Below are 54,139 nucleotides of genomic sequence, written 5' to 3'. Positions count from 1 at the left end.
CATTGTCCGACGTCATCGGCGCCATTGCCGACACCGCGGACAATAGCGGCACGGCCGCCCTGCTCCGCAATATCGGCGGCAAGCTGCCGGGCAAGAGCGTCCGCCTCAGCGATGTCATCGATCTGGGGCCGATGAAGGGGACCGGCAGTTCGACCGGCCAGCCCAGCCTGCTGCTCGACTCCTTCTCGATGCTGCGCATGGTGTTGAGCCCGCCATCCTCGACCGCCGTGCCACTGGACCTGACCCTGAACGTTCCGGGACTGACCAGCACGCGGCTGAAGCTCATCACCGGCACCGGCCAGGCCAGCACGCCCCTGATCAGCATCACCAACGACAAGAATTTCATCCTGCGCACGGCGCAGACCCGCATCTTCCTGGAAAGCCGGGTCGCCACCCTGCTGACCGGGATCGCGACGATCCGCATCCCGCTCTATGTCGAACTGGCATCGGCCGAAGCGCAATTGTCGAATATCGTCTGCGATCAGGGTGCCATCAACAATGGCGTGACGCTGGCGGTCAAGCCGTCGATCGGGACGGCGGTGATCGGTGACGTCGATGAAGCCGCGCTCACCAATTTCTCGACGCCCGCCAATCCGCGTACCGCGACTCTGGCGTCGGTCCTCGGATCGCTGACCCAGGTCCATGCCTATGCCAATATCGCACTGGGCGGCGTGACTCAGCAAAATGTCCTGTTCACGCCCAGCGATATTTCCGGGAAGCAGAGCAAGACCGTCAGCACCCAGGATCTGACCCAGGGGGTCGCCTCCAGCCTGGCCAACCAGACCAAGGTCACGGTGACGCTCGCCGGGCTGCAACTGCCGCTCAGCCCCCTGATTTCACCTGTTGCCGGCTTGCTGGGTACGACTGCCCCCATCCTGGACGACCTGCTGAGCAACCTCACCGCCATCCTTGGCGTGAAGCTGGGCACCGCGACGGTCAAGGTCCACCAGATGCGCTGCGGGATGCCGACCCTGGTCGCCTGATGCGCTAAGAACCTGTCTGAAAAATGCGCGGGAAAGCGCATTTTCGATGCGGCACCGGCCCGCACCCCCACCCGGCCACCCATCAGGATACCATGCCTGGGCGGCCGGGTGGGGGTGCGGGCCGGTGCGGATGCGCCAGAGGCGCATTTCCAAACAGACTCTAAACCCTTGCCATCATTGCGTCCGGCTTGCAGGAACAGGCCATGGGCGCAATCATGCTGCAGGGAACCGGATCGGACGTCGGCAAATCGGTGCTGGTGGCGGGGCTATGCCGCGCCCTGCTCCGCCGGGGTTACCGCGTCCGGCCATTCAAGCCACAGAATATGTCGAACAATGCCGCCGTCACCGTGGACGGCGGCGAGATTGGCCGCGCACAAGCGCTGCAGGCGATCGCCTGCGGGGTCGAGGCGCATACGGACATGAACCCGGTGCTGATGAAGCCCCAGGCCGACCGGACATCCCAGTTGATCGTCCATGGCCAGGTGCGCGGCACATTGGGCAGCGGCAATTTCCGCAGTGCGCGCGGACAGTTATTGGGTGCCGTGCTGGAAAGCTATGAGCGGCTGAAGGATCAATGCGACATCGTCGTGGTCGAAGGCGCCGGATCACCGGCCGAGATCAACCTGCGCGCCGGCGACATCGCGAACATGGGCTTTGCCCGCGCCGCCGATGTACCGGTGCTGCTGGTCGGCGATATCGACCGGGGCGGCGTGATCGCGGCGATCGTCGGCACCAGGGCCGTGATCGACCCGGACGATGCCGCGATGATCCGCGGCTTCCTGATCAATAAGTTCCGGGGAGACCCCGCGCTGTTCGAAGATGGCTATCGCCAGATCGAAGCGCTGTCGGGCTGGCGCGGCTTTGGTGTTATACCCTGGCTGGAGGCAACCGCCCGCCTGCCCAGCGAGGATGCGGTGGTGCTGGAGCGGACAGCACAGCCCGGAACCGCGCGCACCGTCATCGCCTGCCCCATCCTGCCGCGTATTTCCAATTTCGACGATCTCGACCCGTTCAAGCTCGATCCCGGCGTGGAGTTGCGCATGGTGCCACCCGGCCAGCCAATACCGGCCGAGACCGCGCTGATCGTCCTGCCCGGCTCCAAGGCGACGATCGCCGACATGGCGGCCATGCGCGCGCAGGGCTGGGACATCGACATCTTGGCGCATCATCGCCGAGGCGGCGCGATCCTGGGCATTTGCGGCGGATATCAGATGCTGGGGCGCCATATCGCCGATCCCGACGGCATTGAGGGACCGGCCGGCACGGTCGAGGGCCTTGGCCTGCTCGACGTCGAGACGCGACTGTCGACGGGCAAACGGCTGGAACGGGTCGAAGGCGTGGCGCTGGGCGCCATCTTTGGCGGCTATGAAATGCATATCGGCGAAACGACCGGCCCCGACAGCGACCGCCCCTTCGCACGCCTGGGCAGCAATGCAGACGGCGCGATCAGCGCCGACGGCCGGGTGATGGGCACATATGTCCATGGCCTGCTCGCCAGCAGCCCGCTGCGCGCGGCCCTGCTTGCCCGGCTGGGCGCCGATGGTGGCGTGGCGGATTATGACCAGTCGGTCGACAGGGCACTGGATGCCATCGCCGCGCAATTGGAGGATCATCTCGACATCGAGGCAATCGTCGCCTTGGCACTCGGCTGAGCGCCTAGCTCCAGAAAGCCAAATGGGCCGGAAACCTTGCGGTTTCCGGCCCATTATATTCCTGTGAAGGAATGGTGCACCCGGAACGATTCGAACGTCCGACCCTCAGATTCGTAGTCTGATGCTCTATCCAGCTGAGCTACGGGTGCGTTGTGGAGGCGCAGATATAAGGGCCCGGCTGATCTGGCAACCCCCAAAAATCATCAATGTGAAATTTATGCGAAAATCGCCGACAAAAGCCCGTATTTCCGGGACTTGCCCCTCGCCGCCTATTGCTTGCGCCGCGGCCAGGGATGGAGAATCGGGATGTAGATGGCGGCAATGATGCCCAGCGCCAGGAAAGTGAGGCCGATCGCCAGCGCAATCACCCAGTAGCGCGGGTCTTCCTGCGACACGAACCAGCCAGCAACGAGTGACGGAATGAACAGAAGGAGGCGTGCGATCCAGACCATGGATATTCCCCGCATGTCGAACGATGCACCGATCCTAGCATGCTGACTTCGGCAGGGAAAATGGTCTGGCAACCGCTTCGGTCTCCGATCGGTCATTCCCGATAGGGTGGCCGCAGCCGCATGCCCTTGGTCCGGCTGGTCAGATGATATTGGCGACACAGCGCACAGCGATAAGGCCGCAGGACGATGGATGCGCGACGGACGACGGCCCAGGCCTCCTCCTCCGTGGCATAGCGTGCCTTGCGGGTGCAGATGCCCAATGTCGTGCGCATGATGGAATGCTTCGCCAGATCGCGCCCGGCGTCAATGCCGATTGACGCAGCAAAATCTAAAGCAACTACAGTGAATTGCGTTCGATCTTTCAGCGATGAAGGAAAATGGTGCACCCGGAACGATTCGAACGTCCGACCCTCAGATTCGTAGTCTGATGCTCTATCCAGCTGAGCTACGGGTGCGTTGGAGTGGCGCTGTTAGAAGCGTCCGGCGGTGCTGGCAAGCACTTTCTTTCACTTTTTTCGACAATGCCCGAACCATGGGCGTTTTCGGCAACTTCCCGGCGGGCTGATCGTTTCGACGCTGGAAAGGATGCCGACATGAGCTTCACACCCAATGAGATTGCGCTGCTGCTGGTGGCGCTGCTGGCCGGCCTGGTGCTTGGCCTGATGATGAGCGGCCGAGGCAAATATAAGCGCCTGTGGCGCGAGGAGCAAAGCGCCCACCACCATGCCGTCCGGGATCGCGATGCGCGGCTGAATGCCGCCAATGAACGGATTGCCGAACTGGAGCGACAGTCCGCGCCGATCGGCCCCGGCACCGCCGCCGCCGTGGCCGGCGGCGTGCATGGCCGCGATGACCTCAGCCGGATCAACGGCATCAGCCAGACGCAGGAGGTCGCGCTCAACGAGGCGGGCTACCATCGCTATGGCCAGATCGCGGCGCTGAATGGCGAGCAGGAGGCGACGCTGGAAGCCCGCCTGGTCCTCAAGCCCGGCACGATCGCGCATGAGGACTGGCGCGGCCAGGCCCATGATCTGGAACGAGGCGAGAAGCCGGGCCTGCTAAGCCGCCTCACCGGCCAGGCCTGACCCCCTGAAACGAAGAAGGGCGGGAGTTGCCTCCCGCCCTTTCCTCTTACTTCTTCGCCAGAGCGGCCTGCGCCGCAGCGAGGCGGGCGATCGGCACGCGATAGGGCGATGCCGAGACATAATCGAGGCCGGTCGCCTCGCAGAAGGCGATCGAGGCCGGATCACCGCCATGCTCGCCGCAGATGCCGAGCTTGATGCCGGGGCGGGTCGCCCGGCCGCGTTCGGCCGCCAGTTCGATGAGCTGGCCCACGCCCTCCACATCGATGCTGACGAACGGATCGCGGGCGAAGATGCCCTTGTCGACATATTGCGTCAGGAAACGGCCGGCGTCGTCACGGCTGATGCCGATCGTGGTCTGGGTCAGGTCGTTGGTGCCGAAGGAGAAGAATTCGCCGACTTCGGCGATTTCACCGGCCTTGAGCGCCGCGCGCGGCAGTTCGATCATCGTGCCGACCAGATAGTCGACCGACGCGCTCTGCTCGGCGAACACGTCCTTGGCGACCTGATCGACGATCGCCTTCATCAGCTCCAGTTCCTTCTTCGTCGCGACGAGCGGGATCATGACTTCCGGGATCGGCGCTTCACCGCTCCGTTCCTTCACGATCAGCGCGGCTTCGAAGATGGCCCGGGCCTGCATCTCGTAGATTTCGGGATAGGTCACGCCCAGGCGGCAACCGCGATGGCCCAGCATCGGGTTGAATTCGTGCAGTTCGGCCGCACGACGCTTGAGCGCATCGACGCCGACGCCCGCAGCCTTGGCCACTTCCTCGAACTCCGCTTCGCCATGCGGCAGGAATTCATGGAGCGGCGGATCGAGCAGGCGGATGGTCACGGGCAGGCCGGCCATCACCATGAAGATCTGCGCGAAATCGTCCCGCTGTTCGGGCAGCAGCTTGTCGAGCGCGACGCGGCGGCCCTTCTCGCTGTCGGCCAGGATCATCTCGCGCACGGCGGTGATGCGGGCCGCGTCGAAGAACATATGCTCGGTACGGCACAGGCCCACGCCTTCGGCCCCGAAGTCGCGTGCGGTCTGGCAGTCGAGCGGGGTTTCCGCATTGGCGCGGACCTTGAGGCGACGAACCTTGTCGGCCCAGGCCATCAGGATGCCGAAGTCGCCGGCCAGTTCGGGCTGCACGGTCGGCACTTCGCCCGCCATGACTTCGCCGGTGGCGCCGTCGATGGTCAGGATATCGCCTTCCTTCAGCTCGCGGCTGCCGATGCGCAGGATCTTGTTGGCATTGTCGATCGACAGGCTGCCCGCACCCGAGACGCAGGGACGGCCCATGCCGCGCGCCACCACGGCGGCGTGGCTGGTCATGCCGCCGCGCGCAGTCAGGATGCCCTTGGCCGCGTGCATGCCGTGAATATCTTCCGGGCTGGTTTCGACGCGGACCAGGATGACGGCATCGCCCAGTTCGTTGCGACGCTCGGCGGTGTCGGCATCGAACACGATCGCGCCACTGGCTGCGCCCGGCGAGGCGGGCAGGCCCTTGGTCAGCACGTCGCGCGGCGCCTTGGGATCGAGGGTCGGGTGGAGCAGCTGGTCGAGCGCGGCGGGATCGACGCGGGCGACGGCTTCTTCCTCGGTGATCAGGCCTTCACTGGCCATTTCGACCGCGATCTTGAGCGCGGCCTTGGCGGTGCGCTTGCCCGAACGGGTCTGGAGCATCCAGAGCTTGCCCTGCTGCACCGTGAACTCGATGTCCTGCATGTCGCGATAATGGGTTTCGAGGATGTCGAACACCCGTGCCAGTTCGGCATAGGTTTCCGGCATCGCCTCTTCCATCGACAGCGGCTTGGCCCCTGCTCGCTCGCGCGCCTGCTTGGTCAGGTACTGCGGGGTGCGGATGCCGGCAACGACGTCCTCGCCCTGGGCGTTGATCAGATATTCGCCATAATAGGCGTTCTCGCCGGTCGCCGGGTCGCGGGTGAAGGCGACGCCGGTGGCCGAGGTGTCGCCCATATTGCCGAACACCATCGCCTGCACATTGACGGCAGTGCCCCAGTCGCCGGGGATCGAATTCAGGCGGCGATAGACCTTGGCGCGGTCCGCCTGCCAGCTGCCGAACACGGCCGAGATCGCGCCCCAGAGCTGGTCGGCGACATCCTGCGGGAAAGGCTTGTTCCAGAGCTTGGCGACCAGCGCCTTATATTCCGAAACCAGCGCCTTCCAGTCGTCGGCGGTCATTTCGGTGTCGAGCGTGTAGCCCTGATCTTCCTTGGCGATTTCAAGGGCTTCCTCGAAAGCGCCATGATCGAGTTCGAGCACCACGTCCGAATACATCTGGATGAAACGGCGATAGCTGTCCCAGGCAAAACGCTCGTCGCCCGATGCGGCGGCCAGGCCCAGCACGGTCTCGTCATTGAGGCCGAGGTTGAGGACCGTGTCCATCATGCCCGGCATCGAGATGCGCGCGCCCGAGCGGACCGAGACCAGCAGCGGATCGGCGGCGTCGCCGAACTTCTTGCCGGTGACCGCCTCGATATGGGCGATGCCATTGGCGACTTCCGCCTTCAGGCTTTCGGGATAGACGCCGCCATCGGTATAATAGCGGGTACACATTTCGGTGGTGATGGTGAAGCCCGGCGGCACCGGCAGGCCGATCGCGGCCATGCCGTCAAGGTTCGCACCCTTGCCGCCTAGCAGATTCTTGTCGCCCTTGCCCCCGTCGTTCACGCCACCGCCGAAACGATAAACATAGCGCGTCGAAGTGGTGCTCATCTGGGCCTCTTCCGTCATAACCATATACCGGCTCTCCCTGCACTGATTGCCGAGTTGTGCGTTGCAATAATAATGCCGCAATTAGCGGCTCAAGCCATTAGGGGATAGGACTTATCCCGCTTAACTTCGCATATTTCCCGCAGATTTTGGAATTTCGTTTCCTTATCCTGTAATCTTCGAAAAGTCGGCGACATTGTGCACTGCATCACGGACCCGCGCCAGCAGCGCGAGGCGAGTCGTGCGCTTCGCCGGATCAGCATCATTCACCGTCACGGTCTCAAAGAAAGCGTCGATCGGCGCACGGAGCGTCGCGAGCGCTGCCATGGCGCCCTCGAACTCCTCGGCCGCGACAGCCTGTGCCGCCTGCGGTTCCGCCACGTCGAGCGCAGCGATCAGATCAGCTTCCGCCTTTTCGGGTTCATAGGAAAGCGAAATCGCCTCCGCCTGCTCGCCGCCTTCCTTCTTGAGGATATTGGCGGCGCGCTTGTAACCCGCGAGCAGATTGGCACCATCATCGGTCGCGACGAAGGACTGAAGCGCCTTCACGCGGGCGAGCAGGCGGACAAGATCATCCTCGCCACCCAGCGCGAACACCGCGTCGATCAGGTCATGACGAACGCCCGCTTCCTTCTGCTGCACCTTGAGACGGTCAGCGAAGAAGTCGAGGACATCAACAGCCGTCATTTCCGACGCTTGCACGTACCTCTGCGCATCCTCGTTAGTCACATTTGTTGCGCCAACTATCAGACGATCAAAAATCTCCGACCATCTGAGGTCCGTCTTCAGCGCGCCAATCGCATCTAGAACCGGCATCACTTTAGCAATCGGGGGCGTTTGGCGCTGGAATGCCACATTGGCGGCAGCCAGTTTGACAATCGGAAGCAACGGCACCGAAAGATTGGCCTGCGTCACCTGGCTTAACACAGCGATTGCGGCCCGGCGCAAAGCGAAGGGATCTTTCGAACCTGTCGGCTTTTCTCCAATGAAGAAGAAGCCCGCAATGGTATCCAGCTTGTCCGCCAGGCTGACCGCCACCGTGACCGGCGCGGTGGGGACGTCATCGCCTTGGCCGACCGGCTTATAATGGTCGCGGATCGCGTCGGCGACGGCGTCGGGCAGGCCTTCGGCGCGGGCATAGTAGCCGCCCATCACACCCTGTAATTCAGGGAATTCGCCGACCATTTCGGTGACGAGATCCGCCTTGCACAGTTCCGCCGCCTGACGCGCCAGCGCCGGGTCGCAGTTCGGCACGATGCCTTCGCTCGCCAGCCATTCGGCCAGCTTGGCGACGCGCTCGACCTTGTCGGCCACGGTTCCCAGCTTTTCATGGAAGGTAATGCGGCCGAGCTTCTTCGCCTGCTCGGCGAGCGGGGTCTTGCGGTCCTGTTGCCAGAAGAAGCGGGCGTCGCTGAGGCGCGCGGCCAGCACCTTGCGGTTGCCGGCGACGATCGCCACGCCGCCATCCTTCGCCTCGATATTGGCGGTGCAGATGAAGGCGGGGGCCAGTTTGCCTGCCGCATCGCGCAGAACGAAATATTTCTGGTTGATACGCAGGGTTAGCTGAATGACTTCAGGCGGAACCTCAAGAAATTCCGGATCGAAATCGCCCAGCAAGGGCACCGGCCATTCGGTGAGGCCGGCATTTTCCGCGACCAGGCCCTTGTCCTCGATCACGCTATAGCCCTTGGCCGCAGCGGCCTCGCCGGCCTTCGCCTCGATGATCGCCTGACGCTCCTGATGCGAGACGATGACATAGGCGGCGCGCAGCTGGTCGGCATAATCGTCGGCGCCGTCGATGCTGATGGTGCCGGTCGAATGGAAGCGATGCCCCACCGTCTCGCGACCAGCCTCGATCCCTTCGATCGACAGCGGGACGATCTCGCCGCCAAGCAGTGCGATGATACCCTGCAGCGGACGGACCCAGCGCAGGCTTTCGGTGGTGGCACTGGCCGCGCCCCAGCGCATCGACTTGGGCCAGGGGAAGGCGCGGATGACGGCCGGTACGGCCTCGGCCAGCACGTCGGTGGTGGCGCGGCCGGGCTTGTTCACCACGGCGAACCAGACGCCGTCGCGATCCTCCAGCTGATCCTGGGTCAGGCCGGTCTTGCGCAGGAAGCCTTCGAGCGCCTGCGCCGGGGCGCTGGTGCGGGGGCCCTTGAACTCCTCGCTGACCGCCGCGGTTTCCAGCGGCAGATCGCGGGCGATCAGCGCCAGACGGCGCGGCGTGACGAAGCTGTCGATCGACGCGGGCTTGAGCCCGGCCTTGGCCAGCTCCTCGGTGAAGAGGCGGGCCAGATCGTCGGACGCCTTCAATTGCATGCGCGCGGGAATTTCCTCGCAGCGCAGTTCGAGGAGGAAATCGGTCATGCGATTTCCTCCGAAGCCCCAGCGCAGGCTGGGGCCGCAAGCGAATGCAGTGCCACATGGCCCGAGATCCCAGCCTTCGCTGGGATGACGATATTATTCATGGTCATCAGGCGGTCCATCCGTTGGTCTTCATCCACGCTTCGCAGCTACCCTTCGCCATGTCGCGGACCTGGCCCATATAGCTGGCGCGCTCCTGCACGGAGATCACGCCGCGCGCCTGCAGCAGATTGAAGGTGTGGCTGGCCTTGATCGCCTGTTCGAAGGCCGCGAGCGGCACATCATTGGCGATGCACTGGTCGTACTCGGCCTTGCAGTCCTTGAACCAGCGGAACAGTTTTTCGGTGTCGGCGACCTCGAAATTCCATTTCGACATCTGCCGCTCATTTTCCAGGAACACATCGCCATAGGTGACGCCCTGGTCGTTGAACTTCAGGTCATAGACGCTGTCGACGCCCTGAATATACATGGCGAGGCGTTCCAGGCCGTAGGTCAGCTCGCCCGCGACCGGCTTGCAGTCATAGCCGCCCATCTGCTGGAAATAGGTGAACTGGGTGACTTCCATGCCATCGCACCAGACTTCCCAGCCCAGGCCCCAGGCGCCCAGCGTCGGGCTTTCCCAGTCATCCTCGACAAAGCGGATGTCGTGGACCAGCGGATCGATGCCGATTTCCCTGAGGCTGCCCAGATATAGCTCCTGCAGGTTGGCAGGGCTGGGCTTCATGATCACCTGATATTGGTAATAATGCTGCAGCCGGTTCGGGTTCTCGCCATAGCGGCCGTCGGTCGGACGGCGGCTGGGCTGGACATAGGCCGCGTTCCAGGGCTTGGGGCCCAGGCTGCGCAACGTGGTCGCCGGGTGGAATGTACCCGCCCCCACTTCCATGTCGTAGGGCTGAAGAATGACACAACCCTGCTTGCCCCAATAGGCGTGCAGGGTGAGAATGAGGTCCTGGAAGGAAAGCGCTTTGCCCTCGGCCACCGGTGGTCCTTGCAATAATGACAGATTATGGTCGGCCGCGCCTTGGCGCAGCGCGGGCCAAGGGTCAAGGAAAAGCCGCGTCGAACAGGGTTAAGACGCTTGCCCTGCGCGCCCGGCGCCCGCATGGAAGGGATATGAGACTGACCGCTTTCCCGTCCCGCTGGCTTTCCGCGGGACTTTTGCTGCTCGGCGCCTGGGGCCAGGCCCAGCCCGTCACCGCCCGCGAACCCGCCAACATCGCTGCCAACGTCGCCCCTGCCCTGTGGCAGGTGAAGGATGACGACACGACCATCTATCTGTTCGGCACCGTCCATGTGCTGAAACCGGGGATCGACTGGTTCAAGGGCGGGGTGAAGCAGGCGTTCGACGCATCGGATGAACTGGTGCTGGAAATCATCGAGCCGGAAAATCCCGGCGAGATGGCGCAGATGATGGCGGGCAAGGCGATGGCGACCGACCGGGTCGCCCTGTCCACCCGGCTCGCACCCGACGCCGCGCAGAAATATCGCGCGGCGATGGTGGCGGCCGGGGTGCCCTGGCAGTCGTTCGAGGCGTTCAATCCGTGGATGGCGGGCATGATCCTGTCGGTCGCGCCGCTGCAGAAGCTGGGCTATCAGTCCGACATCGGCGCGGAAAAGATCTTGCGCGCCGCGGCCGAGAAGGCCGGCAAGAAGGTCGGCGCGCTGGAAACGGTGGAGCAGCAGCTCAATTTCTTCGCCGACCTGCCGATGGCGCAGCAGGTTCAGTTCCTCAACGCCACGGTCGAGGGCATGGACGGGATGGAAGGCGAGTTCGCCGCCCTGCTCAACCATTGGCAGACCGGCCAGCCGGAAAAGCTGGCGGACGAAATGAATGATTCGCTCAAGGCCACGCCGGAACTGGCGCAGGTGCTGCTGATCAACCGCAACGCCAATTGGGCCAAGTGGATCAAGGCGCGACTGGACCAGCCCGGCACCGTCTTCGTCGCCGTTGGCGCGGGCCATCTGGCCGGCAAGGGCAGCGTGCAGGATCAGTTGAAGGCGCTGGGCATCGCCAGCGCGCGTGTGAAGCAGGGGGAATAAGGCCATGAAAAGCTGGATGATCCGTTTTCTGGCCCTCTGCGGCCTTGCCCTCATCGCCGCCTGCGGCAGCGAGCAGAAGGCCCCTGCCCCCAAGGTCGAGGCCGGCCAAGGGCCAGCGCTGTGGCGGGTGGAACGCGCGGGCCTCGACGGCTGGATCTTCGGCACCATCCATGTCCTGCCCGAAGGGGTCGAGTGGCAGACGCCGACGATCAAGCAGGCCTGGAAGGATGCCGACCAGCTGGTGCTGGAGGCCGCCGACCTGCAGGACCAGCAGAAGACGCTGGGCCTGTTCGAAAGCATGGGCCGCAGCCCCAACCTGCCCGCGCTCGACGCGCGCGTGCCGGCGGGCGAGCGCCCCGAACTCGACCGGATCGTGAAGGAAGGCGGCACCAGCGCGCAGGCGCTGTCGGGCTATGAAAGCTGGGCGGCCGCCATGCTGCTGTCCGCCGCGTCGCAGGAAAGCCTGAACGTCAGCCAGGAAAATGGCGTCGAACCGGTACTGATCGCCGCCTTCAAGGGCCGGCCGATCGGTGGCCTCGAAACCGTCGAGCGCCAGTTCGGCGCCTTTGACGGCCTGCCCGAAGCGGCGCAGCGCAAGCTGCTGATCCAGACCATCCATGAAGCCAAGGACATGAAGGCCCTCTACAATCGCATCCTGACCGCATGGGCCAAGGGCGACATGGAGGCGATCGCGAAAGAGGACCAGAATGGCGAGCAGCCCGACCCGGTGGTCGAGGACGCGATCCTGACCGCGCGCAACCGCGATTGGGTCGGCGCGGTCGACAAGTTGAAGGGCCGCCCCTTCATCGCGGTGGGCGCCGGCCACCTGACCGGCAAGGACAATCTCGTCGATCTCCTCAAGGCCAAGGGCTACAAGGTCACGCGCGTGCAATAAGCCAACGCTAAACTTGCTTTGTCGCCGCTTTCTGCTACAGGGCCGCCTTCCCGCGATGGTCATCCCTGGAGGCGTGGCGGGAAAATTGTATCAAATTTGCTTTTGGAGACACGCAATGAGCGAGCAGCTTACGCTGTCGGCCGAGGCACGCGATCGGGCAGGCAAGGGAGCCTCCCGCGCCCTCCGCCGTGAGGGCCGCGTACCCGCCGTCATCTATGGTATGAACGAAGAACCCCTGTCGATCCACGTCGAGGAAAAGCTCCTCAACAAGCAGCTCGGCACCGGTCACTTCTTCAATTCGGTCATCATGGTCGAAGTCGGCGGCAAGACCGTCCGCACCCTCGCCAAGGATGTGGCCTTCCACCCCGTGACCGATCGTCCGCTGCACGCCGACTTCCTGCGCGTTTCGGAACATGCCACCGTGACCGTCGCTGTCCCGGTGCGCTTCGAGAATGAAGACGCCTCGCCCGGCCTCAAGAAGGGTGGCGTGCTGAACGTCGTCCGTCACGACGTCGAACTGGTCGTCGATGCCGCCGAGATCCCCGATGACGTCGTCGTCGACCTCAAGGGCTTCGAAGTCGGCGATTCGATCCACATCAGCGCCGTGACCCTGCCCAAGGGCGCGAAGGCTGCGATCGAAGACCGCGACTTCACCATCGCCACCATCGTCGCTCCCTCGGCTCTCAAGAGCGCCGAAGGCGAAGCCGCCGAGGGCGAAGGCGAGTAATCGTCTTACAGCTTGCTTGCAGGCTGGAAATTCCGATCCCGTCCGCCTACTCGGCGGGCGGGATTTTCTTTTACGCGGGATAGACGATGCAGATCTGGGCCGGCCTCGGCAATCCGGGGCAGCAATATGCGATGCACCGGCACAATGTCGGCTTCATGGCCGCGGACCTGATCGCCGACATGTATCGCTTCTCGCCGCCCAAAAAGCAGTTCCAGGGCTGGGTGCAGGAAGGGCGGATCGGCCCGGAGAAGATCATCCTGCTCAAACCCGCCACCTTCATGAACGAAAGCGGCCGCGCGATCGGCGAGGCGATGCGCTTCTACAAGCTGACGACGCAGGACGTGACCGTCTTTCATGATGAGCTCGATCTCGCGCCGATGAAGGTCAAGGTGAAGCGCGGCGGCGGCAATGCCGGCCATAATGGCCTGCGTTCGACCGACGCCCATATCGGCAATGATTTCCGCCGCGTGCGGCTGGGCATCGGCCATCCCGGCCACAAGGACAAGGTCCATGGCTATGTGCTGGGCAATTACCACAAGAGCGAGATGGACGCGCTCGCCAACATGCTGGGCGCGATCGGTGCCGAGGCGGAATGGCTGGCGAAGAATGACGACGCCCGCTTCATGAACGAAGTAGCGCTGCGACTGGCCGACTGAGGCCGATCAGAAGCGCGCCGAGAGGCCCAGTAGCGGCCCTTCCTGCGAGACGTTCCAGCGAAATTGCTGGCCGGTAAAGTCGCGCATCCGATATTGCTGGTGAACGAAGCGATAGCCAGCGCGCACGGTCAGCGGCAGGCCGGCGAGGCGCAGCCGGTAGCCAATCGTTCCCTCGCCATCCATGCTGGATTTGCGGTCGGTGAAGCCGCCGGCATTCAGGCGCGCATCGATCACCCAGTGACGGTCTATATCGCCGGCCGTGCGGACGCCGGCCAACACCTCCGTCCAGTCGGCCTTGCGATTGGCCGTCAGGCCCAGCGCCGCGACATCGGCCGACAATTTCGACCAGCGCAGACCGACGACCGGCGCGAAGGTGAAGCCGCGCCGATCCCCATGGACGGTTCGCTCCGCCATGCGATGGTCGATGATATTGTAGAAGAGGCCGCCCGACACATGGGTCTTCCTGATGCCCAGCCCCACCTGCTGATGATAGACGGATGCGTCCTGACTGGTCTTCACATATTGGCCGTCGACATAGGCGCCGACCTTGCCATTGCTCAGGACGACTTCGCCCATGGTGACGAAGTCGAGATGGTCGAATATCTCCGAGAAAGGCATGTCGACCCTGGTGCGGAACCCCGCCAGTTCCGCATTACCGTGCAGCGACGCCGCCCAGACATAGGGCGAGACGGTGAGATGCCAGCCCTGATCGGGCGTGTCATCGGACAGGTGCGCCAGCGCCTCCTGCGCCAAGGCCGGTCCGGCATAGACAAGGGCATTGGTGAGCAGGCAGCATAGAGGAAGATATCGCATGGCGGCGCCCCCAGCCGATCAGGACAGTCCCAGGAATTTGAAGGCCGGCGCATCCTTGAACTGGCCGCTGACCTCGCCCGAAAAGGTTTTCGTCTGGTTCGGACCAAGATCGAGCTTCTTCACCTTGGCCGACGGCGCAAAGTCGATCGTCTTGAGGTCGACCCAGAAGCTGTTCGGCGTCAACGCGGACTCGAAGAAATAGAGCTTGCGCTTATGGTCCGCGACCGTGCGCCAGCGGGTCGAGGAGATATTGGGCTGGTCCGGGGTCGAGATGCCGAATGGCACCGAGACATTGCGGATCACGCTGAACACGCTGGCCAGCGCCGTCACCGGGTCTTCGCTCTTGGGAATGGCCTTCACATAGAAGGAGGCGCGGGCGAAGCGATCGGCCGAGCGGTTGGTGCCCGGCAGCATGGTGGTGCCGCCAATATCCTTCCAATAGGCGTTGAGCGCCAGTTGCTCGTCGAAGATCGGCGAATTGGTCATCACCGGATATTGCGGGCCGTGATGGATCACCAGCTTGCCCTTGATATATTCGAAGATGGCGCTGTCGCCCGACGCATCGGAAATCGCGAGGTGGAGCGTGCCGAGCCGTTCCTCGCCGGGAATATTGTCGGTGACGACGACAAAGCTTTCCTTGGACAGCGCGTCGACTGCCTCCTTCACCGTGGCAAAATTGTCGAGCACATATTGGGTCCAGATGGCGATGCTCATGCCCGGCTGCTTGCCGTCGAAATGCGGATATTCGGATTCGACCAGCCACAGGAGATTGGCGGTCAGCCCCGCCTCGTTCATGCCGTCGGTGGTGGAAATGTCGTAACCGGTGGCGATCACGCTGCCATAGCGGGACGTCCATTTGACCGAATTGGGGCCGGCCTCCCCACTGCGCGCGATGCCGCGCGGAAAGATCCAGAGGTTGGTGCCGACATCGACCTTCCAGTCCATCGACCGGGCGGTGATCACATCATCATTGGCGCCATGATAGACCAGGCGCGTGCAGGCATCGGCCGATACCGAAGCCAGTTGCGCCGAGAGCAGCGCAAGACCGGACAGGAAAGCAGGCAGACGAGACATGGAACCTCCTACAAAGGTCACGATACTGTCACTGAAAATGCCGATTTTCTGAATAGTTGCCATGGGTGATAACCCGCATGACGGCTTTGGCCAACCCGGCTCTTGCGCAGTAATCGCATCCGATCACGGCCGCCCGCACCTTCGGCGCGACAAAGCGCATTGCGCAGTGCAGCATGAACAAGCCATAGAGGCGTAACGACTTATTAGGCAAAGCAGGGGACAGAGGTGATCCAGACCGTCGCGACCACGCCTTTCGACGACCAGAAGCCCGGCACATCGGGCCTGCGCAAGAAGGTTCGGGTCTTCCAGCAGCCCCATTATGCGGAAAATTTCATCCAGTCGGTGTTCGACAGCCTGGACGGCTATGCCGGCCAGACCTTGGTGATCGGCGGCGATGGCCGCTATCTCAATCGCGAAGTCATCCAGATCGCACTCAGGATGGCGGCGGCCAATGGCTTTGGCCGGGTACTGGTTGGTCAGGGCGGTATCTTGTCCACCCCGGCCGCGTCGCACCTGATCCGCTCGTCCAGCGCCTTTGGCGGGCTGGTGCTGTCGGCCAGCCATAATCCGGGTGGCCCGGACGAGGATTTCGGCATCAAATATAATGTGTCGAACGGCGGGCCAGCCCCCGAAAAGGTGACCGACGCGATCCACGCGCGGACCCTGACGATCGACAGCTATCGCATCCTCGATGCCGCCGACGTCGATATCGACACGCTGGGGACCAGCCAGTTGGGCGCCATGACCGTCGAAGTGGTCAATCCGGTCGCCGGCTATGCCGCGCTGATGGAAAGCCTGTTCGATTTCCCCGCGATCAGGGCGATGATCGCCGGTGGCTTTACCCTCGCCTTCGACTCGATGAGCGCGGTGACCGGCCCCTATGCGACCGAGATTTTCGAGAAGCGCCTGGGCGCGCCGGCCGGAACGGTGATGAACGGCACCCCCCTGCCCGATTTCGGCCATCACCATCCCGACCCCAATCTGGTTCATGCCAAGGCCCTCTATGACCGGATGATGGCCGCGAATGCGCCCGATTTCGGCGCTGCATCGGATGGTGACGGCGACCGCAACCTGATCATCGGCCGCCATTGCTATGTGACGCCCTCGGACTCGCTCGCGGTGCTGGCCGCCAATGCCCATCTGGCGCCCGGCTATGCCGGTGGCCTCAAAGGCATCGCCCGCTCCATGCCGACCAGCGGCGCGGCCGACCGAGTGGCGCAGAAGCTGGGCATTCCGCTCTATGAAACGCCGACCGGCTGGAAATTCTTCGGCAATCTGCTCGACGCCGGCATGGCGACGATCTGCGGCGAGGAAAGCGCCGGTACCGGGTCCGACCATGTGCGCGAGAAGGACGGCATCTGGGCGGTGCTGCTATGGCTCAACATCCTGGCCGCGCGCCAGCAGAGCGTGGCCGACATCATGGCCGATCATTGGGCGACCTATGGCCGCAACTATTATGCCCGCCACGACTATGAAGCGATCGCCAAGGACAAGGCCGATGCGCTGATGGCCGCCCTGCGCGACACGCTCGCCAGCCTGCCCGGCACCGGCAACAGCGGCGGCACGGTGAAGGCGGCGGACGATTTCGCCTATACCGACCCGACCGACCAGTCGGTGAGCCGGAACCAGGGCGTGCGCATATTGTTCGAGGATGGATCGCGCGTCGTCTTCCGCCTGTCGGGCACCGGCACCGAGGGAGCCACCCTGCGCGTCTATATCGAACGCTATGTCGGGCCGGACGGCGATCTGGCGCTGGCCACCGGCGATGCGCTGGCGCCGCTGGTGGCGGCGGCGCAGGAACTGGCCGATATCGCCGGCTACACCGGCATGGACCAGCCCAGCGTCATCACCTGAACCGGTTCACCATCGCTTACCCCGCAGCAACGGGACAGCAATGACAGCAACCTAAAGGCGGTGGGAATGTCGCTTTCCATCGCCAGAGGTTTCATGCGTTTCCCGTCGCTTGCTGTCGCCCTGTCCCTTGCCACCCTCGCCGTGCCCGCCCAGGCCGCGTCGAGCGAGGACGAGCAGCTTTGGGTCAATCTGACGGCGATGGGGTCGATCAAGAACGAGCTGGTCTATTTTGCGGAAATCCAGCCGCGCGTCGGCGACGGCGTGTCGCGCATCGACCAGGCGCTGTTCCGTGGCGCGCTGGGCGTCAAATTGTCGCGCGACGTCACCCTTTATCAGGGCTATGCCCATGTCGTCGTGCCGATCGAGGGCGGCAAGGACGTCAATGAGGAACGCAGCTTCCAGCAACTGAGCTGGACGCTGGCGCGGCCCAAGGATGCCGAGATTTCCTCGCGCACCCGGCTGGAGCAGCGCTGGCGCTCGAACGGCAGCGACATGGGCTGGCGCCTGCGCGAGATGCTACGGGTGGAACATGCGCTGAAACCCGGCAGCGACGCGGTCAATGCGCTAGCCTATGGCGAGGTCTTCTTTGCCCTCAACGATACCGACTGGGGCGCCCGCAAAGGCTTTGACCAGTTGCGCAGCTTCGCCGGCGTCGAGATCGGCCTGCCGGGCGCATCCACCATGGAAGTCGGCTATCTCAACCAGCTGATCGACCAAGGCGGCAGCCGCCAGCGCGTCAACCATGTCGCATCAGTCACGCTGTTCTTCCGCCATTGACGCAAGGCTGGCCAATCCGCGCCGAAACCGCTATCGGCGCGGCATCATCTGAGACATGAAGGCAGTCAAATGGGTTTTCGTTGCGGTATCGTCGGGCTTCCCAATGTGGGCAAGTCCACCCTGTTCAATGCGCTGACCGAGACGCAGGCGGCGCAGGCGGCGAATTATCCCTTCTGCACGATCGAGCCCAATGAGGGCCGCGTCGCCGTGCCTGACGATCGGTTGCAAACCATCGCCAAGATCGGCGGCAGCGCCAAGATCATCGAGACGCAGCTCGCCTTCGTCGATATTGCCGGCCTGGTGCGCGGCGCGTCGAAGGGCGAAGGGCTGGGCAACCAGTTCCTGGCGAACATCCGCGAGACCGACGCCATCGTCCACGTCCTGCGCTGTTTCGAGGATGACGACATCACCCATGTCGAGGGCAAGGTCGATCCGATCGCCGACGCCGAGACGGTGGAAACCGAACTGATGCTCGCCGACCTCGAAAGCCTGGAGAAGCGCGTTCCCAACCTGCTCAAGAAGGGCGCGCAGGGCGACAAGGAAGCCAAGGCCGCCGCATCGGTGCTGGGCCAGACGCTGGAACTGTTGCGCGACGGCAAGCCCGCCCGCCTGACCCAGCCGCGCGACGAGGAAGAAGCCCGCCTGTTCGCCCAGGCGCAGCTGCTGACCGCCAAGCCGGTCCTCTATGTCTGCAATGTCGAGGAAGGCGCTGCGGCCGAGGGCAATGCATTTTCCGCCCGCGTGTTCGAGAAGGCAGCCGCCGAGAATGCCAGCGCGGTCATCGTGTCGGCCGCGATCGAGGCTGAACTCATCACCATGCCGGTCGAGGAACGCGGCGAATATCTCGAAGCGCTGGGCCTGACCGAAGCCGGCCTCGCCCGCATCATCCGCGCCGGCTACGAACTGCTGGGCCTCATCACCTTCTTCACCGTCGGCCCCAAGGAAGCCCGCGCCTGGACCGTGGCCAAGGGCAGCAAGGCCCCGCAGGCCGCCGGCGCGATCCATTCGGACTTCGAAAAGGGCTTCATCCGCGCCGAAACCATGGCCTATGCCGACTATGTCCAGTTCAATGGCGAAGCCGGCGCCAAGGAAGCGGGCAAGTGGCGTTCGGAAGGCAAGGATTATGTGACGCAGGACGGCGACATCATGCTGTTCCGCTTCAACGTCTGACAGCAAAAGATACGCTGACATGGAAAGGGCCGGAGGAGCGATCCCCCGGCCCTTGTTCGTTCAGCGCGGCGCGCTTTCCTCTTCCGGGGCGTCAGCGGCTACTGGCTCCGGCTCTAGCGGAGCAACCTCCTCCTCCTCGCCCTTGCCCAGGCGGCGCTTGATCCAGCGCCAGCCGCCACCAAAGATCAGGATGATCGGGATCAGCAGTTTCTTGCCGAAGGCCAGGATCAGCGCGATCAGGCCCAGCTTCTTGGCCGCCAGCAGGCCCGCACCCGCCGCAATCATCCCGCCAATGCCATATTCGGCGACCTTGTCGACATTGGGCACATAATCGGCATAGCGCGCGCCTGCGTCATAGCTGACCGAAGCACCGAACCTGGCTGCCGCCGCCTTCACCGATGGCAGTTGCGACATGGTCGACACCATGTTGAGGCTGAGCACGCCATAACGGCCGAGCAGGCGGACGTCATAGTTCAGCGTATCCTCCTGCGCATTGCCAAAACGCATGTCGCGGGCCCAGATGACGCTGTGATGCGCCTTGTCATAGGCGGGGCGCTCGGCCCAGCCGACCAGTTGGATCGCGGGATATCCGGCGTCGGCACGCTCCTTGTTGCGCTCCTCCTCGCCCGACTTCATGTCGGCCATCAGCGCGTCATAATCGGTCGAGGCGGCGTCATCGTCCTTCACATAGCCGCTCTGCTCATAGGTGATGACCGCGCCCCAGGCATCGTCATCGACGAAGGTCTTGCCGGCCGGAAAGACCAGGCCCAGCACACCATCGGCCTGGGCCGACGGATTGCCCCACATGTCGACGATCACCTCGCGCGCCTGCGCCGCGTCGAGATAATAATAATCCTGGCCCAGATGCAGCACGGCCTTGGCTTCGGGCAGGGCAATGTCGCCATTTTGCGGGCGCTGCTTCGCCAGCACCGCCTTCACCTTGGCCTCATAGGCGCGCTGTTCCGCGCTCGCCGCCGGACCGGCAGGCTGGTCCGACTGGGCAAAAACCGCTACCGGCATGGCGCCGAGCAGCAACATGGCGCCAATGGCGCTCCACATCTTCTTCATCAGCCCCCCCTTGTGACGCGCAATCTTTTAGAAACAAAAGCTTGGAAGGCAATGACCCAACCGCCCCGCATCATGCCCGTCCGCCGCAAGATCGCCTTTCCGCCCAGCGTGGATGCGGGAACGCGGCTGCTGATCCTGGGCAGCCTGCCCGGCGACGCGTCGATCAAGCAGGGCGAATATTATGCCCATCGCGGCAATGCCTTCTGGGCATTGATGAGTGACGTTCTGAACGAGGAAGTCCGCAGCGCGCCCTATGCGATGAAGCTCAAGCGACTGCGCGCACGGGGCGTCGGCCTGTGGGACGTGATCGAGAGCGCCGATCGCGACGGCAGCCTGGACAGCAGCATCCGGGGTGCGGAACTGCGCGACCTCAGCGCCTTCCTGTCCCGCCTGCCCAATCTCCGCGCGATCGCCTTCAACGGCAAGACCGCCGCCCTACATGGCCGCCGACAATTGGGGGAAAGGTCCGATCTGGTGATGATCGATCTGCCCTCCTCCAGCGGCGCCTATGCCAGCCTGTCGCGTGATTCCAAGCGCCAAGCCTGGAGCATATTGGCGCCCTATGTCGATCCGACATGAACCATTCGTCACTTTACCGACTTGGTTGGGCTGCTAAGCAGCGGCCAAATCTCCCTTTTGCCATGAGGCCATGATGTCCGCCCGTCGCCTGTCGCTCGCATTTGCCCTGTCTGTTTCCACCCTGCTCGGCGCCTGCGCCCCGGTGCAGCAGCATCCCGCCAGCGTCGTCGCCGCCCCGGCCGAACAGCGCGCGCCGGTGACGATCCTGGTGTCGATCGACGGCTTCCGCCCCGATTATCTGACCCGCGGCGTATCGCCCAATCTCAATGGGCTGGCGGCCGGCGGGACCGAGGCGTCGATGCGCCCCTCCTTCCCCACCAAGACCTTTCCCAATCATTGGGCGATCGTGACCGGCGACCGGCCGGATCGCAGCGGCATCGTCGCCAATAATATGGAAGATGACAGCCGGCCCAAGGACAAGTTCACCATGGCCAGCGACGATCCATACTGGTGGAACGAGGCCGAGCCGATCTGGATCACCGCCGAAAAGCAGGGCGTGCGTACCGCGACCATGTTCTGGCCCGGCTCCAACGTCGCCTGGGGCGGCAACAAGGCGACCGAATGGCCCTACAGGATCAGCGGCGGGTCGCGCCCGAGCGACTGGGCCCAGTTCAACGAGGCGATCAGCCCGACCCAGCGCGTCAACGGCGTGCTGGACGTGCTGCGCCGCCCGGCCGACATCCGCCCCCGCTTCGTCACCCTCTATTTCGATGAAGTCGACACCGCTGGCCATGTGAACGGTCCGGCCGCGCCGGAAACCACCCAGGCAGTCGCAGACGTCGACGCCCATATCGGCGACCTGATCGCCGGCCTGAAGGCGCTGGGCCAGCCAGCCAATATCGTCATCGTGTCCGACCATGGCATGGCGGCCAAGGCGAATGATCGCGTGCTGCCGATCGACAAGATCGCCGACCCGGCCGACTATCGCGTGGTGGAGGCCGGCCCCTATGCCAGCCTGGTCGCCAATCCCGGCCACGAAAAGGCGCTGGAGGCCGCATTGTTCAAGCCGCGCGACCATATGCAGTGCTGGCGCAAGAGCGACATCCCGGCGCGCTTCCACTATGGCACCCATCGCCGCATCCCGCCCTATTTCTGCCTGGCCGAAACCGGCTGGGTGTTCCAGAATACGACCCCGACCAAGCCGGTCACCGGCGGCGACCATGGCTGGGACGACCGCGCCCCCGAAATGCAGGCTTTGTTCATCGCCAACGGCCCGGCCTTCGTCAGCGGCTTCCGTCCCTCGGCCGATTTCACCAATGTCGATGTCTATCCGCTGCTCGCCCGCCTGCTGGGCGTGACGCCGGTGGCGAGCGATGGCAATCCGGCGGTGCTGCAGGGGCTGGTCAAGCCCTGATCGGGCGACATGTATTTGTCATAAAGCGGTTCTAGGCGGCGCGTCATGTTCACGCGCCGCTCGCTCCTCTCCGCCGCCGCCATCGCCCCGATCGCCGGCGCCCCCGCCATTCTCCACGCCCAGAGCTGGTTCGCCGGCTATCCCTTCGCGCTGGGCGTGACATCGGGCGATCCGGCGCCCGACGGCTTCGTCATCTGGACCAAGCTGGCGCCGCGCCCGTTCGAGCCGCATGGCGGCATGCCGATGACGCCGATCCCGGTGAAATGGGAGGTCGCGGCCGATGATCGCTTCAGGACCATCGTGGCCGGCGGCGAAGCGATCGCCCGGCCCGAACTGGGTCATAGCGTCCATGTCGAAGTGACCGGCCTTCAGCCCGACCGGCCCTATTGGTATCGCTTTGCGCTCGGCAACGACCAGTCGACGCGTGGCCGCGCCCGCACCCTGCCGCTGGCGTCGGCCAGTCCCAAACTGCTGAAATTCGGCGTCGCCGGCTGTCAGAATTATCAGGACGGCCTGTTCACCGCCTTCCGCCATCTGGCGCGCGAGGACGATCTCGCCTTCGTCTATCATTATGGCGACTTCATCTATGAATATAGCCAGCGCGGCCCGGACTATGACAAGGACGGCCTGCCCGGACCGCAGGTGCGCGACCATATCGGCCAGGATTGTTATGACCTTGCCGACTATCGGCTGCGCTACGCCCAATATCTGAGCGATTATGACCTGCAGGCGGCGCGCTGCCGCCACACATGGTTCCCGACCTTCGACGATCATGAGGTCGCCAACAACTGGGTCGGCGACATCGATGCCAAGGGGGCGCCGGCCGATGCCTTCCGCATGCGTCGCGCCGCCGGCATGCAGGCCTGGTATGAATATATGCCGGTCCGCGCGGCGATGGCGCCGCGCGGCGAGATGATCGGCACCATGTATCGCCAGGCGCGCTTCGGCGACCTGCTGTCGATCGACTTTCTCGACACCCGCACGTTCCGCACCGACCAGCCTTGTGGCGACAATTTCAAGCCGGCCTGCGCCGAAATGGCTGCCACCCAGGCACAGGTCATTTCGGCCGAGGAGGAAGGCTGGCTGACCCGCAACCTTGCCCGCCGCGACGCCAAGTGGAACTGCCTGGCCCAGCAGGTGATGATGATGGCGCTCGACCGCCGCAACAGCGAAGATGCGACCGATCCCATCTACAATATGGACACCTGGGCCGGCTACAAGGTGCAGCGCCAGCGGCTGCTCGGCCGGATGAAGGGGTTGAACAATGTCGTGGTCCTGACCGGCGACGAGCATCAGAATTTCGCCGGCCTGCTGGATGACGGCACAAAGCCGGTGGCGGTGGAGTTCGTGTCGACCTCCATTTCCTCCGGCGGCGACGGATCGGACCTGCGGCCCGGCAGCGACATCATCCTGAAGAACAACCCGCAGCTCAAATTCATCAACGACCAGCGCGGCTATCTGACCTGCGAAGTGACGGCCGACGCGTGGACGACGCGGGCGATGGTGATGGATCAGGTATCGGCGCCGGGGGGCCAGATCCGCACCCGCGCGACCATGACCGTGCCGCGCGGCACGCCGGGGCTGAGCATCAGCTGACAGTTGACGTAAACGGAAAGTCGCCATACACCATGTCCGTTGCAATGGGAGACGGATAGATGGACGACATTCTCTATTTCGAGGATATCGTGGTGGGCGACAGCGTGGCGGTCGGGCCGCTGACCCTGTCGCGCGAGGAAACGATCGCCTTTGCCGCGGAGTTCGACCCCCAGCCCTTCCATCTGTCCGACGAGGCCGCCGCCACCACCCATTTTCGCACCATCTCGGCCAGCGGCTGGCACACCACCGCCCTGTTCATGAAGATGTTCGTCGCCGAAATGCAGAAACAGCCGGGCCGTCAGGCCGCCAGCCTGGGCGCGATGGGCGTCGATGAACTGCGCTGGCTGCGCCCGGTCCGCCCCGGCGACACGCTGCGCGGCACCAACGAGGTGATCGACAAGAAGATTTCCCAAAGCCGCCCGGAAATGGGCATCGTCCGCAACAAGGTGACGCTCTACAACCAGAAGGACGAACCCGTCCTGACCATGTGCCCGATCGCCATGTGGCGCACCCGCCCGGCATAAGGCCACCCCATCCGGGGTGGCCAATTGCAGTCTCCCGGACCTGTCGGCGCGGATCATTCCCCCCTAGGCGAGGCCAAACGCTCATCCGGGGAGCCCAGCCATGCCCAGCGCCGCGCATCTTGTCGCCTTCGCCCTCATCTCGCTCGGCATGGTGCTGACGCCGGGTCCGAACATGATCTATCTGATCTCGCGCTCGATCAGCCAGGGGCGCGCCGCCGGCATGGTCTCGCTACTCGGCGTCGCCTGCGGCTTCCTCTTCTACATGGTCGCTGCCGCCTTCGGCATCACCGCGCTGCTGATGGCGGTGCCCTTCGCCTATGACGTGCTGCGCCTGGGCGGCGCGCTCTATCTGCTGTGGCTCGCCTGGAATGCGGTGCGGCCCGGCGGCCGTTCGCCTTTCCAGGTGAAGCAATTGCCGCTCGATGGCCCGCGCAAGCTGTTCGCCATGGGGCTGCTGACCAATCTGCTCAATCCCAAGGTAGCGATGATCTATCTCTCGCTGCTGCCCCAGTTCGTCGATCCAGCGCGCGGCCATGTGCTTGGCCAATCGCTCATCCTGGGCGCGACCCAGATCGTCATCAGCCTGTCGGTCAACGCGATCATCGCCTGCCTCGCCGGATCGATCGCCGGCTTCCTCGGCACCCGGCCGCGCTGGCTGACGATCCAGCGCTGGTTCATGGGCACGATGCTGGGCGGCCTCGCCGTGCGGATGGCGGTGGAGCGCTAGGCGACCTCAGCCGTCACGCCGCCAGCTTGCGCGCCCGTTCGCGCCAGGCTTCGGCCAGTTGCGGCATCTCCGCCAGCGCGCGCACCGCATCAGGATCGGCCTTGTGCCCGCCGCCGATCAGCAGGCGAAAGACCCGCTCGATGCTCCAGTCGGGCAAGGGCCGCTCCAGCAACCCCATCCGCGTGCCCGCTTCCGCCTCGCCTTCGCGGATCACTCGGAAATAGATGCCGCAGCGCGCGGTCTTGACGATCGTCGCCATCACGTCGCGGGCACCGAAACGATGGTCGAGCTTCCAGCAGGGCTGGCGGCCATGGCTCACCTCCACCACCGCACTGCCCAGGCAGAACCGGTCGCCCAGGCAGATGTCGCTTTCGGTCATGCCGCGGCTGGCGATATTCTCGCCAAAGGCGCCGGGCGCATCGAGCAGAGGATGATCCGGCTTGCGATCCCGCCACCAGCCATAATGGTCCTGCGGATAGAGATGGATCGCCTTGTCCCAGCCGCCATGATGAACTATATCGGCCACCCCGTCGCCCGCGAACCCCAGCCAGTTGATGCGGATCGGGCCGGCAACCGGCTGCTTGCCAATGGCGCTATGCTCGTCATCACGAAAGGGCCGGGGCATGCCGATCAGCAGCGCATCGATGGTCATGAAAGGCTGGGTCATGCCGCTCCATGCCATGGTTGCAGCGCGATGACGATGGCCAGTTGCGGCCAGCTTGCCCCGTCCGCCGCAAGATCACGCGGCGCTCAGTTCCGATCCCAGCTTGAGCACCAGGTCGCCCTTGTCGGTCTGGACCAGATAGGCGGGATCGCGGGTAGACCCGTTGCGACGGATGAGCGAGCCAGCGATCATCCGCTCCACATGCCGCTCGAACCGTTCGGCTATGCGTCCCCGGCCGACACCCTGCCCCCAATTCCACCTGACCCGTGTTCCCTTGCGGAATCTCTCGGCCATCAGCAGACATCCTCTCCTTCGGGGGCAATCATGCCGGCCGGCTTTCCCGGTCAGCCTCAGCAAAATTCCCGAGACCCGCTCTGGTTCCTTGGGTTTTTCGCCGGTCTGGTCTAAGGGGCCGCGATGGATGTTACCGGACTTCGTGTCGCGCTGTTCAGCGGCAATTATAACTATGTGCGCGATGGCGCGAACCAGGCGCTCAATCGCTTCGTCGGCTATCTGCTGCGTCAGGGTGCGCAGGTGCGCGTCTATGCCCCGACCACCGATACGCCCGCCTTTCCGCCGACCGGCGACCTGGTCAGCGCGCCGTCCATTCCCGTGCCCGGCCGCCCGGAATATCGCATCCCTACTCGCCTGTCGCGCGCGCTGCGCCGTGACCTGAAGGCGTTCGCGCCGAACATGATCCATCTGTCGAGCCCCGATCCGCTCGGCCATCGGGCGCTGACCTGGGCGCGCGATCATGACCTGCCCGCCGTCGCTTCGGTCCACACCCGGTTCGAAACCTATCCGCGCTATTATGGCCTCGCCTTCCTGGAACCCGCGATCGAGGGCATTTTGCGCCGATTCTACCGCCGCTGCGACGCCATCGTCGCCCCGTCGGAATCGATGGCCCAGTTGCTGCGCGAGCAGCGAATGAGCTATGATGTTGGCATCTGGACCCGTGGCATCGACCGCGAGATCTTCACCCCTCAGCGCCGCGATCTCGACTGGCGCCGCTCGCTCGGCTTTGCCGACGATGTGCCGGTGATCGGCTTCATTGGCCGTCAGGTGATGGAAAAGGGGCTGGACGTCTTTTCCGACACGATCGACCAGCTGACCGCACGCAAGGTGCCGCACAAGGTGCTGGTGGTTGGCGAAGGGCCGGCCCGCGAATGGTTCCAGAACCGCTTGCCCGATGCCGTCTTCACCGGCTTCCAGGGCGGGGCCGACCTGGGCCGCGCCGTCGCCAGCATGGACATGCTGTTCAACCCGTCGGTCACCGAGACGTTCGGCAATGTCACGCTGGAGGCGATGGCGTGCCGCCTGCCGACCGTCGCCGCCCGCGCCACCGGCAGCGAAAATCTGGTGCAGGAAGGCGTTACCGGCCGGCTGATCCGCCCCGGCGCGATCGGCAAGTTCGCCGACGCATTGCAAATCTACTGCACCGACGCCGCCGCCCGCGCCAGCGCAGGCGCCGCCGCCGAGGCGCAGGCTGAACATTTCGGTTGGGATCAGGTGAACCAGGCGCTGGTCGATACCTATCTGCGGATCATCCGCCAGCGCGCCCAGGGTGCCAAGATCCGTTCCAGCCCTGTTCCCTGATCGGCCCGGCCGACCTATATCGGGGACGATGGCTGATCTTTTCTCTTCCGACGATGTCCTTCCCGCCGGCATCGACCACGCCCCGCTGGCCGATCGGTTGCGTCCGGCCGTGCTGGCCGATGTGGTCGGCCAGGAGCATCTGACCGGCCCGGACGGCGCGATCGGCCGGATGGTGGCGGCTGGCCGCCTGTCCTCGATCCTCTTCTGGGGGCCGCCCGGCACCGGCAAGACCACCATATCGCGGCTGCTCGCCGATGCCGTCGGCATGCGGTTCGAGCCTATCTCGGCCGTCTTTTCCGGTGTCGCCGACCTCAAGAAGGTGTTCGCCACCGCAAAGGACCATGGCCGTCGTGGTGAAAAAACCTTGCTCTTCGTGGACGAGATCCATCGTTTCAACCGCGCCCAGCAGGACAGCTTCCTGCCCTTCGTCGAGGATGGCACGGTCACGCTGGTTGGCGCGACAACGGAAAATCCCAGCTTCGAACTGAACGCCGCGCTCCTGTCCCGCGCGCAGGTGCTGATCCTGCGCCGGCTCGATGCCGCCGCGCTCGAACAATTGCTGGACCGGGCCGAAGCGCTGATCGGCCGCCCGTTGCCGCTGGACATGGCCGCGCGCGAAGCGCTGCTGGCCAGCGCGGATGGCGACGGCCGCTTCCTGCTTAATCAGGTCGAAACCCTCTATTCGATCGACATTCCTGTGCCGCTCGATCCGGCGGGCCTCTCCGCCCTGCTCCACCGCCGCGTCGCGGTCTATGACAAGGATCGCGAAGGCCATTACAACCTCATTTCCGCCCTCCATAAATCGCTGCGCGGCTCCGATCCGCAGGCGGCGCTCTATTATCTCGCCCGCATGCTGACCGCGGGCGAGGAACCGCTCTATGTGCTGCGCCGGCTCGTCCGCTTCGCCACCGAAGATATCGGCCTGGCCGACCCGCAAGCAGTGGTGCAGTGCCTCGCCGCCAAGGACGCCTATGAATTTCTCGGTTCGCCCGAAGGCGAACTGGCGATCGTTCAGGCCTGCATCTATTGCGCCACCGCGCCCAAATCGAACGCCGGCTATATGGCGATGAAGACGGCCTTCCGCACCGCGCGCGAAACCGGGTCCCTGATGCCGCCGATGAACATCGTCAATGCACCCACCAAGCTGATGAAGCAGGTCGGCTATGGCAAGAATTACCAATATGACCATGATGCCGAGGGCGGCTTTTCCGGCGCCAATTACTGGCCGGCGGAGATGAGCCCGCAAACCTTCTATACGCCGACCGAACGCGGGTTCGAGGCGCGGATTGCCGAGCGCATTGCCTATTGGAACAAACTGCGCGCCGAACGCGGCGCGGCGTGACGCCCCGGTTCGCGCGCTTCGCCGCGATCGACTGGTCGGGCGCCAAGGGCACGCGGCACAAGGGAATAGCGGTCGCCATCTGCGGCATCGGTCAGGATGCGCCGGAACTGGTCGAGGCGCCGGGCGGCATCTGGTCGCGCCAGGCGGTCGCCGACTGGCTGATCGCAACGGCGTGCGAGGCACCGACCCTGTTCGGCTTCGACTTCAGCTTCGCCCCACCATTCGTCGCACGCGGCGCCTATCTGCCTGGCGATCCGACGCCAACCGACGCACCGGCTTTCTGGGCCTATGTCGATGCGGTCTGCGCCGATCCCGATCTGGGTGCCGCCAGCCTGCTGGAAACCACCCATCGTCGTCATTTCTATTTCGGCAAGGCCGACGGGATGAAGGCCGAGTTTCTGCACAACCGCGCCTGCGAAGACCATTATAATGCCGGGGGCGGCGGCAAGCCGTCGACCATCTATGACGCGATCGGCGCGGCGCAGGTGGCCAAGGCCAGCTTTGCCGGCATGCGCCTGCTCCACCAGATCCGCCCGCATGTGCCGGTCTGGCCCTTCGATCCGCTGCCTGCCACCGGATCGCTGGTCGTCGAAATCTATACCAGCATCGCAGCGCGCGCCGCCGGGCGGCCCAAGGGCCGGACCAAGATGCGCGATCTCGCCGCCCTCAATGACGCGCTGACCATGTTCGCAACCGCCCCCTACTTCGGTCCGCTCGCCGCCGACCATCAGGCCGATGCCTTGCTGACCGCTGCCTGGATGCGCGAAAGGGCTGAAAATCCGGCACTTTGGGCACCCGCAGCGATGTCCGACGAAATTGCGCGCACAGAGGGCTGGACGTTCGGCGTGATCTGATAGTAAGGGCGTCCGACCCGTCGGGTGCGCCGGCTTAGCACAGCGGTAGTGCAGCGGTTTTGTAAACCGAAGGTCGGGGGTTCGATCCCCTCAGCCGGCACCGACGGACTCTTGAAAATCGCGTTTATGCGCAATGGATGCCACGGGGTATCCCGGAAACAAAATGAGGGCCGACATTGCTGCCGGCCCCCACTAACGTCGGTCCTTTCGGCCACATGTCCTTGCGGGCTGCGCCTTCCGGTCCGGCGATGTGATGCGTTTCCGCATCTTCGCGCGGGAGAACGAGCCCGAAGGTCTGTTCACCCATGCTGACCTTTCATCCGAAGCCCGACGTTCACTTTCGCGCGTACCCGGCATCATCCTGAAAGGCTTGGATCCGATCGTCCCTGCCATCCTCGCGCATGGCAGCTCCCAACGGACCATCAGGGCAAAAAATCCTTGATTTCTCTTGGATTTTCCGGCTTTGGATCGCTCCTTGCCGACTGTCCCGATAAGAGGATGCTGTCACGATCCGCGAGTCGGGCAAAGCGGATTCCGACAGTTTGAAGACAGGCCGCACCACAAATCTGTGGATAACTTTGGATAAGTCTGAAAATCGGCGGAAATCCGCGCGCTTCAGGCGGGCGCCCAATCGGGCGGTGCCAGCGTGAAGCCGGCAAAGTCGAAGCCTGGCGTGACCGTGCAGCTGACGAGCGCCCATCCGCCAACCGGCCGTGCCGCCTGCCAATGATGCGCCGGGACCAGGCGCTGCGGCATCTGTCCCGCGGCGATATCCGGGCCGAGGTGATGATCGACGCCAAGCCCCTGCGGCGGAGCGATGCCCAGGACGATCGGCGCCCCCGCATGCCAGAACCACATCTCGTCAGCATCGACCCTATGCCAGTGTGATCGCTGATGCGCCTCCAACAGGAACAGGATCGCCGTGCCGGCCGCCCTCTGGCCCACAGCCGCCTGTGCGCGCCAGGTTTCGCGATACCAGCCGCCTTCGGGATGCGGGGCCAGGTCGAGCGCCCGGATCAGTCCGGCAGCATCCTGCCCGTCGCCTGCGTTCATCGCTTCACCTAAAATTTAATTTCTGCTGAAACAAAAACTTATGCCGTTGTCAGAGGTTCATGCAACCTAGGTCAATAGGCAGGGGTTCAATCGGCTGACAACGCAATTCGGAGGAGATATTATGCGTAACGCCCTGATGGCCATGGCCGCCCTGTCGCTGGCCATTCCCGTGTCGATGGCCGTTCCCACGGACGGCGCACAGGCGCGCAAACATTATCGCTATAAGGAATGGCGCGGTCGCGACGGGCGCACCTATTGCCGCAAGTCCGACGGCACGACCGGCCTGATCATCGGCGGCGTCGGCGGCGCGCTGGTCGGTCGCGCGATCGACACCCGCGGCGACCGTGCGACCGGCACCATCCTGGGCGCTGCTGGCGGCGCACTGCTCGGCAAGGAAATCGACAGCAAGCGCCGCTGCCGCTGATCCCGTCGTCAAGGACAACGAAAAAGGGCGGCTTCCCAATGGGAAGCCGCCCTTTTTGATGGCCGAGGCCAAAAGGCTTAGTTGGTCGCGCCCGAAGCCGCGCCGCGCGCGTCATCGACCTTGAACGACACGGTCTGGCCGCCCGAGACGCCCGAAACCTTGTCACCCTTGACCTGCAGGTTGAAGGCGACGGCGTCGGGGTAACGACGGCCCGAGATCACCTTGCCGGTCTTGGTATCCTTGACGTCATAGACGTAGGTGTAGCCTTCGTGGGTGAAGCGCTGCTTGGCGGCGTCCTGCGCATTGGCGGGGGCAGCGACGGCAACGATGGCGCTCAGGGCGCCGGCGACAACAAACTTGGACAGCATTCGCATGGGTGTGCTCCTTGTGAATGCCCTCAAACACCTCTTGGACATTCTGTTCTGTTGCCACCCATATGTTGCAGCGCAAAAACTCATACAATCGCAAAAAACGGCGTTCCAGTTGCGCGGAACGCAATCGAGATCATCTCGTTTTTCTAAGCCTTTGACAAGGCGACGATATGCTCGAACTGCTGCGGCGTCAGCGGCGCGACGGAGAGGCGCGATTGCCGCAACATCACCATGTCGGCCAATGCCGGGTCCGCCTTCATCGTCTTCAGCGTCACCGGGCGATCCAGTTTCTTGTGCGGCGCAACATGGACCGCGATCCACTTGCCGGTCTCGTCGGTGCTGTCGGGCGCCGCTTCCTCGACAATCTCCATGATGCCGACCGCCTCGACGCCGATATTGCTGTGATAGAAGAAAGCCAGGTCGCCCTTGCGCATCGCCTTCATGTGCAACTGGGCAGCATGGTTGCGCACCCCGTCCCATTCCGCCTTCCCCTTCTTGACCAGGTCGGCATAGGAAAAGACGTCGGGTTCCGATTTCATCAGCCAGTAGTTCATGACGCATCCTTGCATCAGGCGCCAAGGACGATCAAGGATGGGAACCATGGCGGCTGATCGCTATATCATCCGCAAGCCAATCGATCTGGAGAATATACGTGTCGCAATCCGTGCTGGACCAGGTGCCCGTCCTGTCCATGGCAGAGATGAGCAAGGGCGATTTCGCCGCCGCCTTCGGCGGTTCCTTCCAACGCTTCGGCTTCGCCATGGTCAAGGACCATGGCATGGACCAGGCGCTGGTCGACAAGGGATGGGCGCTGGCCCGCGAATTCTTCGCCCAGCCGGTCGAAATGAAGCGCACCTATGATGCCAAGTTCAATGGCGGCCAGCGTGGCTACACCGCTTTCGGCGTGGAGATCGCCAAGGGCGCGAGCGAGAATGACCTCAAGGAATTCTGGCATGTCGGCCGCGACCTTGCGCCCGGCGATCCGCTTGCCGAAACCATGCCGCCCAATGTCTGGCCGACCGAGATGCCGGCGTTCCGCGACGTGTTCGCGCCGCTCTATGCCGAGTTCGACCGGGTCGGCGCGGAACTGCTGTCGGCGATCGCCCTCTATCTGGGCCTGCCCGAACGCTGGTTCGACGGTCCGATCAAGGATGGCAACTCGATCCTGCGCCTGCTCCATTATCCGCCGGTGTCACCCGAGGCGCCGGGCATCCGCGCCGGCGCGCATGAGGATATCAACCTCATCACCCTGCTGCTGGGCGCCGAAGAAGGCGGGCTGGAACTGAAGGATCGCGACGGCAACTGGCTGCCGGTGGTGCCCCCGCCGGGCGCACTCGCGATCAATGTCGGCGACATGCTGCAGCGGCTGACCAACCATGTGCTGCCCTCGACCAGCCACCGCGTCGTCAATCCACCGCCGGAACGGCGCGGCCATTCGCGCTATTCCATGCCCTTCTTCCTGCATCTGCGCCCGGACTTCATGATCGACGCGCTGCCGCAATGCGTGACGCCGGACAATCCGCGCCGCGAGGAACCGATCAGCGCGCATGACTATCTGACCGAACGGCTGATCGAGATCGGCCTGATCAAGAAGGCATAAGAAAAGGCCCGCCGCTGCATCCGGCAGCGGCGGGCCTTTATATTTTCGTCGTCAGCGGCACTTATTTCCGGCCGCGGCCGAGAGTGATGCCGATTTCCTCGCCCCGCTCGCTCAGCGCCAGCTTGACGATCTTCACCTCGACATGGCGGACCTTGTCGTCCTGCAGGAAGATGGTCTCGATGATATGGTCGGCCACGCCCTCGATCAGGGTGAAATGCAGCCCCTCGGGCAGCGCGGTCGACGCGGCATGCTTGAGGTCCATGTAATTTTTCGATTCGCTGAGCGGCGTATCGGGATCATAATGGTCCGCAATCCGCAGCTTGGCCCGGATCGAGATGCGCAGCGGCTGAGGCAGATGCGTCTCTTCCGAATAGATACCGGTCAATACGTCGACGTGCAGGTTGTTGACCTCCAGCGTCAGATAATCGTCAAAAATGCTGTCCATAGCTCGCCATGTCCGGTCGCGCGAAGGGCGCGGGTCCAGTTTGATCTTTCCTTTTGCGGCATGGACGCTATAGGCCCGCCGCTTCCGGCGCGGTCCATGCGCCATTGATGGCGGATCGGCAAGACATGTCAGCAATTCTTCCCCTCGACAGCCAGCCCGCCGACGCGATCGAGGGCCTGCTGGACGCCGCCTTCGGTCCCGACCGGCACGGCCGCACCGCCTATCTGATCCGCGATGGCATGCCCTGGCTGCCTGCCCTCTCCTTCGCGGTGCTGGACGAAAAGGGCGAGTTGATCGGATCGCTGCAAAGCTGGCCGGTGGCGCTAACTCACGAGGATGGCAGCCAATTGCCGCTGATCATGGTCGGCCCGGTCGCGGTTGCGCCAGCGCATCAGAAGGGCGGCCACGGCCGCGCGATGATGGACGCAGTGGTCGCCGGTGCCCGCGCCCAGGCCTGCGAACCGCTGATGATGATCGGCGATCCGGAATATTATGGCCGCTTCTGGGGCTTCACCGCCGACGGCACCGCCGGCTGGGGTTGCCCCGGCCCGTTCGAGCCCCGGCGCCTGCTCGCCTTGTCGGTCGATGGCCGCCCGGTCGGCGGAGCCGGCATGCTGTCGCCGCGAATCACCGTTACCGCCTGACCCCACCGAAAGACCTTTGCCAAGCGGGCCGGCCGCTCCTATCTGCTTTCCATGCCGATGGAGCCCCTGCCCGACCTCGCCGACCTGTCGCTCGCCGACATTGCCCGCCTTGCCGCCGAAAAGCGGCTGCCGCCGGTCGAGAAATGGAATCCCGACCATTGCGGCGACAGCGAGATGCGGATCGCGCGCGACGGCACCTGGTTCCATCAGGGATCGCCGATCGGGCGCGAAGCGATGGTGCGGCTCTTTTCCACCATATTGCGGCGTGAGGGCGACGGCGCCTATGTGCTCGTCACCCCGGTCGAGAAGCTGAGCATCGCGGTCGAGGATGCTCCCTTCGTTGCGGTCGAACTCAAGAGCGAGGGCGAAAGCGCCAGCCGGAACCTCGCCTTCCGGCTCAACACCGGCGAACTGGTGCCGGCCGGTCCCGACCATGCGCTGACCCTGCGCGAGAAGGATGATGGCCCCCATCCCTATCTCCATGTCCGTGCCGGGCTCGACGCGCTGATCGTGCGCAGCGTCTATTATGAACTGATGAACCTGGCCCTGGATGAAGAAGGCGAGCGGGTCGGCCTGTGGAGCGAAGGCCGCTTCTTTCCGCTGGACGGCGCGGCATGACGCTGGCCGAGCGGCTGCGCGCCGCCCTGATTGACGGGCATAGCCGCGACATCCAGTTGCTTCCGTCCGAAACCCGCGATCCGCGCATCGTCGGCGACATGGCACTGGCGCCGGCCGCCGTGCTGGTCGCGATCACCGATCGGGCCAATCCCGGCCTGATCCTGACCCAGCGCTCCGAAAAGCTGCGCAAGCATGCGGGGCAAGTCGCCTTTCCCGGCGGCCGGGTCGACCCCGACGATGCCGACGAGATTGCCGGCGCGCTGCGCGAGGCCCGCGAGGAAATCGCCCTCCCCTCCGACCGGGTCGACATCATCGGCACGTCGGACCGCTATCATACCTTCACCGGCTTCGACATCGTGCCGGTCCTGGGTGTCATCCCGCCCGACCTGCCGCTGCGCCCCCAACCGGGCGAAGTGGCCGACTGGTTCGAACTGCCGCTTGACTATGCGCTCGATCCGGCCAATCGGGTGCGCCGCAGCCTGATGTTCGAAGGCATCGAGCGGCAATATTATGAAATCGACTGGCAGGGCCGCCGCATCTGGGGCGTGACCGCTGCCATCCTCGCCAATCTTTCCCGCAGGCTCGGCCATGACCCGCATTCTTCCTGACGCCCCGTGGCGCCACCGCTCCGGCCTTTCCGGCCTTCTCGCCGCACTCGACGCCGACCAGGGCCGCGCCCGCTATGTCGGTGGCGCGGTGCGCGACGGGCTGCTTGGCCTGCCGGTCAATGATCTCGACATCGCCACCAGCCTGATGCCGCAGGATGTGGTCGATCGGCTGAAGGCGGCCGGGATCAAGGCGGTGCCGACAGGGATCGAGCATGGCACGATCACCGCCGTGCTGCCCGACGGACCGGTCGAGATCACCACGCTGCGCCGCGACGTCAGCACCGACGGCCGCCGCGCCACCATCGCCTATACCGATGACTGGCAGCAGGATGCCGCCCGGCGCGACTTCACCTTCAACGCCCTCTATGCCGATCCCCTGACCGGCGCGATCAGCGACTATTTCGGCGGCGTGGCCGATCTCGATGCACGGCACCTGCGCTTCATCGGCGATGCCAGCGCGCGGATCGCCGAGGATCATCTGCGCATCCTGCGCTATTTCCGCTTCCTGGCCCGTTATGGCGACAACGAAGTTGACGCATCGGCCTATGATGCCTGCGTCGCCGCAGCCAACAGCCTGATGGCACTGTCGCGCGAGCGGATCGCCGACGAACTGCTCAAATTGCTGGTGGTGCGCGATCCCGTGCCGGCGCTGCGGTTGATGGTGGACGGCGGCATCTGGCTGCCGGTGCTGCCCGAAATCACGCACGAAGGCATCGACCGACTGGCGAAACTGATCGCGCGGGAGAATGAGGCGAGCATGGCGCCATCGGCGCTGCGCCGGCTGGCCGCGCTGGTGCCGGCCGACGCGGCGCTGGCGGACCAGATCGGCGCACGGCTCAAACTCTCCAACAAGGCGCGCAAGCGGCTGATCACCGCGCTCGAAACAGGCTCCGCACCCGAAGGGCCGCGCGCGCTCGCGCACCGGGTCGGCGTGGAGGGCGCGATCGACCGCATCCTGCTCGATCCCGCCGCCCCCTTGTCGGCATTGGCCCCGCTCGAAGGCTGGACCCCGCCCAGCCTGCCGATCGGCGGCGGCGCGCTGATCGCGCGCGGCCTTCAGCCCGGCCCGGACGTCGCCCGCGCCTTGCAGGAAGTGCAGAAATCATGGGCGGCGGAGGATTTCCCCGACGCCGACAGGGTCGGCGAAATCGCCGATCAGATCGTCTCGAAATTCCAGCGCACGCGCCAATAGTCAAAGGCATCGGCTTCGCTCATCGGGCGGGCAAAATAATAGCCCTGCCCCTGCCAGCAACCCATCTTCTGCAGCATGTCGGCCAGTTCCTGGGTTTCGATACCCTCGGCCGTGACCCGCAGGTTGAGCGATTCGGCTAGCGACAATATAGTGCGGACGATCACAGCTTTATCGTGATCTTCCAGCATGTTAGAAACGAAACTTCGATCGATTTTGAGGATGTCGATCGGCAGGCTGTGCAGGCTCGCCAGGTTGGAGAAGCCGGTGCCGAAATCGTCCATCGCGATCGGCATCTGCAGATCCTTGAGCGCGAACAGCAATTTGCGCGCCTTGTCCGGATCGGCAATGATCGCGCTTTCGGTCAGTTCGGCAGTCAGGCGATGCCCGCCAATGCCCGAATAGCGCAGCGCTTCCTCGAACATCGATGCGACATCGTCGCGCGCCATCTGGATCGGCGACAGGTTGACGTTGACGCCGACCGGCAGGGCCTGGCCGAATTTCGCGTCCCAGCGGCTCAGCGCCTGTGCCGCTTCATAGGCGGCCCAGCGGCCGAGCGGGGTGATGAGACCGCTCTCTTCCGCGACCGGCACGAACTCGACCGGCGAGACATGGCCCAGTTCCGGGTCATCCCAACGCGCCAGCGCCTCGAAACCCGTAATTTCGCCGGTCTGGAGATGGATCAGCGGCTGATAGGCCAGGGTCAGCCCGCCATGGGCCAACGCATCACGCAACCGGCTCTCGATCGAGAAGCGGCGCTGCGCTTCCTTGAGCACGCCATTGCGATAAATCTCGACCTTGCCGGTGCGCTTGGCGATCTTGACCGCCGCCTGCGCCTTGCGGACGACATCATCCGGATCATCCTCCAGATGCGTCGACAGGGCGCAGCCGATGGCGCAATCGACGCGGATCTGCAGGTCGGACAGCCGGATCGGCGAACTCAGCGCCTCCCTGATCCTCTGAACGATCTGAAGAGAGTCAGATAAGCCATTGTTCAAGCGAGCAAAAATGGCAAAGTCATTGCCGCCGATGCGGGCCAGCACATCGCCCTGACGCAAGCAGGATTTGAGCCGCTTAGCGACCGTGATCAGCAGTTCGTCACCGGCCATCGGACCCAGCGATTCATTCACCCGGCTGAACCGGCTGAGATCGATCGCGATGATGCCGAACTGGGCATTGTCCGGCCAGCTGCCATTGGCCAGCCGATCGTCAATCTCCTCGCCGAAGCCGGTGCGGTTGGGCAGTGCGGTCAGGCCGTCGGAAAGCAGCTCGCGCCGCAAATTCTTCTCCATCGTCCGCTCGCTCGTGCGATCGATCGCGGTGAAGAGAAATTGTTCGGTGCGCGCCTCGGTCGCCCGCAGCCGTCCGAGCGTGCAGAGAAAATATTCCGGGCCAAGCTTGCCGTCGCGGCGGATTTCGAAACTTTCCGAATCGCGATCCGACTGGGCGAAACCGGTGACGCGCGCGCGCCATTCGGCCGATGCCTGGGCCGTTGCGGCCGTCCGTTCGCGATGTTCCCGGAACGCCTTGAGGAACGGCTCATTCGCCTCGACAATGTTTATAGCATTGTTTTCACACGATAAAATCGCTGCAGCCTGCGACAGGGCGGTGAGCCATTCGCTCGCTCCGATCATGTGCGGCAGATGCGTGTCATCACCCCCGGGCAAGGGGAGGCCACTGGTCTGTTCAGGGGGCCAGCTACGCACCGACATGGCTTTCATGCCTCTGCCTTATCCGCCAAGGGTAAATATTCGGGAAACGAACATCTGCCGATGGTGCTGAATTTGCGTCAAAACTTGTTGTCGCGCGGGAAGCCTGTCGGTGGCATGCGACCGGCGGCACCGCGGGCTACCCGCCATGGCGTCATGTCCGCCTCGGTCCTGGTCCGGCCCGTCTCGCCGCCCATCGCCCAGCTGATCCCGTCGCTCAAGCGGAAGGCGATCGCGTCGGACAGGCCGCCGTCGCGATAGCGCTGCATCTGCACACCCTGCCCGCGCGCCATCTTGGGCATTTCGATGATCGAATAGACCAGCAGCTTCCGGTTCTCGCCGATGACGGCAATGCTGTCCGCCTCCGGATCGACCGCATGCACCACGGCAAGCTTGGCGCCCGTGCGGACATTGACCACCTGCTTGCCCTTGCGCGTTTCGGCCAGGATATCGGCCACATCCGCCAGGAAGCCGCGTCCGTCGGACGAAGCCAGCAGCAACTGCCCGCCGGCCTTTGCCGGCATCAGGGCCACGATCGCACCCTGATCGTCCATGTCGACCATCATCCGCACCGGATCGCCAAAGCCGCGCCCGCCCGGCAGCTTGTCGGCGCCCAGCGTGTAAATGCGCCCGCTCGACGTCGCCATCAGCAGCTTGTCGGTGGTATAGGCGTGGAAGGCGAATTGCGGGCCATCCCCTTCCTTGAACTTCAGCGTATCGGCCGCGGCCAGGTCGCGATGCCCGCTCATTGCGCGGATCCAGCCGCGTTCGGACAGGATCACCGTCACCGGCTCGCGCTCGATCATCGCCTCAAGCGGGATCTCACGCGCCGGCCCGGCTTCCTCGACCAGCGTGCGGCGCCGACCGATCACCGTATCGGGGCCATAGCGCTTGCGCAGGTCGGCAATGTCGCGCTTCAGGCGGGTACGCTGCTTGGCCGGGCTTTCGACCAGCTTTTCCAGCTCCGCCTGTTCCTTGACCAGCTCGGCATGTTCGCGCCGCAGCTCCATTTCCTCCAGCTTGCGCAAGCTGCGCAGCCGCATGTTGAGGATCGCCTCGGCCTGACGGTCGGTCAGGCTGAATTCGGCCATCATCACATCCTTGGGCTCATCCTCGGTGCGGATGATCTCGATCACCCGGTCGAGGTTGAGATAGGCGATGATATAGCCGTCGAGCAGTTCCAGCCGCGCGGCAATCTTCTCCAGCCGGTGCTGCGCCCGGCGGACCAGCACCTCGATCTGGTGCTTGAGCCATTCGACCAGCACCGCGCGCAGCCCCAGCACCCGAGGCGTGTGGCTGGCGTCGAGCACGTTGAGGTTGAGCGGAAAACGATTTTCAAGGTCGGTCAGCCGGAACAGGCTATCCTTGAGCACATCGACCGGGACGTTGCGGCTTTTGGGGACGATGACGATGCGGATCGCCTCGTCGCTCTCGTCGCGCACATCCTCCAGGATCGGCAGCTTCTTGTCGTTGATCAGCGCCGCAATCTGCTCGATCAGCTTGGACTTCTGCACCTGATAGGGGATTTCGGAAATCACCAGCTGCCAGGTACCACCGGCCAGCTTCTCGATCCCCTCCGCTTCCCAGCTGCCATCCTCGTTGCGGCCGGTGGAGAAGCGGGCACGGGTGCGGAAGGAACCGCGCCCGGTGCGATAGGCTTCGGAGATGATCGCCTGATTATCGACCAACACGCCGCCGGTCGGGAAGTCCGGCCCCTTGACGATCTCCATCAGCGCGGCGTCGTCCGCCTCCGGGCTGTCGATCAGCAGGGTGGCGGCATCCAGCAGTTCGCCGACATTGTGCGGCGGGATGCTGGTCGCCATGCCGACGGCGATGCCGCTGGCGCCGTTGGCCAGCAAATTGGGGAAGAGGCCGGGAAAAACCTCCGGCTCCTCATCCTCGCCATTATAGGTCGGACGAAAATCGACCGTGCCTTCGTCAAGGCCCGCCATCAGGTCGGCAGCCGCCTGGGTCAGCCGCGCCTCGGTATAGCGCATGGCCGCCGCATTATCGCCGTCGATATTGCCGAAATTGCCCTGGCCATCGACCAGCGGGGTGCGCAGCGAGAAATCCTGCGCCAGGCGCACCATCGCGTCATAGACCGATGCGTCGCCATGTGGGTGATATTTACCGATGACATCGCCGACGACGCGGGCGCATTTCTTGTAGCTGGTGGTGTTGCGCGCCGGATTGGCGACCAGAATGTCCGGGTTCGCGCCGCCCGGCTCCATCCGCAGCAGCCGCATGGCCCAGAGCAGGCGCCGATGCACCGGCTTCAGCCCGTCGCGCAGGTCCGGCAGCGAACGCGCGGTGATGGTGGAGAGCGCATAGACCAGATAGCGCTGCGAGAGCGCCGCGTCGAAAGGATGGTCCTTGATAGCGTCGAACGGGTCGCGAAAATCGGTCATCGGGAGTGACTTAGCAGGACGGAACGTGAACGGAAACGAGAATTATTCAGCCCAGAGGCTGGGCGCCGCGATCAAAAATTTCGATATTTATCGAGCGGGAGGCCATGCTTCTCGACATACGCATTCCAACTTTCCATCGCGTCCCTATTGGCTTCCATCCAGCGCTGGCGAACTTCCTCCACGAAACCGGGCTCGGACCGTAGACTGAGATCCATCCCCAGTTCTTCGGCAGCAGCAATCAGGTTTCGCTCTCGCGCGGCTTCGACCCGCGCCCGGCTTGCCGCGAACTCATCGTCATCCATTGGCCGATCACCTTTTGCAGGACGATATCATGCCATGGATTAACGCGGCAAGAAACGCGCGTCCGGATCGGCGGCGATGGCGGCAGCAAACTCGGCGCTGATCCAGTCGCGAAAAGCCTTGATCTTGGGCGTGTTGCGGGCGTGGGGCGGATAGACCAGCCAGTAGCTGGCGATTTCGCGGACATAGGAGGGCACCGCCTCCACCAGTTGCCCGGCCTCCACCTCCGCCTTCCAGAGGAAATGGTTGAGGATGGCGACCCCCTGCCCGGCGATCGCGGCGCGCCCCTCCATCACCTGGCTGTCAAGCGCGATGCCGGGCGGGCCATCCGCCGGGTCGGCCTCCACGCCCATCGCCGCGAACCATTCATGCCACCACATGTCGTCGGGCGACAGGCGCGGCAGGGCGTGCAGCGCCTGCGCATCGGCGATCGGCCCGTGCCGGTCGCGCCAGGCCGGGCTGCACATCGGCACCAGCCGGTTATGGGTCAGCAGCTTCGCCTCCAGCCCCGGCCATTCGCCCTTGCCGCCGCGCACCGCCAGATCGATGCCGTCGCGCGCCAGATCGATCACCGCGTCATCCGCCATGATCCGCACGGCGAGGTTCGGGTGGCGCATCTGGAAGGCACCGATGCGCGGCGCCAGCCAGAGATGCGCGAAACTGTTGGTGCAGCTTATGCTCAGCACCGCCGAATGATCCTGGGTCAGCGCGGCAAAGCCCTGCCGCATCTGGTCGAAGGCGCGGGTCAGGATCGGTGCGATCTCGCGCCCCTTCTCGGTCAGCGCCACCTTGCGCCCGGTTCGCTGGAACAGGCTGATGCCCAGCCGCTCCTCCAGCAATTTCACCTGATAGCTGACCGCCGCCTGGGTCATTCCCAGCTCCTGCGCGGCGGCCGTGAAATTCTCCAGCCGCGCAGCGGCCTCGAACACGCGGATGGCGGACAGGGGCGGCAGCGGCGACATGTGCCATTCGATAAGCCAGGCTTATCTATGCTGTCCATGCTTTTGTTGGCGCCAAGGGTGCCGTTCGGGCAGAGACAGCGGTGCCGGCGCCCCTCCGCGCCCGGCGATGATCATGGACGGAAGGAACAGTGATGCGCGATCAATATGACGCCCGGCTGTGGAACGACAGCCATGAAGAAATCAGCAAGAGTGCCGACCATTTCCTGCATCGCGTGATGCAGGCATTTCGCGTGCTTCACCGCATCGAATGGAGCGCGCCCTGGGCCGATGAACGCCAATGCAAGCGCCCCTGCCAATCGTGAAAATCCCGGCAAGGGGCAAAACAGGGGTTGCGGTTTCCGGTACAGGCGCCACCTTTAGGCCGTGCCCGAAACCGCTCTTCCCCCTCTGCCCGATCTTCCCGCTCCCCCGCCCGCGCTGCTGACCGGCGCCGCCCTGTTCCTCGATTTCGACGGGACATTGGCGCCGATTGCGGACACGCCCGACGGGGTGCATGTCGATGACGATCTGCTTGCCCTGCTGGCGGCGCTGCGGCGCAAGCTGGACGGGAGGCTCGCCATCGTCAGCGGCCGGTCGATCGCCACCCTGCGCGATTTCGGCTTTCAGGATTTCCTGCTCGCCGGCACCCATGGCCTTGAATTTGCCGCGCCCGGCGAAGTGCCGGATGCGCCGCCCCGCCTGCCCGCCATCGATGCGGTCGAACGGGCCTTCCACATCTTTGCCGACACCCGTCCGGGCGTTCTGGTCGAACGCAAGTCAATCAGCGTCGGCCTCCATTTCCGTGGCGCGCCCGATTGTGGTGAGGCCGCCGGCCTGCTTGCCCATCAGCTTGCAGAGCAGCATGGCCTGGCCGTGCAGGCGGGCAAGATGCTGTTCGAACTGCGCCCCGGCGGCGCCGACAAGGGCAGTGCCGTCACCCGCCTGATGCAGCAGGCGCCGATGGCCGGCGGCACGCCGATCTTCATCGGCGACGATGTCACGGACGAGGAAGGTTTCGCCGCCGCCGCGCAATTGGGCGGCCATGGCATATTGGTCGGGCCCGCGCGGCACACGCACGCGGCCTTCGGCTTGGAACAGGTTGCCGCCGTCAGGCATTATCTGGCGCAGGGGGTCGCCGCGATCATCTGACCGGCGGCCACCATTCGCATGAACGAAGGGGGCCGAACATCATCGATACCAGCGACCATATCCTGGCCGGAAACGAGCGCGATCTCGACCTCTGGCCGATCGGAAACTGCCAGGCATCCGCCCTGATCGACCGCGCCGGGCGCATGGTCTGGGCCTGCGTGCCGCGGGTCGACGGCGACCCCGTCTTTTCCGCCCTGCTCGACAACAAGCATTGGGACAGCAAGGAAGCGCGTGGCTTCTGGGCGATCGAGCTGGAAAATTGCGTCGCGGTCGAACAGCATTATATCCGCAACACGCCGATCCTGGTCACCCGCCAGAGCGACGGCCAGGGCAATGCGATCGAGATTTTCGATTTCTGCCCGCGCCACAAGCATAAGGGCCGCATGTATCGCCCGGTCGCCTTCGCGCGCATCGTGCGGCCCGCCGCCGGCAGCCCGCGCATCCGCGTCCGCCTGCGCCCCACGACAAGCTGGGGCAAGGAAAATGTCCCGGTCACCTACGGCTCCAACCATATCCGCATGGTCCTGTCCTACATGGCGATGCGGATATCGACCAACGCGCCGATCGGCCTCATTGCCCAGGAAAGCTGGTTCCGGCTGGAATCGGACATGCATTTCTTCATGGGGCCGGACGAGGGATTTTCCGACGCGCTGCGCCCGGCGATCGAGCGCATGCTGGACGACACCATCCTCGAATGGCAGCTCTGGGTGCGGGGCCTCGCCATCCCGCCCGAATGGCAGGAGGCGGTGATCCGTTCCGCCATCACGCTCAAGCTCTGCCAGCATGAGGAAACCGGCGCGATCGTCGCCGCGCTCACCACCTCCATCCCCGAACATGCCGACAGCGGCCGCAACTGGGACTATCGCTACTGCTGGGTGCGCGACGCCTATTATACGGTCGAGGCGCTGAACCGGCTCGGCGCCCTCGACGTGCTGGAAACCTATCTCGTCTATCTGCGCAACATCGTCGACGGCGCCAAGGGCGGCCATATCCAGCCGCTCTACGACGTGCGCGGCAATGCGACGCTGCATGAATGGGAGGCCGCGCATCTGCCCGGCTATCGCGGCATGGGGCCGGTACGGGTCGGCAATGCCGCCTATGAACAGATCCAGCATGACGCCTATGGCCAGATCGTCCTGTCCTCGGTCCAGGGCTTCATCGACCGGCGCCTGCTGCGCATGGCCGGCCATGCCGATTTCGAGGCGCTGGAGGCGGTGGGCGAGCGCGCTTGGCAGGTCTACGATCAGCCCGACGCCGGCCTTTGGGAATTGCGCACCCGCGCCCATGTCCACAGCTATAGCGCCGTCATGTGCTGGGCCGCGTGCGACCGGCTGGCGCATGCCGCCACCGCACTCGACCTGCCGCTGCGCGCCGCCCATTGGGAAAATCGCGCCGAAACCATGCGCGCCCGCATCCTCGAATCCGCCTGGCGCGCCGACAGCAAGGCGATCTCCGCCAATTTCGAGGATGACGCGCGCGACGCGTCTTTGCTGCAACTGCTCGACCTGCGCTTCCTGACCGCCGACGATCCGATGTTCACCGGCACGCTCGAAGCACTGGAAAAGGACCTGCGCCGCGGCAACGACATGCTGCGCTACAGCGCGCCGGACGATTTCGGCGAGCCAGTGACCGCCTTCAATGTCTGCACCTTCTGGCTGATCGAGGCGCTGCACCGCACCGGCCGGACTGAGGAGGCACGCGAACTGTTCGAGGAGATGCTGTCCCGCCGCACCGCCGCCGGCCTGCTGTCCGAAGATATCGATCCCCATAATGGGGAACTCTGGGGAAATTACCCGCAAACCTATTCGTTGGTCGGCATCATCAACTGCGCCGTCTTGCTGAGCAAACCGTGGAGCGTGATGCGATGAGCCGTCTGATAGTCATTTCCAACCGGGTCAGTCGCCCCAATGGCGCCGCCAATCAGGGTGGCCTTGCCGTGGCGCTGGCGCAGGCGCTGCGCGAAAGCCGCGGCATCTGGGTCGGCTGGTCGGGTGGCACGACCGACAATTTCACCGGCCATATCGGCTTTGCCGATGATGACGGGGTAAAGACCGCGACGATCGACCTGGAAGAACAGGATGTCGACGAATATTATAATGGTTATGCCAACAAGACGCTGTGGCCGCTCTTCCATTACCGCATCGACCTGGCCGAATATGCCCGCGATTTCGAGGGCGGATACAACCGCGTCAACCAGCGCTTCGCCGACACCGCCAGCCCGCTGATCGAACCGGAAGACATTATCTGGGTGCAGGATTATCACATGATCCCGCTGGGCCAGATGCTGCGTGATCGGGGCCATCAGAACCGGATGGGCTTCTTCCTGCACATTCCCTGGCCGCCGACCCGCCTGCTGGTATCCCTGCCCCACCATACCAAGCTGGTCAGCACCCTCTTCGCCTATGACGTGATCGGCTTCCATACCGAGGAATGGCTGGAATCCTTCCGCCATTATGTCGAGCGCGAGATGGGCGGCACCGTCGATGGCGATTTCGTCACCGTCGGCGGTCGCACCATCCAGGCCGTCGCCTGCCCGATCGGCATCAATGCCGAGGAGTTCAAGCAGGCCGCCGCCAGCGACGCGGCGGTGGAGATGCACCGCCAGGTCCGCGCCTCGCTGCAGGATCGCTCGCTGATCGTCGGCGTCGACCGGCTCGACTATAGCAAGGGTCTGGAAGAACGGTTCAACGGTTACGCCCGCTTCCTGAAGGATCATGCCGAACATCATCGCCGCGTCGTGCTGGCGCAGATCGCCCCGCCCTCACGCGGCGAGGTAGAAAGCTATCAGCAGATCCGCGCCACGCTGGACTCGCTCGCCGGGCGGATCAACGGCGAATATAGCGATGTCGACTGGACACCGATCCGATACGTCAACCAGGGCTATCCGCGCGACAAGCTGGCCGGCATCTATCGCTCCGCCCGGATCGGCCTGGTGACGCCGCTGCGCGACGGCATGAACCTGGTCGCCAAGGAATATGTCGCGGCCCAGAACCCGGACGATCCCGGCGTCCTGATCCTGTCCCGCTTTGCCGGCGCAGCGATGCAGCTGAAGGACGCGCTGCTCATCAACCCCTATAGCCCCGAAGAGATGTCCGACGCGATCGACCGGGCGCTGGCCATGCCGCTCGACGAGCGCAAGCGGCGCTGGCGGGCGATGATGGACAGCGTCGAGCAGCAGGATATCAGCTGGTGGCGCAGCGCCTTCACCGATCGGTTGGCGGCCACCCGCCAGGAAGAGCCGGAGGCCGAACCGGAACCGGCGACCGAATGATTGAGATCAGGCACCGGTCCCGCTAGGCCGGTGCCATGCATAGCGAAGATGATGACGAACCGCGCGGCCTGTGGGCCGCCATCAGTGCCAAATCCGGCGTGATCATTGGCAGCATCGGCCTGATCGCCTGGCTGGCGCTGATCTGGTTCATGTTCGGCGACGTGCTGTAGCGCATCCCCTGCGGATTTCCCCTTGCGCCTCGTTGAACCAGCGGCAGACATGATGCCGCTCCGGCTTCGGGAGCGCCAAATGGGGGATGTCCATGCTCGATCGCCGTTCCTTCCTGGGCAGCGCCGCTGCCGCCTCGCTCGCCGCGCCGATCGGGGCGCAAGCGCTGACCAGCGTGCCGCTGCCGCCCGCCGATCTCCATGCGAAGAATGAAGATGCCTATTGGGCGGCGCTGCGCAAACAGTTCCTGATCCCGGCCGATGTCGTGAACCTCAATGTCGGCACCGTCGGCTCCTCGCCGCGCCCGGTATTGAAGGCGATCTTCGACGGGTTCGAGACGACCGAGCAGATGACCCAGGAGGGGTCGGAGGATTATCCGATCTGGGGCTATGGCGCCTGGGATCAGTATCGCAAGCCCTTTGCCGACTTCATGGGCGCGAAGGTCGAGCAGATGGCGATCCTGCGCAACTGCACCGAGGCCAACAGCTATATCGCCAATGGCTTCGACATGAAGCCGGGCGACGAGGTGCTGATATCCGACGAGGAACATGGATCGGGCGAAATGCCCTGGATGCTGCGGTCGCGCCGCTATGGCGTGGTGGTCAAGAAATTCGCCATGCCCAAGCCGGCGAAGAACGCGGCCGAGATCCTCAACCGCATCAGTGACGCAATCACGCCGAAAACCCGGATCATCTTCGTCAGCCATATCAGCACATCGACCGGCGTGGTGCTGCCGGCCAAGGAGATCGCCGCGCTCGCCCGGTCGAAGGGGATCATCTCCGCCTTCGACGGTGCCCATGCGCCGGGCATGATGAAGGTCGACCTCAACGATATCGGCTGCGACCTCTATACCGGGTCGATGCACAAATGGCTGTTCGCGACCAAAGGCACCGGCTTCCTCTATCTGCGCGACAGAAGCGTGATGGACCGGGTCTGGAACACGATCGCGACCGGCGGCTATGACGACCCGACCCGCATGGCGGACCGTTATATGCAGATCGGTTCCTCCTGCATCCCGACCTTGATGGGCCTCAACGCCGCGATCGGCTTCGCCAACAGTATCGGCATGGAGCGGATCGAGGCGCGCAACCGCATGCTCGCCGACTATATCCATGCCGAAATGGTGAAGCGCGGCGCGCAGGACTGGACCTCGCCCGATCCGGCGCTGCGCTGCGCGATCGCGACCGTCAACGTGCCGCCGGTGCAGCGGATGGAATTGCAGGACTGGCTCTGGAAAAATCACAAGGTGCGCATTCGCGGCGGCAACCCCAGCAAGCTGCGCCTCGCTACCCCCTATTTCCTCAGCAAGACGGACATTGACCGCTTCCTTGGCCTGTTCGACGAATATCGGAAGATGAAGGGGGCGTAATCCTCCCCGCTTGCGGGGAGGTGGCATCGCGCAGCGATGACGGAGGGACGGTGCGTCGTGGCGCACCCCCTCCACCACCGCTACGCGGCGGTCCCCCTCGCCGCTTGCGGGGAGGAACAATTGCACCCCCGCCTATATTGCTCTATGGGCCTGCCCAAGCAGCCCCGGCACCCGCTGATCCTTTCCGATTCGCGTTTGCCGGGGCAAAATCTTTTGTAAGAAAAAGACAGGAACGCGCATGGCCCGTCGCCGCCAGATCTACGAAGGCAAGGCAAAGATCCTTTACGAAGGCCCCGAGCCCGGCACGATCATCCAATATTTCAAGGATGATGCGACCGCCTTCAATGCCCAGAAGAAGGGCACGATTTCCGGCAAGGGCGTGCTCAACAACCGGATTTCCGAGCATATCTTCACCCTGCTCGGCCAGATCGGCGTGCCGACCCACTTCATCCGCCGCCTCAACATGCGCGAACAGCTGGTCCGCCAGGTCGAGATCGTGCCGATCGAAGTCGTGGTACGCAATGTCGCCGCCGGTTCGCTGTCGAAGAAGCTCGGCATCGAGGAAGGCACCCAGCTGCCCCGCACGCTGATCGAATATTGCTACAAGGATGATGCGCTGGGCGACCCGCTGATCTCCGAAGAGCATATCGCCTGCTTCGGCTGGGCCACGCAGGAAGAGATGCACGACATTGCCGACATGGCGATCCGCATCAACGACTTCATGTGCGGCCTGTTCGCCGGCATCGGCATCCGCCTGATCGACTTCAAGCTGGAATTCGGCCGCCTCTATGACGGCGATTACAGCCGCATCATCCTGGCCGACGAGATCAGCCCCGATGGCTGCCGCCTGTGGGACATGGCGACCAACGAGAAGCTGGACAAGGATCGCTTCCGTCGCGACCTCGGCGGTGAAGTCGAAGCATATCAGGAAGTGGCGCGCCGCCTGGGCCTGCTGCCCGAAGGGCTGGACACCACCGTCCTCGACCTCGACACGCATCGCAAGAAGCGCGAGAAGGACTGATCTACGAAAAGGCCGGCCGCAGCGCCGGCCTTTTTGTTATGCGCCTTTGGCGCGCCTGCACCGGCCCACGCCCCCACCCGACCTCCCATTCAGGATACACTCTGTGGGCGGTCGGGTGGGGGGGGTGGGCTGGTGCCGCTTCCGAAATGCGCTCTTTCGCGCATTTCGAGACAGCCTCTCAACCGATCAGCGCATCCGCCATCAGCTTGAGCCCCAGCAGCACCATCAGCACATAGATGAGCGTGTAGAAGCGCGCAGCATCGACCCGCCGGACCAGCCAGACGCCGGCGAAGGTCGAGACCACCGCCACCGGCACCAGCAGCGCCGTCGCCATCAGATTGGCATGGGTGAACTGGCCCAGCGCGGCATAGGCCGGCACCTTCATCCAGTTCATGACAGCGAAGGCGACAGCCGTGGTGCCGACCAGCATGTCGCGCGGCAGCTTCTTGGGCAGCACCCACATCTGGAAGGGCGGCGATCCGGCATGGGCGATCTGGCTGGTGAAGCCGCTCGCGACGCCGAACAAGGTGCCGACCCAGCCGGGCGAGGTTGAGGGCAGGACGATCGCCCCGCCCCGCTCCACCCAGAGCCGCTGCAGCCCGAACAGGGTGGAAATGGCGCCAAGCGCGCCCAGCACCGCTGTTTCGGAAACCTGCGCCGCGAACCAGTAGCCCAGCCCGACGCCGATCGCCATGCCGGGCAGCATCACCGCCAGGATATGCCCGTCCCAGCTGCGGCGGAAGGCCCAGACGCTGACCGCATCCTGCAGGATCAGGATCGGCAGCAGGATCGCCGCGCCGCGCACCGGATCGACGCCCAGCGCCATGATCGGCATGGCCAGCGCCCCGACACCGGCAAAGCCGCCCTTGGCGAGCCCCGATATGATGACGGCGATGATGGCGCAGGCGAGATAGAGAAGGTCGGGACTCATGCCCCAGCCTTATAAGCAGTTGCCGGCAAAGAGAATAAGCGGGGCGACCTGGGCCGCCCCGCCCGTGACATTCAGTTCCGCTCGCGTCCCAGATTGGGCAGGAAGGCGGTGAGCAGGCCCATCGCCGGCAGGAAGACGCAGACCCTGAACACCATCTCTATGCTGCTATGGTCCGCCAGCCAGCCCAGTCCGGCCGCGCCCAGTCCGCCCATGCCGAAGGAGAAGCCGAAGAACAGGCCCGAGATCATGCCGACCTTGCCCGGCACCAGTTCCTGCGCGAAGACGACGATCGCGGGGAAGGCGGAGGCAAGGATCAGGCCGGTGATGACGGTCAGCGGCCCGCTCCAGAACAGCCCCGCATAGGGCAGCGCCAGAGTGAAGGGCAGCGCCCCCAGGATCGAGAACCAGATCACATATTTGCGCCCGAACCGGTCGCCCAGCGGGCCGCCAGCGACCGTGCCGACCGCCACCGCGGCCAGGAAGGCGAACAGATGGAGCTGCGCATTCTGCACCGACAGGTCGAAACGCTGGATCAGGTAGAAGGTGTAATAGCTGGTCAGGCTGGCGAGATAGACATATTTGGAGAAGATCAGCGCCAGCAGGATCGCAATGCCCCGCGCCGCATGGCCGCGCGGCAGTTCGACATGCAGCGCGCCGGCGCCGCCGACCTGCAACCGGCTGAGGCCATGATGGCGATACCAGTTGGCGACATTCCACAGCACCGCGCCCGACAGCAGCGCCAGCAGCGCGAAGAAGGCCAGGCTCGACTGCCCCCAGCGCACCACAACCAGCGCCGCCGCCAGCGGCCCCAGCGCCTGCCCCGCATTGCCGCCGACCTGGAACAGCGACTGGGCCAGACCATGGCGACCGCCGGCCGCCATCCGCGCCACTCGGGAGGATTCGGGATGGAAGACCGAGGAACCGACGCCCAGCAGCGCCGCGCCGACCAGCACCAGCCCATAGCTGTGCGCGATCGACAGCACGGTCAGCCCCGCCAGCGAGAAGAGCGTGCCGCCCGGCAGCGCCATCGGCGTCGGCCGCTTGTCGGCATAGAGGCCGATCATCGGCTGCAGGATCGATGCCGTGATCTGATAGACTAGGGTCACCATGCCGATCTGGCCGAAGCTCAGATGTAGCTCGCTCTTGAGGCCCGGATAGATGGCGGGAAGCAGCGACTGCATCATGTCGTTGAGCAGATGGCAGAAGCTGATCGCCACGATCACGCCAAATGCCGTGCCGCCCGCTGCCAATTGTGCGCCTGCCTTTTCTATCCTTATCTCTTTCATTGTCGGTTCCTTTCTGAGGCCGGACCGATTAGCGCTTCCCTTCTCGTCCCGCTTCCGCATATGGGCCAATCTCTTTTGCGATCGGGACAATCATGGACCAGCGGCACCCGGACGATCATGAGCATGTGCCCCGGCCGGTGGTCGGCATCGGCAATGATTATCCGCCCTCCTTCGAACTGGCCGAACATCAGCATCGGCGCGGGCAATTGCTCTATGCCGCGTCCGGCGTGGTCGCGGTCAGCACGCCGCAGGGCGCCTGGGTCGCCCCACCCGAGCGGGCCGTCTGGATTCCGGGCGGCACGCCCCATGCGGTGCGGATGGTCGGCGCGGTGCAGACGCGCAGCGTGCTGGTCGACCAGGCCGTCTATCCCGGCCTGGCCCGGTCCTGCCGGGTGCTCGGCGTGTCGCCGCTGCTGCGCCAGTTGCTGGTGGAGGCCGCCCATGTTCCGGTCGAATATGCGGAAGCGGCGCGCGATGGCCTGGTCATGCGGCTGCTGGTGGCGGAGATCGAGCGGGCGCCGCTGATCCCGCTCGCCGTGCCCTTCCCGCGCCATGCCGCGCTTGCCGCGCGCTGCCACGCCTTTGTCGAACGCCCCGATGCGCATGTGACGATCGACCAATGGGCCGACGCGCTGGCGATGAACCGGCGCCGCTTTACCCGGCTGTTCCGGCAGGAAACGGGGATGAGCTTCGCGCAATGGCGGCAGCAGGCCTGCCTGTCGGCGGCCCTGCCCAGACTGGCGGCGGGCGAACCGATCACGACGATCGCGCTGGATCTGGGCTATGACGGGCCGGCCAATTTCTCGACCATGTTCAAGCGAACACTGGGCGTCTCGCCCAGCCGCTATCGCCCATGATCCTCAGGCGGACTTGGCGCGATAGCCCACCAGCAGGCCGAAGCAGAAGGTTGCAAACAAAGCGAGCTGGACCCGCCCATGCGGGTCATCATAGCCCACAATTTGCTGCCCCCAGGCAAAAAGCCCCACAAACATTGCCAGTGCCAGACCGGACATGCACCATATCCCTGTAAAAACGCTGCCGTCAGATTATCCTCAGCTTCCTAAGAAAGTCATAATCTCTTGCCTGCGCGCCGCGCCGCGCCTAGGGGGAGCGGCAAAGTTCATCCCCCCGCATCGGCGGGCGGCATGCCAAGGAGTTTGCACCTCATGAAAGCCCGCATCTTCGTCACTCTCAAGGGCGGCGTCCTCGATCCGCAGGGCCGTGCGATCCATCACGCGCTCGAAGGCCTGGGCTTTGGCGGCGTCAATGATGTGCGCGCCGGCAAGCTCATCGAGCTGGACCTGGCCGATGGCACCAGCGACGAGGATATCGACGCCATGTGCCGCAAGCTGCTGGCCAACACGGTCATCGAAAACTACCGCATCGAAAAGGTCGCCTGAGCCATGAAGAGCGCCGTCATCGTCTTTCCGGGCAGCAATTGCGACCGCGACCTGGCGGTGGCGTTCGAGGCTGCGACCGGTTCCAAGCCCACCATGGTGTGGCATCGCGATACCGAACTGCCCGACGACATCGACCTGATCGGCGTACCCGGCGGCTTTTCCTATGGCGACTATCTGCGCTCCGGCGCGATGGCCGCCCGCTCGCCGGTGATGCAGGCCGTCGCCCGCGCCGCTGACCGTGGCGCCTTCGTCCTGGGCATCTGCAACGGCTTCCAGGTGCTGACCGAAAGCGGTCTGCTGCCCGGCGCGCTGCTGCGCAACGCCGGCGGTCATTTCGTCTGCCGCGACGTCGCCCTGACCGTCGAGAACGCCCAGAGCGCCTTCACCAGCCGCTATGCCGCCGGCGAAGCGATCAGCTTCCCGGTCGCCCATCATGACGGCAATTATTTCGCCGACGACGCCACGCTCGATCGGCTGGAAGGCGAAGGCCGCGTCGCGCTCCGCTACGCCCAGAACATCAACGGCTCGGCCCGCAACATCGCCGGCGTCCTCAACGAAGCCGGCAATGTGCTGGGCATGATGCCCCACCCCGAGCGCGTGATCGAACCGGCCCATGGCAACACCGACGGCCAGCACCTGTTCGCCGGCCTGGTCGAGGGCCTTCTCGCCCGCGCCTGATCGGATCGAAGACGAGATGAAAGGCCCGTCACGCACAAGCGCGGCGGGCTTTTTTGTCCGGCTGCGGCTATGCCGGCATCGGTCCTGACTTGCATCACCCCCCCTTTGTTCTACACCAGATGGACACTGACCAAGGGGGATCAATGATCGGCAAATCGCGCGCGCAGCTGATGGCCTTGCCGCTATTGCCGACGGTCGCTCAAGCCGCCGAACCCGGCACGATCGCGGTTCCCGAAGCGGTCCTTGCGCTAAATGGCTGCCGGGAAGGCGAAGGCAGCGTGATGGGCAAGCCGGTCAGCGTGTCCATCCGCAGTCAGCCCATCACGCTTGACGCCATGCTCGCACTCGATGTGGAAAGCAGCGCCCTGGCCGATCCCAAGGATCGCTACGCCGCGCATCTGATCTTCGGCGGCACCAAAAAATCCCATCCGATCATCGGTTTCTGGGCCGACAGTTTCGGCGGCGCCTTCACCGCCCTTGGCGAAGGCGAAAGCCAGCCCGATGGCTTCGACATCGGCTATGCCTATCCCGACGCGACCTTCGTCAACCGTTGGCGCATCAAAGGCACGCAACTGACATGGAGCATCGTCGCGCGGGATGAGGCAAATGCCGAAAAGCCCTTCGCCAGCTACAGCCTCCACAAGGTTGCGTGCGCGCCCGCCAAGGCGCCCTAAACGATCAGGCTCTAGCCGCCCCGGTGATAGTCATAGTCATAGGCCCGGCCATGCGCCTTGGTCAGCACGGCGCCAACGATCGAGCCGCCGGCCCGGCGCAGTCGTTCCACTGCCACCCGCAGGCCGCCATGATGGTTGCGGCCCCATTCGACCACCAGCAGCGTCACCTGCACCTTGGCGGCGAGCAGTTGCGCGTCGGACATGCCCAGGATCGGCGGCGCATCGATCAGCACCGTGTCATAGCGGTCGCGCACCGCGCCCAGCAGCGCGTCGAGCGCCGGGGTGGAGAGCAATTCCGCCGGATTGGGCGG

General features: G+C 64.5%; 58 protein-coding genes and 3 tRNA genes (2 of these 61 cut by a window edge). 37 read left to right on the top strand and 24 right to left on the bottom strand.

Translation table 11 applies throughout. The features are described 5' to 3' along the window. A protein-coding gene (locus tag ACI6S0_RS07325; RefSeq protein WP_434405351.1) for a TadG family pilus assembly protein crosses the window boundary here: on the top strand, nt 1–983 show its 3' portion. 661 nt of this gene lie to the left of the window's left edge; 983 of the gene's 1,644 nt are visible here — the last part of the coding sequence; the start codon falls outside the window, past its left edge; the stop codon is at nt 981–983. 203 nt (nt 984–1,186) lie between these two features. Continuing rightward, a complete protein-coding gene (locus ACI6S0_RS07320; protein WP_434405350.1) occupies nt 1,187–2,635 on the top strand; it encodes a cobyric acid synthase in 1,449 nt (482 codons plus the stop codon). Between the two features lie 72 nt (nt 2,636–2,707). Here ACI6S0_RS07320 and ACI6S0_RS07315 read toward each other — a convergent pair. The 4 genes from ACI6S0_RS07315 to ACI6S0_RS07300 all read right to left on the bottom strand — a co-directional run bounded on the left by ACI6S0_RS07315 (nt 2,708) and on the right by ACI6S0_RS07300 (nt 3,542). After that, nucleotides 2,708–2,784: transfer RNA gene (locus ACI6S0_RS07315), tRNA-Arg, on the bottom strand. 120 nt (nt 2,785–2,904) lie between these two features. Next, the gene (locus ACI6S0_RS07310) at nt 2,905–3,087 is read right to left on the bottom strand and encodes a hypothetical protein (protein WP_099233491.1); all 183 of its coding nucleotides are present in this window, start codon (nt 3,085–3,087) and stop codon (nt 2,905–2,907) included. A gap of 92 nt (nt 3,088–3,179) precedes the next feature. Next, nucleotides 3,180–3,359 (bottom strand): hypothetical protein, encoded by a 180-nt coding sequence (locus ACI6S0_RS07305; protein WP_434405349.1) that lies wholly within the window; start codon nt 3,357–3,359, stop codon nt 3,180–3,182. Between the two features lie 106 nt (nt 3,360–3,465). Continuing rightward, nucleotides 3,466–3,542, bottom strand: a tRNA-Arg gene (locus ACI6S0_RS07300). Between the two features lie 138 nt (nt 3,543–3,680). On the opposite strand from ACI6S0_RS07300, the gene ACI6S0_RS07295 reads away from it, so the two are divergent. Beyond that, nucleotides 3,681–4,172: a hypothetical protein gene (locus tag ACI6S0_RS07295; protein WP_434405348.1), complete on the top strand. Its 492-nt coding sequence runs from the start codon at nt 3,681–3,683 to the stop codon at nt 4,170–4,172. 46 nt (nt 4,173–4,218) lie between these two features. On the opposite strand, the gene ppdK is transcribed toward ACI6S0_RS07295, so the two are convergent. The 3 genes from ppdK to ACI6S0_RS07280 form a co-directional block, all read right to left on the bottom strand. Further along, entirely contained in the window at nt 4,219–6,918 is a 2,700-nt protein-coding gene (gene ppdK, locus ACI6S0_RS07290) for a pyruvate, phosphate dikinase (RefSeq protein WP_434405347.1), read from the bottom strand. A 138-nt stretch (nt 6,919–7,056) separates the two neighbouring features. Then, the gene (gene glyS, locus ACI6S0_RS07285; protein ID WP_434405346.1) at nt 7,057–9,261 is read right to left on the bottom strand and encodes a glycine--tRNA ligase subunit beta; all 2,205 of its coding nucleotides are present in this window, start codon (nt 9,259–9,261) and stop codon (nt 7,057–7,059) included. Between the two features lie 106 nt (nt 9,262–9,367). After that, on the bottom strand, nt 9,368–10,240 hold the full coding sequence (locus ACI6S0_RS07280) for a glycine--tRNA ligase subunit alpha (RefSeq protein ID WP_004207307.1): 873 nt from the start codon (nt 10,238–10,240) through the stop codon (nt 9,368–9,370). A 134-nt stretch (nt 10,241–10,374) separates the two neighbouring features. Here ACI6S0_RS07280 and ACI6S0_RS07275 point away from each other — a divergent pair, with 134 nt between their 5' ends. The 4 genes from ACI6S0_RS07275 (at nt 10,375) to pth (ending at nt 13,579) form a co-directional block, all read left to right on the top strand. Beyond that, the gene (locus ACI6S0_RS07275) at nt 10,375–11,301 is read left to right on the top strand and encodes a TraB/GumN family protein (protein ID WP_037519958.1); all 927 of its coding nucleotides are present in this window, start codon (nt 10,375–10,377) and stop codon (nt 11,299–11,301) included. A gap of 4 nt (nt 11,302–11,305) precedes the next feature. Next, nucleotides 11,306–12,196 carry a TraB/GumN family protein gene (locus ACI6S0_RS07270; protein WP_434405344.1) on the top strand — a complete coding sequence of 297 codons (891 nt, stop codon included), beginning with the start codon at nt 11,306–11,308 and terminating at the stop codon, nt 12,194–12,196. A gap of 115 nt (nt 12,197–12,311) precedes the next feature. Further along, the gene (locus ACI6S0_RS07265; RefSeq protein ID WP_004207310.1) at nt 12,312–12,923 is read left to right on the top strand and encodes a 50S ribosomal protein L25/general stress protein Ctc; all 612 of its coding nucleotides are present in this window, start codon (nt 12,312–12,314) and stop codon (nt 12,921–12,923) included. Nucleotides 12,924–13,009: 86 nt separating this feature from the next. Continuing rightward, nucleotides 13,010–13,579: an aminoacyl-tRNA hydrolase gene (gene pth / locus ACI6S0_RS07260; RefSeq protein WP_434405343.1), complete on the top strand. Its 570-nt coding sequence runs from the start codon at nt 13,010–13,012 to the stop codon at nt 13,577–13,579. A 6-nt stretch (nt 13,580–13,585) separates the two neighbouring features. Here the strand turns inward: pth and ACI6S0_RS07255 are convergent, their stop codons facing one another. Continuing rightward, nucleotides 13,586–14,392: a hypothetical protein gene (locus ACI6S0_RS07255; RefSeq protein ID WP_434405342.1), complete on the bottom strand. Its 807-nt coding sequence runs from the start codon at nt 14,390–14,392 to the stop codon at nt 13,586–13,588. An 18-nt stretch (nt 14,393–14,410) separates the two neighbouring features. Further along, nucleotides 14,411–15,466 carry a linear amide C-N hydrolase gene (locus ACI6S0_RS07250; RefSeq protein ID WP_434405341.1) on the bottom strand — a complete coding sequence of 352 codons (1,056 nt, stop codon included), beginning with the start codon at nt 15,464–15,466 and terminating at the stop codon, nt 14,411–14,413. A 225-nt stretch (nt 15,467–15,691) separates the two neighbouring features. On the opposite strand from ACI6S0_RS07250, the gene ACI6S0_RS07245 reads away from it, so the two are divergent. The 3 genes from ACI6S0_RS07245 (at nt 15,692) to ychF (ending at nt 19,267) form a co-directional block, all read left to right on the top strand. After that, nucleotides 15,692–17,320 carry an alpha-D-glucose phosphate-specific phosphoglucomutase gene (locus ACI6S0_RS07245; RefSeq protein ID WP_434405340.1) on the top strand — a complete coding sequence of 543 codons (1,629 nt, stop codon included), beginning with the start codon at nt 15,692–15,694 and terminating at the stop codon, nt 17,318–17,320. 66 nt (nt 17,321–17,386) lie between these two features. After that, nucleotides 17,387–18,097 (top strand): DUF2490 domain-containing protein, encoded by a 711-nt coding sequence (locus ACI6S0_RS07240; RefSeq protein WP_434405339.1) that lies wholly within the window; start codon nt 17,387–17,389, stop codon nt 18,095–18,097. Between the two features lie 69 nt (nt 18,098–18,166). Next, entirely contained in the window at nt 18,167–19,267 is a 1,101-nt protein-coding gene (gene ychF, locus ACI6S0_RS07235) for a redox-regulated ATPase YchF (RefSeq protein WP_007704566.1), read from the top strand. A 60-nt stretch (nt 19,268–19,327) separates the two neighbouring features. On the opposite strand, the gene ACI6S0_RS07230 is transcribed toward ychF, so the two are convergent. Further along, entirely contained in the window at nt 19,328–20,335 is a 1,008-nt protein-coding gene (locus ACI6S0_RS07230; protein ID WP_434405338.1) for a DUF2167 domain-containing protein, read from the bottom strand. A 51-nt stretch (nt 20,336–20,386) separates the two neighbouring features. Here ACI6S0_RS07230 and ACI6S0_RS07225 point away from each other — a divergent pair, with 51 nt between their 5' ends. From ACI6S0_RS07225 to ACI6S0_RS07205, 5 genes are all read left to right on the top strand, one after another. Beyond that, the gene (locus ACI6S0_RS07225) at nt 20,387–20,914 is read left to right on the top strand and encodes a DNA-deoxyinosine glycosylase (protein WP_434405337.1); all 528 of its coding nucleotides are present in this window, start codon (nt 20,387–20,389) and stop codon (nt 20,912–20,914) included. Nucleotides 20,915–20,987: 73 nt separating this feature from the next. Then, nucleotides 20,988–22,268 carry an alkaline phosphatase family protein gene (locus tag ACI6S0_RS07220; protein WP_434405910.1) on the top strand — a complete coding sequence of 427 codons (1,281 nt, stop codon included), beginning with the start codon at nt 20,988–20,990 and terminating at the stop codon, nt 22,266–22,268. Between the two features lie 45 nt (nt 22,269–22,313). Then, a complete protein-coding gene (locus ACI6S0_RS07215) occupies nt 22,314–23,864 on the top strand; it encodes an alkaline phosphatase D family protein (protein ID WP_434405336.1) in 1,551 nt (516 codons plus the stop codon). Nucleotides 23,865–23,923: 59 nt separating this feature from the next. Continuing rightward, entirely contained in the window at nt 23,924–24,388 is a 465-nt protein-coding gene (locus ACI6S0_RS07210) for a MaoC family dehydratase (protein ID WP_434405335.1), read from the top strand. A 100-nt stretch (nt 24,389–24,488) separates the two neighbouring features. Continuing rightward, nucleotides 24,489–25,115 carry a LysE family translocator gene (locus tag ACI6S0_RS07205; RefSeq protein WP_434405334.1) on the top strand — a complete coding sequence of 209 codons (627 nt, stop codon included), beginning with the start codon at nt 24,489–24,491 and terminating at the stop codon, nt 25,113–25,115. Nucleotides 25,116–25,128: 13 nt separating this feature from the next. On the opposite strand, the gene ACI6S0_RS07200 is transcribed toward ACI6S0_RS07205, so the two are convergent. Continuing rightward, nucleotides 25,129–25,782 (bottom strand): MOSC domain-containing protein, encoded by a 654-nt coding sequence (locus ACI6S0_RS07200; RefSeq protein ID WP_037506606.1) that lies wholly within the window; start codon nt 25,780–25,782, stop codon nt 25,129–25,131. Between the two features lie 72 nt (nt 25,783–25,854). Then, on the bottom strand, nt 25,855–26,073 hold the full coding sequence (locus tag ACI6S0_RS07195; RefSeq protein ID WP_029547743.1) for a DUF2945 domain-containing protein: 219 nt from the start codon (nt 26,071–26,073) through the stop codon (nt 25,855–25,857). Between the two features lie 123 nt (nt 26,074–26,196). Between ACI6S0_RS07195 and ACI6S0_RS07190 the strand changes: the two genes are divergently transcribed. From ACI6S0_RS07190 to ACI6S0_RS07170, 5 genes are all read left to right on the top strand, one after another. Then, nucleotides 26,197–27,375, top strand: a complete 1,179-nt coding sequence (locus ACI6S0_RS07190) for a glycosyltransferase family 4 protein (protein WP_169861028.1) — start codon at nt 26,197–26,199, stop codon at nt 27,373–27,375. Nucleotides 27,376–27,403: 28 nt separating this feature from the next. Beyond that, complete coding sequence (locus ACI6S0_RS07185) at nt 27,404–28,717, top strand: replication-associated recombination protein A (RefSeq protein WP_434405333.1); 1,314 nt, start codon at nt 27,404–27,406, stop codon at nt 28,715–28,717. Then, a complete protein-coding gene (locus ACI6S0_RS07180; RefSeq protein ID WP_434405332.1) occupies nt 28,714–29,571 on the top strand; it encodes a hypothetical protein in 858 nt (285 codons plus the stop codon). The genes ACI6S0_RS07185 and ACI6S0_RS07180 overlap by 4 nt, the downstream gene beginning before the upstream one ends. Nucleotides 29,572–29,599: 28 nt before the next feature. Further along, nucleotides 29,600–29,671, top strand: a tRNA-Thr gene (locus ACI6S0_RS07175). Between the two features lie 153 nt (nt 29,672–29,824). After that, a complete protein-coding gene (locus ACI6S0_RS07170) occupies nt 29,825–30,013 on the top strand; it encodes a hypothetical protein (RefSeq protein WP_143560207.1) in 189 nt (62 codons plus the stop codon). Nucleotides 30,014–30,186: 173 nt separating this feature from the next. Here ACI6S0_RS07170 and ACI6S0_RS07165 read toward each other — a convergent pair whose 3' ends face one another. Next, a complete protein-coding gene (locus ACI6S0_RS07165; protein WP_434405331.1) occupies nt 30,187–30,624 on the bottom strand; it encodes a cupin domain-containing protein in 438 nt (145 codons plus the stop codon). Nucleotides 30,625–30,745: 121 nt separating this feature from the next. Between ACI6S0_RS07165 and ACI6S0_RS07160 the strand changes: the two genes are divergently transcribed. Continuing rightward, nucleotides 30,746–31,048 (top strand): glycine zipper 2TM domain-containing protein, encoded by a 303-nt coding sequence (locus tag ACI6S0_RS07160; protein ID WP_004207333.1) that lies wholly within the window; start codon nt 30,746–30,748, stop codon nt 31,046–31,048. A gap of 77 nt (nt 31,049–31,125) precedes the next feature. Here ACI6S0_RS07160 and ACI6S0_RS07155 read toward each other — a convergent pair whose 3' ends face one another. Both ACI6S0_RS07155 and ACI6S0_RS07150 read right to left on the bottom strand, forming a co-directional pair. Beyond that, a complete protein-coding gene (locus ACI6S0_RS07155; protein WP_010337758.1) occupies nt 31,126–31,416 on the bottom strand; it encodes a hypothetical protein in 291 nt (96 codons plus the stop codon). A gap of 149 nt (nt 31,417–31,565) precedes the next feature. Continuing rightward, a complete protein-coding gene (locus tag ACI6S0_RS07150; protein WP_004207335.1) occupies nt 31,566–31,973 on the bottom strand; it encodes an EVE domain-containing protein in 408 nt (135 codons plus the stop codon). Nucleotides 31,974–32,071: 98 nt separating this feature from the next. On the opposite strand from ACI6S0_RS07150, the gene ACI6S0_RS07145 reads away from it, so the two are divergent. Further along, nucleotides 32,072–33,019, top strand: a complete 948-nt coding sequence (locus ACI6S0_RS07145; RefSeq protein ID WP_434405330.1) for an isopenicillin N synthase family dioxygenase — start codon at nt 32,072–32,074, stop codon at nt 33,017–33,019. 61 nt (nt 33,020–33,080) lie between these two features. Here the strand turns inward: ACI6S0_RS07145 and ACI6S0_RS07140 are convergent, their stop codons facing one another. Beyond that, complete coding sequence (locus ACI6S0_RS07140) at nt 33,081–33,464, bottom strand: dihydroneopterin aldolase (RefSeq protein WP_004207337.1); 384 nt, start codon at nt 33,462–33,464, stop codon at nt 33,081–33,083. Nucleotides 33,465–33,589: 125 nt separating this feature from the next. Here ACI6S0_RS07140 and ACI6S0_RS07135 point away from each other — a divergent pair, with 125 nt between their 5' ends. The 4 genes from ACI6S0_RS07135 to ACI6S0_RS07120 are packed head-to-tail and all read left to right on the top strand — an operon-like array spanning nt 33,590 to nt 36,526. Then, a complete protein-coding gene (locus ACI6S0_RS07135; RefSeq protein WP_434405329.1) occupies nt 33,590–34,108 on the top strand; it encodes a GNAT family N-acetyltransferase in 519 nt (172 codons plus the stop codon). 51 nt (nt 34,109–34,159) lie between these two features. Beyond that, nucleotides 34,160–34,726 carry a DUF1285 domain-containing protein gene (locus ACI6S0_RS07130; RefSeq protein WP_434405328.1) on the top strand — a complete coding sequence of 189 codons (567 nt, stop codon included), beginning with the start codon at nt 34,160–34,162 and terminating at the stop codon, nt 34,724–34,726. Next, nucleotides 34,723–35,334, top strand: a complete 612-nt coding sequence (locus ACI6S0_RS07125; protein WP_097383425.1) for a CoA pyrophosphatase — start codon at nt 34,723–34,725, stop codon at nt 35,332–35,334. The genes ACI6S0_RS07130 and ACI6S0_RS07125 overlap by 4 nt, the downstream gene beginning before the upstream one ends. Further along, a complete protein-coding gene (locus tag ACI6S0_RS07120) occupies nt 35,315–36,526 on the top strand; it encodes a CCA tRNA nucleotidyltransferase (protein ID WP_434405327.1) in 1,212 nt (403 codons plus the stop codon). The genes ACI6S0_RS07125 and ACI6S0_RS07120 overlap by 20 nt, the downstream gene beginning before the upstream one ends. Here ACI6S0_RS07120 and ACI6S0_RS07115 read toward each other — a convergent pair. The 4 genes from ACI6S0_RS07115 to ACI6S0_RS07100 form a co-directional block, all read right to left on the bottom strand. Continuing rightward, on the bottom strand, nt 36,490–38,244 hold the full coding sequence (locus ACI6S0_RS07115; protein WP_434405326.1) for a putative bifunctional diguanylate cyclase/phosphodiesterase: 1,755 nt from the start codon (nt 38,242–38,244) through the stop codon (nt 36,490–36,492). The genes ACI6S0_RS07120 and ACI6S0_RS07115 overlap by 37 nt on opposite strands. A 68-nt stretch (nt 38,245–38,312) precedes the next feature. Beyond that, nucleotides 38,313–40,640, bottom strand: coding sequence for a DNA topoisomerase IV subunit A (gene parC / locus ACI6S0_RS07110; protein ID WP_434405325.1), 2,328 nt, complete (start codon nt 40,638–40,640; stop codon nt 38,313–38,315). Nucleotides 40,641–40,711: 71 nt separating this feature from the next. Then, on the bottom strand, nt 40,712–40,942 hold the full coding sequence (locus tag ACI6S0_RS07105) for a type II toxin-antitoxin system CcdA family antitoxin (RefSeq protein ID WP_434405324.1): 231 nt from the start codon (nt 40,940–40,942) through the stop codon (nt 40,712–40,714). A 39-nt stretch (nt 40,943–40,981) separates the two neighbouring features. Continuing rightward, complete coding sequence (locus ACI6S0_RS07100; RefSeq protein WP_434405323.1) at nt 40,982–41,902, bottom strand: LysR substrate-binding domain-containing protein; 921 nt, start codon at nt 41,900–41,902, stop codon at nt 40,982–40,984. A 131-nt stretch (nt 41,903–42,033) separates the two neighbouring features. Here ACI6S0_RS07100 and ACI6S0_RS07095 point away from each other — a divergent pair, with 131 nt between their 5' ends. The 7 genes from ACI6S0_RS07095 to purC all read left to right on the top strand — a co-directional run bounded on the left by ACI6S0_RS07095 (nt 42,034) and on the right by purC (nt 48,859). After that, nucleotides 42,034–42,204: a hypothetical protein gene (locus ACI6S0_RS07095; protein ID WP_004207346.1), complete on the top strand. Its 171-nt coding sequence runs from the start codon at nt 42,034–42,036 to the stop codon at nt 42,202–42,204. Nucleotides 42,205–42,265: 61 nt separating this feature from the next. Beyond that, nucleotides 42,266–43,030, top strand: a complete 765-nt coding sequence (gene otsB, locus ACI6S0_RS07090; RefSeq protein ID WP_434405322.1) for a trehalose-phosphatase — start codon at nt 42,266–42,268, stop codon at nt 43,028–43,030. Between the two features lie 98 nt (nt 43,031–43,128). Next, nucleotides 43,129–44,898: a glycoside hydrolase family 15 protein gene (locus ACI6S0_RS07085; RefSeq protein ID WP_434405909.1), complete on the top strand. Its 1,770-nt coding sequence runs from the start codon at nt 43,129–43,131 to the stop codon at nt 44,896–44,898. Beyond that, nucleotides 44,895–46,301 (top strand): alpha,alpha-trehalose-phosphate synthase (UDP-forming), encoded by a 1,407-nt coding sequence (gene otsA, locus ACI6S0_RS07080; protein WP_004207349.1) that lies wholly within the window; start codon nt 44,895–44,897, stop codon nt 46,299–46,301. Before ACI6S0_RS07085 ends, otsA begins: the two co-directional genes overlap by 4 nt. A 35-nt stretch (nt 46,302–46,336) precedes the next feature. After that, entirely contained in the window at nt 46,337–46,471 is a 135-nt protein-coding gene (locus ACI6S0_RS07075) for a hypothetical protein (RefSeq protein ID WP_004207350.1), read from the top strand. Nucleotides 46,472–46,563: 92 nt separating this feature from the next. Then, nucleotides 46,564–47,838, top strand: coding sequence for an aminotransferase class V-fold PLP-dependent enzyme (locus ACI6S0_RS07070; protein WP_434405321.1), 1,275 nt, complete (start codon nt 46,564–46,566; stop codon nt 47,836–47,838). Between the two features lie 238 nt (nt 47,839–48,076). After that, the gene (gene purC, locus ACI6S0_RS07065; RefSeq protein WP_004207352.1) at nt 48,077–48,859 is read left to right on the top strand and encodes a phosphoribosylaminoimidazolesuccinocarboxamide synthase; all 783 of its coding nucleotides are present in this window, start codon (nt 48,077–48,079) and stop codon (nt 48,857–48,859) included. A 178-nt stretch (nt 48,860–49,037) separates the two neighbouring features. Here purC and ACI6S0_RS07060 read toward each other — a convergent pair whose 3' ends face one another. Together ACI6S0_RS07060 and ACI6S0_RS07055 are read right to left on the bottom strand one after the other, a co-directional pair. Continuing rightward, the gene (locus ACI6S0_RS07060) at nt 49,038–49,790 is read right to left on the bottom strand and encodes a sulfite exporter TauE/SafE family protein (RefSeq protein ID WP_313335324.1); all 753 of its coding nucleotides are present in this window, start codon (nt 49,788–49,790) and stop codon (nt 49,038–49,040) included. A gap of 71 nt (nt 49,791–49,861) precedes the next feature. Then, entirely contained in the window at nt 49,862–51,076 is a 1,215-nt protein-coding gene (locus ACI6S0_RS07055; RefSeq protein WP_434405320.1) for an MFS transporter, read from the bottom strand. A gap of 92 nt (nt 51,077–51,168) precedes the next feature. Here ACI6S0_RS07055 and ACI6S0_RS07050 point away from each other — a divergent pair, with 92 nt between their 5' ends. Continuing rightward, complete coding sequence (locus tag ACI6S0_RS07050; RefSeq protein WP_434405319.1) at nt 51,169–51,933, top strand: AraC family transcriptional regulator; 765 nt, start codon at nt 51,169–51,171, stop codon at nt 51,931–51,933. Between the two features lie 3 nt (nt 51,934–51,936). On the opposite strand, the gene ACI6S0_RS07045 is transcribed toward ACI6S0_RS07050, so the two are convergent. After that, nucleotides 51,937–52,089 (bottom strand): hypothetical protein, encoded by a 153-nt coding sequence (locus ACI6S0_RS07045; protein WP_004207357.1) that lies wholly within the window; start codon nt 52,087–52,089, stop codon nt 51,937–51,939. A gap of 153 nt (nt 52,090–52,242) precedes the next feature. Between ACI6S0_RS07045 and purS the strand changes: the two genes are divergently transcribed. From purS to ACI6S0_RS07030, 3 genes are all read left to right on the top strand, one after another. Further along, nucleotides 52,243–52,476 carry a phosphoribosylformylglycinamidine synthase subunit PurS gene (gene purS, locus ACI6S0_RS07040; RefSeq protein ID WP_004207358.1) on the top strand — a complete coding sequence of 78 codons (234 nt, stop codon included), beginning with the start codon at nt 52,243–52,245 and terminating at the stop codon, nt 52,474–52,476. Nucleotides 52,477–52,479: 3 nt separating this feature from the next. Further along, nucleotides 52,480–53,154: a phosphoribosylformylglycinamidine synthase subunit PurQ gene (purQ, locus tag ACI6S0_RS07035; RefSeq protein WP_434405318.1), complete on the top strand. Its 675-nt coding sequence runs from the start codon at nt 52,480–52,482 to the stop codon at nt 53,152–53,154. Between the two features lie 143 nt (nt 53,155–53,297). After that, the gene (locus tag ACI6S0_RS07030; RefSeq protein ID WP_434405317.1) at nt 53,298–53,828 is read left to right on the top strand and encodes a hypothetical protein; all 531 of its coding nucleotides are present in this window, start codon (nt 53,298–53,300) and stop codon (nt 53,826–53,828) included. A gap of 11 nt (nt 53,829–53,839) precedes the next feature. Here the strand turns inward: ACI6S0_RS07030 and ACI6S0_RS07025 are convergent, their stop codons facing one another. Continuing rightward, nucleotides 53,840–54,139, bottom strand: partial view of a GumC family protein gene (locus ACI6S0_RS07025; protein ID WP_434405316.1) — the 3' end only. It continues 1,845 nt past the right edge of the window; only the last 300 of its 2,145 coding nucleotides appear in the window; its start codon lies beyond the right edge, outside the window; its stop codon occupies nt 53,840–53,842.

The sequence above is a fragment of the Sphingobium sp. DN12 genome (genome assembly GCF_051058005.1).
GTDB lineage: Bacteria > Pseudomonadota > Alphaproteobacteria > Sphingomonadales > Sphingomonadaceae > Sphingobium > Sphingobium yanoikuyae.
The sequence above is the reverse complement of the archived record's forward strand: the minus strand, read 5'-3'. Positions and strand labels throughout refer to the sequence as shown.

Bases quoted from the DNA above. Each gene is read 5' to 3' on its own strand.
- ACI6S0_RS07060 (WP_313335324.1), bottom strand. From the start codon at position 49,790: ATGAGTCCCGACCTTCTCTATCTCGCCTGCGCCATCATCGCCGTCATC.
- ACI6S0_RS07205 (WP_434405334.1), top strand. From the start codon at position 24,489: ATGCCCAGCGCCGCGCATCTTGTCGCCTTCGCCCTCATCTCGCTCGGC.
- ACI6S0_RS07215 (WP_434405336.1), top strand. From the start codon at position 22,314: ATGTTCACGCGCCGCTCGCTCCTCTCCGCCGCCGCCATCGCCCCGATC.
- ACI6S0_RS07275 (WP_037519958.1), top strand. From the start codon at position 10,375: ATGAGACTGACCGCTTTCCCGTCCCGCTGGCTTTCCGCGGGACTTTTG.
- ACI6S0_RS07200 (WP_037506606.1), bottom strand. From the start codon at position 25,782: ATGACCCAGCCTTTCATGACCATCGATGCGCTGCTGATCGGCATGCCC.
- ACI6S0_RS07125 (WP_097383425.1), top strand. From the start codon at position 34,723: ATGACGCTGGCCGAGCGGCTGCGCGCCGCCCTGATTGACGGGCATAGC.
- ACI6S0_RS07075 (WP_004207350.1), top strand. From the start codon at position 46,337: ATGCATAGCGAAGATGATGACGAACCGCGCGGCCTGTGGGCCGCCATC.
- ACI6S0_RS07070 (WP_434405321.1), top strand. From the start codon at position 46,564: ATGCTCGATCGCCGTTCCTTCCTGGGCAGCGCCGCTGCCGCCTCGCTC.
- pth (WP_434405343.1), top strand. From the start codon at position 13,010: ATGCAGATCTGGGCCGGCCTCGGCAATCCGGGGCAGCAATATGCGATG.
- purS (WP_004207358.1), top strand. From the start codon at position 52,243: ATGAAAGCCCGCATCTTCGTCACTCTCAAGGGCGGCGTCCTCGATCCG.
- ACI6S0_RS07225 (WP_434405337.1), top strand. From the start codon at position 20,387: ATGACCCAACCGCCCCGCATCATGCCCGTCCGCCGCAAGATCGCCTTT.
- ACI6S0_RS07030 (WP_434405317.1), top strand. From the start codon at position 53,298: ATGATCGGCAAATCGCGCGCGCAGCTGATGGCCTTGCCGCTATTGCCG.
- ACI6S0_RS07295 (WP_434405348.1), top strand. From the start codon at position 3,681: ATGAGCTTCACACCCAATGAGATTGCGCTGCTGCTGGTGGCGCTGCTG.
- ACI6S0_RS07095 (WP_004207346.1), top strand. From the start codon at position 42,034: ATGCGCGATCAATATGACGCCCGGCTGTGGAACGACAGCCATGAAGAA.
- ACI6S0_RS07170 (WP_143560207.1), top strand. From the start codon at position 29,825: ATGCGTTTCCGCATCTTCGCGCGGGAGAACGAGCCCGAAGGTCTGTTC.
- ACI6S0_RS07165 (WP_434405331.1), bottom strand. From the start codon at position 30,624: ATGAACGCAGGCGACGGGCAGGATGCTGCCGGACTGATCCGGGCGCTC.
- ACI6S0_RS07155 (WP_010337758.1), bottom strand. From the start codon at position 31,416: ATGCTGTCCAAGTTTGTTGTCGCCGGCGCCCTGAGCGCCATCGTTGCC.
- ACI6S0_RS07220 (WP_434405910.1), top strand. From the start codon at position 20,988: ATGTCCGCCCGTCGCCTGTCGCTCGCATTTGCCCTGTCTGTTTCCACC.
- ACI6S0_RS07210 (WP_434405335.1), top strand. From the start codon at position 23,924: ATGGACGACATTCTCTATTTCGAGGATATCGTGGTGGGCGACAGCGTG.
- ACI6S0_RS07050 (WP_434405319.1), top strand. From the start codon at position 51,169: ATGGACCAGCGGCACCCGGACGATCATGAGCATGTGCCCCGGCCGGTG.
- ppdK (WP_434405347.1), bottom strand. From the start codon at position 6,918: ATGGTTATGACGGAAGAGGCCCAGATGAGCACCACTTCGACGCGCTAT.
- ychF (WP_007704566.1), top strand. From the start codon at position 18,167: ATGGGTTTTCGTTGCGGTATCGTCGGGCTTCCCAATGTGGGCAAGTCC.
- ACI6S0_RS07320 (WP_434405350.1), top strand. From the start codon at position 1,187: ATGGGCGCAATCATGCTGCAGGGAACCGGATCGGACGTCGGCAAATCG.
- ACI6S0_RS07100 (WP_434405323.1), bottom strand. From the start codon at position 41,902: ATGTCGCCGCTGCCGCCCCTGTCCGCCATCCGCGTGTTCGAGGCCGCT.
- ACI6S0_RS07250 (WP_434405341.1), bottom strand. From the start codon at position 15,466: ATGTCTCGTCTGCCTGCTTTCCTGTCCGGTCTTGCGCTGCTCTCGGCG.
- glyS (WP_434405346.1), bottom strand. From the start codon at position 9,261: ATGACCGATTTCCTCCTCGAACTGCGCTGCGAGGAAATTCCCGCGCGC.
- ACI6S0_RS07195 (WP_029547743.1), bottom strand. From the start codon at position 26,073: ATGGCCGAGAGATTCCGCAAGGGAACACGGGTCAGGTGGAATTGGGGG.
- ACI6S0_RS07310 (WP_099233491.1), bottom strand. From the start codon at position 3,087: ATGGTCTGGATCGCACGCCTCCTTCTGTTCATTCCGTCACTCGTTGCT.
- ACI6S0_RS07115 (WP_434405326.1), bottom strand. From the start codon at position 38,244: ATGAAAGCCATGTCGGTGCGTAGCTGGCCCCCTGAACAGACCAGTGGC.
- purQ (WP_434405318.1), top strand. From the start codon at position 52,480: ATGAAGAGCGCCGTCATCGTCTTTCCGGGCAGCAATTGCGACCGCGAC.
- ACI6S0_RS07190 (WP_169861028.1), top strand. From the start codon at position 26,197: ATGGATGTTACCGGACTTCGTGTCGCGCTGTTCAGCGGCAATTATAAC.
- ACI6S0_RS07135 (WP_434405329.1), top strand. From the start codon at position 33,590: ATGTCAGCAATTCTTCCCCTCGACAGCCAGCCCGCCGACGCGATCGAG.
- ACI6S0_RS07130 (WP_434405328.1), top strand. From the start codon at position 34,160: ATGCCGATGGAGCCCCTGCCCGACCTCGCCGACCTGTCGCTCGCCGAC.
- ACI6S0_RS07160 (WP_004207333.1), top strand. From the start codon at position 30,746: ATGCGTAACGCCCTGATGGCCATGGCCGCCCTGTCGCTGGCCATTCCC.
- parC (WP_434405325.1), bottom strand. From the start codon at position 40,640: ATGACCGATTTTCGCGACCCGTTCGACGCTATCAAGGACCATCCTTTC.
- purC (WP_004207352.1), top strand. From the start codon at position 48,077: ATGGCCCGTCGCCGCCAGATCTACGAAGGCAAGGCAAAGATCCTTTAC.
- ACI6S0_RS07105 (WP_434405324.1), bottom strand. From the start codon at position 40,942: ATGGATGACGATGAGTTCGCGGCAAGCCGGGCGCGGGTCGAAGCCGCG.
- ACI6S0_RS07140 (WP_004207337.1), bottom strand. From the start codon at position 33,464: ATGGACAGCATTTTTGACGATTATCTGACGCTGGAGGTCAACAACCTG.
- ACI6S0_RS07305 (WP_434405349.1), bottom strand. From the start codon at position 3,359: ATGCGCACGACATTGGGCATCTGCACCCGCAAGGCACGCTATGCCACG.
- ACI6S0_RS07055 (WP_434405320.1), bottom strand. From the start codon at position 51,076: ATGAAAGAGATAAGGATAGAAAAGGCAGGCGCACAATTGGCAGCGGGC.
- ACI6S0_RS07185 (WP_434405333.1), top strand. From the start codon at position 27,404: ATGGCTGATCTTTTCTCTTCCGACGATGTCCTTCCCGCCGGCATCGAC.
- ACI6S0_RS07230 (WP_434405338.1), bottom strand. From the start codon at position 20,335: ATGAAGAAGATGTGGAGCGCCATTGGCGCCATGTTGCTGCTCGGCGCC.
- ACI6S0_RS07270 (WP_434405344.1), top strand. From the start codon at position 11,306: ATGAAAAGCTGGATGATCCGTTTTCTGGCCCTCTGCGGCCTTGCCCTC.
- ACI6S0_RS07265 (WP_004207310.1), top strand. From the start codon at position 12,312: ATGAGCGAGCAGCTTACGCTGTCGGCCGAGGCACGCGATCGGGCAGGC.
- ACI6S0_RS07120 (WP_434405327.1), top strand. From the start codon at position 35,315: ATGACCCGCATTCTTCCTGACGCCCCGTGGCGCCACCGCTCCGGCCTT.
- ACI6S0_RS07150 (WP_004207335.1), bottom strand. From the start codon at position 31,973: ATGAACTACTGGCTGATGAAATCGGAACCCGACGTCTTTTCCTATGCC.
- ACI6S0_RS07240 (WP_434405339.1), top strand. From the start codon at position 17,387: ATGTCGCTTTCCATCGCCAGAGGTTTCATGCGTTTCCCGTCGCTTGCT.
- ACI6S0_RS07255 (WP_434405342.1), bottom strand. From the start codon at position 14,392: ATGCGATATCTTCCTCTATGCTGCCTGCTCACCAATGCCCTTGTCTAT.
- otsA (WP_004207349.1), top strand. From the start codon at position 44,895: ATGAGCCGTCTGATAGTCATTTCCAACCGGGTCAGTCGCCCCAATGGC.
- ACI6S0_RS07045 (WP_004207357.1), bottom strand. From the start codon at position 52,089: ATGTCCGGTCTGGCACTGGCAATGTTTGTGGGGCTTTTTGCCTGGGGG.